The organism is Pseudoduganella lutea (genome assembly GCF_004209755.1).
Classification (GTDB): Bacteria; Pseudomonadota; Gammaproteobacteria; order Burkholderiales; family Burkholderiaceae_D; genus Rugamonas; species Rugamonas lutea.
Map to the genome: position 1 here is coordinate 114,344 of NZ_CP035913.1, position 57,671 is coordinate 172,014.

The 57,671-nt window shown below is 65.1% G+C and carries 39 protein-coding genes, 2 tRNA genes, 3 rRNA genes and 1 pseudogene (2 of these 45 running past the window's edge); 19 read left to right on the plus strand and 26 right to left on the minus strand.

The genetic code is table 11. The annotated features are described in order from the left end of the window. Window positions 1–150, plus strand: the 3' portion of a protein-coding gene (locus EWM63_RS00510) for a glycoside hydrolase family 95 protein (RefSeq protein WP_207221210.1). Its footprint begins 2,331 nt before the window's first position; the window shows 150 of its 2,481 coding nt (coding positions 2,332–2,481); the start codon falls outside the window, past its left edge; it ends in the stop codon at window positions 148–150. Window positions 151–203: 53 nt separating this feature from the next. Here EWM63_RS00510 and EWM63_RS00515 read toward each other — a convergent pair whose 3' ends face one another. From EWM63_RS00515 to EWM63_RS00530, 4 genes are all read right to left on the minus strand, one after another. Beyond that, window positions 204–3,344 carry a glycoside hydrolase family 2 TIM barrel-domain containing protein gene (locus tag EWM63_RS00515; protein WP_130184808.1) on the minus strand — a complete coding sequence of 1,047 codons (3,141 nt, stop codon included), beginning with the start codon at window positions 3,342–3,344 and terminating at the stop codon, window positions 204–206. 89 nt (window positions 3,345–3,433) lie between these two features. Beyond that, window positions 3,434–4,546 (minus strand): Gfo/Idh/MocA family protein, encoded by a 1,113-nt coding sequence (locus EWM63_RS00520; protein WP_130184809.1) that lies wholly within the window; start codon window positions 4,544–4,546, stop codon window positions 3,434–3,436. Window positions 4,547–4,737: 191 nt separating this feature from the next. Next, entirely contained in the window at window positions 4,738–6,147 is a 1,410-nt protein-coding gene (locus EWM63_RS00525; RefSeq protein WP_130184810.1) for a GntP family permease, read from the minus strand. Window positions 6,148–6,263: 116 nt separating this feature from the next. Beyond that, window positions 6,264–6,566: a hypothetical protein gene (locus tag EWM63_RS00530; protein WP_130184811.1), complete on the minus strand. Its 303-nt coding sequence runs from the start codon at window positions 6,564–6,566 to the stop codon at window positions 6,264–6,266. Window positions 6,567–6,822: 256 nt separating this feature from the next. On the opposite strand from EWM63_RS00530, the gene EWM63_RS00535 reads away from it, so the two are divergent. From EWM63_RS00535 to EWM63_RS00570, 8 genes are all read left to right on the plus strand, one after another. Continuing rightward, on the plus strand, window positions 6,823–8,586 hold the full coding sequence (locus EWM63_RS00535; RefSeq protein ID WP_130184812.1) for an HAD family acid phosphatase: 1,764 nt from the start codon (window positions 6,823–6,825) through the stop codon (window positions 8,584–8,586). A 351-nt stretch (window positions 8,587–8,937) separates the two neighbouring features. Next, window positions 8,938–9,471 carry a gluconokinase gene (locus EWM63_RS00540; RefSeq protein WP_229487647.1) on the plus strand — a complete coding sequence of 178 codons (534 nt, stop codon included), beginning with the start codon at window positions 8,938–8,940 and terminating at the stop codon, window positions 9,469–9,471. Between the two features lie 138 nt (window positions 9,472–9,609). Further along, on the plus strand, window positions 9,610–12,690 hold the full coding sequence (locus EWM63_RS00545; RefSeq protein WP_130184813.1) for a TonB-dependent receptor plug domain-containing protein: 3,081 nt from the start codon (window positions 9,610–9,612) through the stop codon (window positions 12,688–12,690). A 16-nt stretch (window positions 12,691–12,706) separates the two neighbouring features. Then, window positions 12,707–14,026 carry a gluconate:H+ symporter gene (locus EWM63_RS00550; protein WP_130184814.1) on the plus strand — a complete coding sequence of 440 codons (1,320 nt, stop codon included), beginning with the start codon at window positions 12,707–12,709 and terminating at the stop codon, window positions 14,024–14,026. Window positions 14,027–14,065: 39 nt separating this feature from the next. Beyond that, entirely contained in the window at window positions 14,066–17,086 is a 3,021-nt protein-coding gene (locus tag EWM63_RS00555) for a glycosyl hydrolase family 28-related protein (protein WP_130184815.1), read from the plus strand. A 2-nt stretch (window positions 17,087–17,088) separates the two neighbouring features. Further along, the gene (locus tag EWM63_RS00560; RefSeq protein WP_130184816.1) at window positions 17,089–18,003 is read left to right on the plus strand and encodes an alpha/beta hydrolase; all 915 of its coding nucleotides are present in this window, start codon (window positions 17,089–17,091) and stop codon (window positions 18,001–18,003) included. Window positions 18,004–18,013: 10 nt separating this feature from the next. Continuing rightward, window positions 18,014–18,802 (plus strand): ThuA domain-containing protein, encoded by a 789-nt coding sequence (locus tag EWM63_RS00565; RefSeq protein WP_130184817.1) that lies wholly within the window; start codon window positions 18,014–18,016, stop codon window positions 18,800–18,802. Between the two features lie 97 nt (window positions 18,803–18,899). Continuing rightward, a complete protein-coding gene (locus tag EWM63_RS00570; protein ID WP_130184818.1) occupies window positions 18,900–19,547 on the plus strand; it encodes an NUDIX hydrolase in 648 nt (215 codons plus the stop codon). A gap of 39 nt (window positions 19,548–19,586) precedes the next feature. Here the strand turns inward: EWM63_RS00570 and EWM63_RS00575 are convergent, their stop codons facing one another. The 9 genes and pseudogenes from EWM63_RS00575 to EWM63_RS00615 form a co-directional block, all read right to left on the minus strand. Beyond that, entirely contained in the window at window positions 19,587–21,032 is a 1,446-nt protein-coding gene (locus EWM63_RS00575) for a LutB/LldF family L-lactate oxidation iron-sulfur protein (protein ID WP_130184819.1), read from the minus strand. Further along, window positions 21,029–21,709 carry a LutC/YkgG family protein gene (locus EWM63_RS00580; RefSeq protein WP_130190086.1) on the minus strand — a complete coding sequence of 227 codons (681 nt, stop codon included), beginning with the start codon at window positions 21,707–21,709 and terminating at the stop codon, window positions 21,029–21,031. Before EWM63_RS00580 ends, EWM63_RS00575 begins: the two co-directional genes overlap by 4 nt. Beyond that, entirely contained in the window at window positions 21,709–22,512 is an 804-nt protein-coding gene (locus tag EWM63_RS00585) for a (Fe-S)-binding protein (protein ID WP_130184820.1), read from the minus strand. Before EWM63_RS00585 ends, EWM63_RS00580 begins: the two co-directional genes overlap by 1 nt. Further along, complete coding sequence (glcF, locus tag EWM63_RS00590; RefSeq protein WP_130184821.1) at window positions 22,499–23,797, minus strand: glycolate oxidase subunit GlcF; 1,299 nt, start codon at window positions 23,795–23,797, stop codon at window positions 22,499–22,501. Before glcF ends, EWM63_RS00585 begins: the two co-directional genes overlap by 14 nt. 2 nt (window positions 23,798–23,799) lie before the next feature. Next, entirely contained in the window at window positions 23,800–24,891 is a 1,092-nt protein-coding gene (glcE, locus tag EWM63_RS00595) for a glycolate oxidase subunit GlcE (RefSeq protein WP_130184822.1), read from the minus strand. 34 nt (window positions 24,892–24,925) lie between these two features. Beyond that, window positions 24,926–26,442 (minus strand): annotated as a pseudogene (locus tag EWM63_RS00600) (FAD-linked oxidase C-terminal domain-containing protein). A gap of 101 nt (window positions 26,443–26,543) precedes the next feature. Then, window positions 26,544–27,431: a LysR substrate-binding domain-containing protein gene (locus EWM63_RS00605; RefSeq protein WP_130184823.1), complete on the minus strand. Its 888-nt coding sequence runs from the start codon at window positions 27,429–27,431 to the stop codon at window positions 26,544–26,546. Window positions 27,432–27,550: 119 nt separating this feature from the next. After that, window positions 27,551–29,257 (minus strand): lactate permease LctP family transporter, encoded by a 1,707-nt coding sequence (locus tag EWM63_RS00610; protein WP_130184824.1) that lies wholly within the window; start codon window positions 29,255–29,257, stop codon window positions 27,551–27,553. A gap of 140 nt (window positions 29,258–29,397) precedes the next feature. Next, entirely contained in the window at window positions 29,398–30,396 is a 999-nt protein-coding gene (locus EWM63_RS00615; protein WP_130184825.1) for an EDSAP-1 family PEP-CTERM protein, read from the minus strand. Between the two features lie 200 nt (window positions 30,397–30,596). Here EWM63_RS00615 and EWM63_RS00620 point away from each other — a divergent pair, with 200 nt between their 5' ends. Next, window positions 30,597–31,685, plus strand: coding sequence for a DUF3466 family protein (locus EWM63_RS00620; protein WP_130184826.1), 1,089 nt, complete (start codon window positions 30,597–30,599; stop codon window positions 31,683–31,685). Window positions 31,686–31,827: 142 nt separating this feature from the next. Here the strand turns inward: EWM63_RS00620 and EWM63_RS31650 are convergent, their stop codons facing one another. Continuing rightward, complete coding sequence (locus tag EWM63_RS31650) at window positions 31,828–32,031, minus strand: hypothetical protein (RefSeq protein ID WP_165390705.1); 204 nt, start codon at window positions 32,029–32,031, stop codon at window positions 31,828–31,830. A gap of 127 nt (window positions 32,032–32,158) precedes the next feature. On the opposite strand from EWM63_RS31650, the gene EWM63_RS32225 reads away from it, so the two are divergent. Beyond that, entirely contained in the window at window positions 32,159–33,481 is a 1,323-nt protein-coding gene (locus tag EWM63_RS32225; protein ID WP_229487648.1) for a YihY/virulence factor BrkB family protein, read from the plus strand. A gap of 146 nt (window positions 33,482–33,627) precedes the next feature. Here EWM63_RS32225 and galA read toward each other — a convergent pair whose 3' ends face one another. The 5 genes from galA to EWM63_RS00650 all read right to left on the minus strand — a co-directional run bounded on the left by galA (window position 33,628) and on the right by EWM63_RS00650 (window position 43,904). After that, a complete protein-coding gene (galA, locus tag EWM63_RS00630) occupies window positions 33,628–36,492 on the minus strand; it encodes a beta-galactosidase GalA (protein ID WP_130184827.1) in 2,865 nt (954 codons plus the stop codon). 197 nt (window positions 36,493–36,689) lie between these two features. Next, window positions 36,690–37,958 (minus strand): glycoside hydrolase family 27 protein, encoded by a 1,269-nt coding sequence (locus tag EWM63_RS00635; RefSeq protein WP_229487649.1) that lies wholly within the window; start codon window positions 37,956–37,958, stop codon window positions 36,690–36,692. Between the two features lie 70 nt (window positions 37,959–38,028). After that, complete coding sequence (locus tag EWM63_RS00640; protein ID WP_130184828.1) at window positions 38,029–41,022, minus strand: TonB-dependent receptor; 2,994 nt, start codon at window positions 41,020–41,022, stop codon at window positions 38,029–38,031. 330 nt (window positions 41,023–41,352) lie between these two features. Further along, window positions 41,353–42,627: an ABC transporter substrate-binding protein gene (locus EWM63_RS00645; protein ID WP_130184829.1), complete on the minus strand. Its 1,275-nt coding sequence runs from the start codon at window positions 42,625–42,627 to the stop codon at window positions 41,353–41,355. Then, entirely contained in the window at window positions 42,624–43,904 is a 1,281-nt protein-coding gene (locus EWM63_RS00650; protein ID WP_130184830.1) for an ABC transporter substrate-binding protein, read from the minus strand. Before EWM63_RS00650 ends, EWM63_RS00645 begins: the two co-directional genes overlap by 4 nt. A gap of 116 nt (window positions 43,905–44,020) precedes the next feature. Between EWM63_RS00650 and EWM63_RS00655 the strand changes: the two genes are divergently transcribed. The 8 genes from EWM63_RS00655 to EWM63_RS00690 all read left to right on the plus strand — a co-directional run bounded on the left by EWM63_RS00655 (window position 44,021) and on the right by EWM63_RS00690 (window position 50,437). Further along, complete coding sequence (locus tag EWM63_RS00655; RefSeq protein ID WP_130184831.1) at window positions 44,021–44,710, plus strand: response regulator transcription factor; 690 nt, start codon at window positions 44,021–44,023, stop codon at window positions 44,708–44,710. Next, entirely contained in the window at window positions 44,710–46,161 is a 1,452-nt protein-coding gene (locus EWM63_RS00660) for a sensor histidine kinase (protein WP_130184832.1), read from the plus strand. The genes EWM63_RS00655 and EWM63_RS00660 overlap by 1 nt, the downstream gene beginning before the upstream one ends. A gap of 337 nt (window positions 46,162–46,498) precedes the next feature. Continuing rightward, window positions 46,499–46,573 carry a pyrroloquinoline quinone precursor peptide PqqA gene (gene pqqA, locus EWM63_RS00665; RefSeq protein WP_130190089.1) on the plus strand — a complete coding sequence of 25 codons (75 nt, stop codon included), beginning with the start codon at window positions 46,499–46,501 and terminating at the stop codon, window positions 46,571–46,573. A gap of 68 nt (window positions 46,574–46,641) precedes the next feature. Beyond that, entirely contained in the window at window positions 46,642–47,595 is a 954-nt protein-coding gene (gene pqqB / locus EWM63_RS00670; RefSeq protein WP_130184833.1) for a pyrroloquinoline quinone biosynthesis protein PqqB, read from the plus strand. Continuing rightward, a complete protein-coding gene (pqqC, locus tag EWM63_RS00675) occupies window positions 47,592–48,284 on the plus strand; it encodes a pyrroloquinoline-quinone synthase PqqC (protein ID WP_130184834.1) in 693 nt (230 codons plus the stop codon). Before pqqB ends, pqqC begins: the two co-directional genes overlap by 4 nt. Before the next feature lie 14 nt (window positions 48,285–48,298). Then, window positions 48,299–48,562, plus strand: a complete 264-nt coding sequence (pqqD, locus tag EWM63_RS00680) for a pyrroloquinoline quinone biosynthesis peptide chaperone PqqD (RefSeq protein ID WP_130184835.1) — start codon at window positions 48,299–48,301, stop codon at window positions 48,560–48,562. Beyond that, entirely contained in the window at window positions 48,519–49,721 is a 1,203-nt protein-coding gene (gene pqqE, locus EWM63_RS00685; protein ID WP_130190090.1) for a pyrroloquinoline quinone biosynthesis protein PqqE, read from the plus strand. Before pqqD ends, pqqE begins: the two co-directional genes overlap by 44 nt. Before the next feature lie 329 nt (window positions 49,722–50,050). After that, complete coding sequence (locus EWM63_RS00690) at window positions 50,051–50,437, plus strand: NIPSNAP family protein (protein ID WP_130184836.1); 387 nt, start codon at window positions 50,051–50,053, stop codon at window positions 50,435–50,437. A gap of 374 nt (window positions 50,438–50,811) precedes the next feature. On the opposite strand, the gene rrf is transcribed toward EWM63_RS00690, so the two are convergent. The 7 genes from rrf to EWM63_RS00725 form a co-directional block, all read right to left on the minus strand. Then, window positions 50,812–50,924, minus strand: a 5S ribosomal RNA gene (rrf, locus tag EWM63_RS00695). A gap of 144 nt (window positions 50,925–51,068) precedes the next feature. Beyond that, window positions 51,069–53,959, minus strand: a 23S ribosomal RNA gene (locus tag EWM63_RS00700). A 220-nt stretch (window positions 53,960–54,179) separates the two neighbouring features. Then, window positions 54,180–54,255 (minus strand) — tRNA-Ala (locus tag EWM63_RS00705). A 27-nt stretch (window positions 54,256–54,282) separates the two neighbouring features. Then, window positions 54,283–54,359, minus strand: a tRNA-Ile gene (locus EWM63_RS00710). Window positions 54,360–54,455: 96 nt separating this feature from the next. Then, a 16S ribosomal RNA gene (locus EWM63_RS00715) occupies window positions 54,456–55,986 on the minus strand. Together the 16S, 23S and 5S rRNA genes with 2 tRNA genes alongside form the textbook arrangement of a ribosomal RNA operon. A gap of 441 nt (window positions 55,987–56,427) precedes the next feature. Then, a complete protein-coding gene (locus EWM63_RS00720) occupies window positions 56,428–57,165 on the minus strand; it encodes a DNA-binding protein (protein ID WP_229487652.1) in 738 nt (245 codons plus the stop codon). Between the two features lie 131 nt (window positions 57,166–57,296). Further along, window positions 57,297–57,671, minus strand: partial view of a DUF2325 domain-containing protein gene (locus EWM63_RS00725; RefSeq protein WP_130184837.1) — the 3' portion only. It continues 207 nt past the right edge of the window; only the last 375 of its 582 coding nucleotides appear in the window; the start codon falls outside the window, past its right edge; its stop codon occupies window positions 57,297–57,299.

Here is a 57,671-nt window from a genome sequence, read left to right on the forward strand (position 1 = left end):
TGGGAACGGGGGCAATTGACGTCGCTGCGGATCGTGGGCAAGCCGGACTACACGGTGACACTGCGCCACCAGGGCAAGGTGGTGCGCGTGAAGCTCGATGCCGGCGGTACATTGCGCACCACCGGCCCGGCGCTCAAGGCGCTTGCCTGAGCGGGACGGTTGCTCCCATCGGACCGGAAGGCCTGATGGGAGCACATTGCAGCCTATCGCTGCTGCTGCGGCGGCGACATCGTGAAGGTATAGCTGGCCCGCGCCAGCGGGATGCGGTACTTCACGAGCGGGCGGCCATTGCTGCTCCAGCCATCGTCGCCGCCCACGCCGGCCTGGGCCAGGTCGACCAGCACGGTGCCGCCCGTCTTCCCATCCCCCTGGGGCCGGATGTCGGAGCTCTTCCACGTGCCGCGCGGGCGCAGGTACAGGTCTTCGTACGGGAAGGCCAGCGCCGTGAAGGCCAGCGGCTCCTTGCCCCGCACGACCACGCCCGGCACGCCCTCGCCGCGCAGCTCGAAGCGCCGCACGTCCATCTTGTTGCCGCTTTCCTGCGGGCGCATGTAGCCGTGGTACTGGTCCGCCACCTTTCCCGTCCAGGCGCCGAGGGCGGCGCCGGTCTTGCGGTCGACGTAGGATTCATGCGGGCCACGGCCGTACCAGCTCACCGTGTCCAGCTGCGGCGCGCTGTCGAAGCGCAGGCCCAGGCGAAGCGGATCGGGCAGGTCGTCGCGCAGCGGCATGAACGTAGCCTGCACGTCCACGCTGCCGTCGGCCCGCATCCGGTACACATTCTCCCAATGCACCGCGCCGGCGCCGAACGAATACAGCACCTTCACCGCCGTGCCGTCGATCTTCACGTCGCGCACCTGGCGCGCCTTCGTGAAATCGCCCCATACCTGGTGGCTCTTCATCGTGCCCGTGCCTTCGTCGTTGTCGGTCAGGCCGCGCCAGAAGTTCGGCGTGCCGCCCGCCAGCACGGACCGGCCGGCCACGCTGTAGTCGACGGTGCCGGTGCGCGTGTCGAGTTCCAGCCGCGCCGCCGGGCTGGCCAGCACGATCCTGTCGCCATCGCGCTGCGGCGTCACCGCCGCGGGCAGGCGCGCCGCGGCGGCCTTGCCGGCGGAAGGCAACACGAACTGCGACCAGCCGACCACGGCGCCGGCAGCCAGGCCCGGCTCGGCCGCGCGCTGTTTCGCGTAGACCGTCAGCACGTATTCGCCATCGCCGCGCGCGCGGGCGGGCAGCGCCAGCCGCACATCCTGCTTCGCGCCGGCGGCCGCCTTGATGCCCTCGAGGCGGCCGTGGGCCACGGCCACGCCGTCGAGCAGCAGTTCCCAGTCGAAGTCCAGGTAATCGAGTGCGCGCATGTCATGGCGGTTGACCACGGTGATGCGGCCCTTTTCCGGGCTTCCCTCGAACACCACGGGCGAATACACCTTCTGCAGCTCATAGTATTCCGGGTCGGGCGTACGGTCGCCACGCACCACGCCATCGCCGATCACGCTGTTGTCGCCCCGTTCCGGATTCAGGTCGAAGCCGGAAGCCCAGTAGTCCCTGCCCTGCGCATCCTTGGCAAGCACGCTCTGGTCCACCCAGTCCCAGATGAAGCCGCCCTGCAGCTTGCGGTGGGCGCGGATCGTTTCCCAGTAATCTTCCAGGTTGCCCAGCGAATTGCCCATCGCATGCGCATATTCGCACTGGATCATCGGCTGCTTGAACGCGGGGTCCTGGGCATAGTCGATCATCTTCGTGATGTCGTCGTACATGGGCGCGTAGATGTCCACGTAGTCGTTCGGCGCATGCCGTTCGATCAGCGTACCGTGGCCCAGGTAGCTGACCAGCCGGGTCGGGTCGGCCTGGCGGATCCATGCGGCCGCCGCCTCGAAGTTCGGGCCGGTGCCGGCCTCGTTCCCCAGCGACCAGAAGATGATCGACGGGTGGTTCTTGTCGCGCTCTACCATGCGGCTCACGCGGTCCAGGTGGGCGGCGCGCCAGTGCGGCTTGTAGCCCAGCTGGATCTTCGCTCGTTCCTCGGGGCTGCCGGCGCGGTCGCCCTTTTCCATGTACTCGTGCGACTCGATGTTCGCCTCGTCCATCACGTACAGGCCGTATTCGTCGGCCAGGTCGTACCAGCGCGGGTCGTTCGGATAGTGCGACGTGCGCACGGCGTTGACGTTGGCCTGCTTCATCAGCTCCACGTCGCGCCGCATCGATTCCATCGACATCACGCGGTAGGTGACCGGATCGTGCTCGTGGCGGTTGACGCCGCGGATCATCACGCGCTTGCCGTTGACGCGCACTTCGCCGTCGGCGATCTCCACCGTCCTGAAGCCGATGCGGCGCGACGTGGCGGACAGCAGCTGCCCCTGCGCGTCATACAGCTCGACGAGCAGCGTGTACAGGTTCGGCGTCTCGGCCGACCAGGGCTTGACGGCGGCGATGGCGCCCGAGAGCACGGCCTTGCGATCCGCACCCGGCGTGCCTTTCAGCGCCAGCACGGGCTGCGTACCGTCGAGCACCTGTGCGCGCACCTCGACCGCCGCCGGCTGCCCGGCCACTTCGGCGGCCAGTTCGAAGACGCCGTCGCGGTAGCCCGCCTTGTCCAGCGATGCCGTCACCTTGAAGTCGCGCAACCGTGTTTTCGGTTCCGCGTACAGGTACACGCTGCGCTCGATGCCGGACACGCGCCAGAAATCCTGGTCCTCCAGGTAGGAGCCGTCGGCCCAGCGATAGACTTCGATCGCGACCATGTTCTTCCCCGGGCGCACGTGGCGCGTGATGTCGAACTCGGACGGCAGCTTGGAATCTTCCGAGTAGCCGACCTTTTCGCCGTTGACCCACACATAGTAGGCGGCACCGGCCGCGCCGATGTGCAGGAACACGTCCTGGCCCTTCCAATCCGCCGGCACATCGACGTCGCGCCGGTACGAGCCCACTTCATTGAGTTCGTGCGGGATGAACGGTTCGTTGGCGGGGAACGGGTACTTGATGTTGGTGAAGATCGGCTTGCCGTGGCCCTGCGCCTGCATCATGCCGGGCACCTGCACGGTGGCCCACTTGCGGGTGTCGAACGACGGCTTCCAGAAATTCTTGGGCCGCGCCGCCGGATTGGGCGAGTAGGCGAACCACCACGTGCCGTCGAGCGAGCGGAAGCGTCCCGAGGCCGCCTTGTCGCCGGCGAGCGCCTTGTCGGGCGATTCGAAGTTGAAGAAGGTGGCCTTCATCGGCTGGCGATTGACAGCCACCACCTCCGGCTGTTCCCACTCGGCCCGTGCCTGTTCGGCCGCGACGGCCGGAAATGCGAGCGCTACCGCGACGGTGACGGCGGCGGACAAGGTCGTTCGTTTCAGCATGGTCTCCACTGTTATCGTTGTCAGAGACGTTAGCTTAACGGAAACTTTGCAAAAAAACCGGTGCGTGGCACCGGTTTTCAGGAAATGTTTCAGGCTTTCAGCGCAATCCGCCGTTTTTCCCGCGCGGACTGGTACACGGCTTCGATGATGCGGATGTCGCGCAGGCCCTCTTCGCCCGGCACGATCGGCGTGCGGTTCTCGAGCACGCACTGGGCCAGGTGATCGAGCTGGCCGGCGAACTGGTTCTTGCCCGGCCCCTGCGGCGGCGTGATCTCGTTTTCGCGGCCCTTGCCCACCCACAGCCGCTGGCCGCTGTAGTTGGTGGCCGGCTCCAGTTCGATGCGACCCTTGTCGCCCATCAGCAATACTTGGTTGCGGTTGGCGCTGTACATCGACATGCAGGAGCCGATCACGCCGGACGGGAATTCGAGCTGGAACTCGATCATGTCTTCCACCTCGCGGAAGCGCGGGTCCTTGCGGTCGGTCGTTTCCTTGGCGTACACGGCCACCGGTTCCTCGCCCGTCATGTAGCGCGCGGCCTGCAGCGCGTAGATGCCGATGTCCATGATCGACCCGCCGCCCGACATCGCCTTCTTCAACCGCCAGGCCGTCGGATCGCCGGCCGTGTAGCCATGTTCGGAGCGGAAGTAGCGCAGCTTGCCGATCTCGCCGGCGCGCGCGCGGCGGATCGCTTCCAGGTTGAAGGGCTCGAAATGGCAGCGATAGCCGATCATGAGCTTCTTGCCGGCCTGTCGGCAAGCCGCAATCATCGCCTCGCATTCCTTCGACGACAACGCCATCGGCTTTTCGCACAGCACGTGCTTGCCCGCCTTGGCGGCGCGGATCGTGTACTCGGCATGCATCGACACGGGCAGGCAAACGTAGACGATGTCGATGTCCGGATTGTCGCGGATGCTGTCGTAGTTCTCGTAGTTGTAGATGCCCGACTCGGGCACGCCGTACTGCGCCGCCACGCGCTTGGCCTTGGCGGGATCGCCGCTGACCAGCGCCACCAGCCGGCTGTGCTCGCAGTTCTTGAACTGCGGGATGATCTGCCCCAGGCCATATCCGCCCAGGCCAACGATCGCATACCCCACCTTCCGCCCCGCCGTTTGCGCCAGCGCGGAAGGCCCGATTGCCGATGCGGCGATGGCGCCGCCGGCAGCGAGAACGAAACCACGTCGATCCAGATCCACAGACATGCCCAGCTCCTCTCAATGTTATGACAACGATTTCAGGCTGCGGATGATTATATGGCAATCCGCTGGCCATGGCACACGGCTGCCACGATCGTCGGCCATTGACGCGATCTTCGCCAGCTTCATCGCCGACCTGAAGGCGGCTGAGCCGGCCACGGCGATGCGCTGCCCCCGCGCCGCCGGGCCGGGCGCGGTCACACCAGCCCCGTCATGTAATACACGGCGATCACGAAGAACACGGCCAGCGTCTTGATGATGGTGATGCCGAAGATGTCCTTGTACGACTGCCTGTGCGTCAGCCCGGTGACCGCCAGCAGCGTGATCACCGCGCCGTTGTGCGGCAGCGTATCCATGCCGCCGCTGGCCATTGCCACCACGCGGTGCAGCACCTCGAGCGGAATGCCGGCGGCGTTGCAGCCGGCGATGAAGCTGTCCGCCATCGCCGCCAGCGCGATGCTCATGCCGCCCGAGGCGGAACCGGTGATGCCGGACAGCGTGGTCACCGAGATCGCCGCGTTCACCAGCGGGTCGGGAATCTTGCGCAGCGCCTCGCTGACGGCGATGAAGCCCGGCAGCGCGGCGATCACGCCGCCGAAGCCATATTCGGAGGCTGTGTTCATCGCGGCCAGCAGCGCGCCGCCGACGGCCGCCTTGGTCCCTTCCGCGAACGACGCGCGAATGCGCCGGAACGCCGTCGCGCACACCAGCAGGATGCCCAGCAACAGCGCGCCCTCGACCGCCCAGATGCCGACGACGGTCTTGATCGGGGTTTCCACGGGTGTCTTCAGGCCGGGCAGCAGATCCGACGTCAACGTGTAGCTGGTGCCGTACCACTGCGCGATGGCGGCGGTGAGTACGAAGTTGGCCACGCCGACCAGCACCAGCGGTGCCACCGACAGCAGTGGATGCGGCAGGTCCGCCGCCGACGGGCCAGCCGCCTTTCCCGCCCCGGCGGCATCGTCGGCGCCATACCCCTCGCCCGTCGCCATCACCGTGCGGCGGCGCCATTCGAGGTAGGCCAGGCCGGCGATCACGGTGGCGATCGCGCCGACGATGCTGAGCGACGGGGCGGCCCAGCCGGTGGTCTGGAAGAACGTTGTGGGAATGATGTTCTGGATTTGCGGCGTGCCCGGCAGCGTGTCCATCGTGAACGAGAACGCGCCCAGCGCGATCGCGCCCGGCATCAGCCGCTTCGGGATACCGCTTTGGCGGTACAGTTCCGCGGCGAACGGATACACGGCGAACACCACCACGAACAGCGACACGCCGCCATACGTGAGCAGCGCGCACACGGCCACGATCACCGCGTTGGCCCGCGTGCTGCCGATATAGCGGATCGCGGCATGCACGATCGATTGCGAGAAGCCGGCCATCTCGACCAGCTTGCCGAACACGGCACCGAGCAGGAACACGGGAAAGTACAGCTTCACGAAGCCGACCATCTTTTCCATGAAGATGCCGGAAAACACGGGGGCGACGGCGGCAGGTTCCGTCAGCAGCACGGCACCCAGCGCGGCCACGGGTGCAAACAGGATGACGCTGTAGCCGCGATACGCGGCGAACATGAGGAAAGCCAGGGCGGCAAGGACGATCAGGAAGGACATGGGCGGCTATTGTCGGGTTGGCAAGCCGCCATGCTAGCGAATCCCCGACGACCTGCGCGCACACGAAGCCGCTTGCAGGCAGCAAGCCGCGCGCAGCGCGGCCCGAGGGGGATCGGTCAGTGGAAGAGGCCGACGGCCAGCTCCGCCCAGATCGCCAGCAGGGCCAGCACGATCACCGCCGCCGCCGTGGCGCGCGCGCGGCCGGTGCGCAACTTCGCCAGCGCCAGTTCCAGCGCGAAGCCCGTGCCGGCCAGCAGCACGGCGGCCGCCACGAAGTCGAAGGCGCCCCAGTCGAATGCGCCGCCAAGCTGCATCGACACCAGCGGCACGAGCAGCAATGCGCCGGTGACGAGCAGCACGCGCAAGGCCTTGCGGGCCGAAAACGGCTGCAGCGGATGGTTGTCGATCGTGCTTTTCATGGCGGGCTCCGGGCTGTGGTGGTGAAACGCCATGGTAGCACCGTGCCGGCCGGCGGCGAAGTGACAATGTGCGAGATTGCGCCACCGCCCGGGGGCGTATAGTCGTCCGGCCGGCCTGCCCGGAGAACGCGCTGCGCCGCCGTGCTTGCCCCGTACCGTCCACCACGCAGGATTGGACAGCGGCATCGAACCCCGGTACTGGACAATCGGGCGCGCTGCCCCCAGCATCTCCCCTTTCAACCTCAACGGAGAACGAATGCCCGCCCCGATATTGTCGCGTGCCGCCGTGCTGCTGGCGACCTCATTGCCGCTGGTATCCCATGCCGCGCCGCCGGTGCAGCACCGCGAACTGCTGGCCAGCGTGCTGTGGATGCAGCAAGCGCCGGAAGCGCGGCTGGCCACGCTGTCGATCTATCGCACGGCCACCGGCATGCTGAAACAGGCCATCGCCACACCGGGCAGTGCCGCCGTCGAGCAGCAGGACGTGGACACCGCCGCCCTGCCACCGGCCGTTGTCGTCGACGTGGATGAAACGATGCTCGACAACAGCCCGTTCGAAGCGTGGCTGGTGCGCGACGGCGCGCCGTACGACGAAGCCGCCTGGGCGCGCTGGGTCGGCCTGCGCAGCGCGGTGGCGGTGCCGGGCGCGCTGGATTTCGCCCGGGCCGTCGACAAGGCAGGTGCGCGCATCTTCTATGTGACGAACCGCGAATGCATGGCTGGCGAGAATTCCGGCGAAAAGCCTTGCAAGGCCAAGGCGGACACGATGGCCAACATGGCAAAGCTGGGCTTTCCCCGCGCCGACGATCCGCAGGCCTTCCTGCTCAAGGGGGAGCGACCCGGGTGGCGCACCGACAAGACCTCGCGGCGCCAGCTCGTGGCGGCAACGCACCGCATCGTGATGCTCGTCGGCGACGACATGCGCGATTTCATTTCGCCGTCCCAGGCCCACGCCCTGCACGCGCGCGACCGCGCGCTGGCGAAACTGGCCGAGGCCGAAATCGGCCGGCGCTGGTTCGTCATCCCCAATCCGATGTACGGCTCGTGGATGGAGCGCCTGGGTTCCCTCGACGGACAGTACGCCGCGCTGGACAGCGCCGCCCTGCCCGCCGGCGAGCGCCTTGCGCTCGCCACGTGGAACATGGAGTGGCTGATGACGACCGCCACCCACGATGCGCTGAAGGCGACCTGCACGGCGGGCATGCCGCCATCGCATACGCGGGCCATCCCGTGCAGCAAGGACCGTCCGCCCGTGCCCCGCCGCGTGGCCGCCGACTTCGATGCGCTGGCCGACGTGGCGCGCCGCATCCCGGCGGACGTGGTGGCGCTGCAGGAAGTGGATGGGCCGGAAGCGGCGGCCACGGTGTTCCGCGACGGCTGGCAGCTGGCCTGCTTCACGTCGCGCGCCCACCCGCAGAAGGTGGGCTTCGCCGTGCGCAGCGGCATTGCCTTCGCCTGCAATCCGGAAGTAAAGGAACTGGACATCGACGGCGCCACGCGCTCGGGTGCCGACATCACGCTGTACCCGGGCACGCCGCGCGCCGTGCGCCTGCTGGCCGTGCACCTGAAAAGCGGCTGCTTCGCCGGGTCGCTGGCCGATGCGCCGGCATCGACCCCATGTTCAGCGCTGCGCAAACAGGTGCCCGTGCTGGAACGGTGGATCGACGCCCGCGCCGCCGAACAGGCGCGCTTCGCCGTGCTGGGCGACTTCAACCGGCGCCTGGAACTCGATGCCGGCCTTCCCGCCGGCACGGACGAAGCGCGGCCCGAAGCCGTGTTCCAGGCACTCAGCGACGGCAAGCCGGAAGGCGCGGTACTGCTGCGCGCCACCGCCGGCCAGGCCCACGTGCGCTGCTCCCCACTGGACCGTCACCCGCCCGCCGCGATCGACAACATCCTCGTCAGCCAGTCCCTCGCCGCGCTCGGCCGGCTGACATACTCGCGCCTCACGTTCGATGGCCCCACCGCGGCCCGGCACAAATTCTCCGACCACTGCCCCGCCGTGCTGACGATCGACTAGCACGCCCGCCGAAACATTTCTCCAAACCGGGGTCAGACCCCAATTTCTGGAAATGTTGCCGAAAAATGGGGTCTGCCCCCGGTTTTCGGCAACATCCCAGGGCTTCAGTTCCGAATTGCACTAGCGTGTTGCAAAAACCACATTCGCACCTACACGTTTGCGCTGCGCACAACTGATAGCGCTATCAGCTTTTGCCTCGTATTCAGAGGGGGCTTGCTGGCCGTCGTCGCTGATTCAAGACAACTGCAAGACTTTTCATGCTGCATTGCAGCACAAATAAGCGCTTTACGTGCCACGGCTGACAACGCGATGATAGCGCTAACTAGCCAATCAACTAACACGGAGACCTTCATGACCCCAGCAAGCCCCCCACCGCCAACGTCCTCCGTCAGCGCCCAGCGCTGGGTCGTGATGGGTGTCTGCGGCTGTGGCAAGAGCACCGTCGGCACGGAACTGGCCAACCGGCTCGGCACCCGTTTCATCGAGGGCGACCGGTTCCATCCGGCCGAAAACGTGGCAAAGATGTCGGCCGGCTTCCCGCTGGACGACGCGGACCGCGCCGGCTGGCTGCAGGCGCTCGCCAGTGAAATCGCCCAGGCGCGCGAACGCAATGAAGGCCTCGTGGTGTCGTGCTCGGCGCTCAAGCGTCGTTACCGCGACCTGCTGCGCCAGGCCGACCCTGGCCTGCGCTTCGCCCACCTGCAAGGCCCGCGCGAGCTGATCGCGGACCGCCTCGGCAAGCGCACGGACCACTACATGCCGCCCGCACTGCTGGACAGCCAGCTGCGCGACCTGGAACCGCTGTACGACGACGAGGGCGGCCTGCGGCTCGACATTGCAATACCACCGGCAAAGCTGGTGGAACGCATCCTTGGTCAGAAGTAAATACGCAGAAGTAAATACGCAGAAGTGAACGAGCAAGGCTGAACGGACGGGAACAGGAAGCACAACTGCCGTTGCAATCCGAGGTCGCGCGCCACCGTCCGGGGCAGCGTACCGCTCATCAGAAAAGTGGAGACAAGCATGCGCACACCAACCCAGAAAACCCTGATCAATCTCGCCGTGGCCAGCGCCTGCGCGCTGCTGGCCGTGCCGGGCTACGCCCAGCAGGCCGGCGCCCCCGCCAGCGGCACGAATACACCCGCGAACCCGGCCGGCGATGCGGCCCAGGCACCAACGCCAACGCCGGAGAATACGCAGGCAAGAACGCCAGACAGCACGCAAGAGAGTCCGCAAGCAAACGCGCAGGCGAGCACGCCAGCAGGCGCTCCGGCCGAAGCGGCCGCCGCTCCCACCACCGTCGTGCAGATATCCGGCACCCGCATCGCCGCCCGCGGCTTCACGCAACCCACGCCGACCACGAGCCTGTCGACGGCGGACCTGGAGCGGGCCGCCAAGCCGAACCTGTTCAACACACTGGCCGAACTGCCCGCCCTGCAAGGCAGCACGGGCCGCACCACCAGCACCAACAGCACCAGCAGCGGCATCCAGGGACTGAGCTCGCTGAGCCTGCGCGGCCTCGGCACGATCCGCACGCTGACCTTGCTCGACGGCCAGCGCGTGGTGGGTGCCAACGTCACCGGCGTCACCGACGTCTCCCAGTTCCCGCAACTGCTCGTCAAGCGCGTCGACGTGGTGACGGGCGGCGCCTCCGCCTCGTATGGTTCGGATGCGGTCGGCGGTGCGGTCAACTTCATCACCGACAAGAAATTCAAGGGCTTCAAGTTCAACGCCGAAGGCGGCCAGACAAAGTACCACGACGATGAACACGGCACCCTGCAGGCGGCATGGGGCAGCAGCTTCGCGGGCGACCGCCTGCACGTCACGCTGTCCGGCGAATTCATGAAGGAAAATGGCATCGATTCGCCGGGCTTCGGCGAAGTGGGCCCGAACGGGCGCACGTGGTTCAAGAACACCGCCTACCAGATCCGTCCGCTGAGCCAGACAACCGACGGCCGGCCGCAGTACACGGTGATCGACCATGCGCAGCAATTCCAGTATGCAAAGTATGGCCTGATCACCAACGGCCCGCTGCAAGGGACCGCGTTCGGCCAGGGCGGCGTGCCCTACCAGTTCCAGTATGGTTCCGGCGGGGTGCCCACCGGCACCGGCGCCGTCACCAATTGCGTCAACCCGTTCTGTATCGGCGGCGACCTGTCCGGCAGCGTGGGAGCCGGCACGAACCTGGCGATGGACCTGAAGCGCAAGGTGGCCTACACCCGCGTGTCGTGGGACCTGAATGCGGACAACGAGATCTACTTCACCATGAACTGGGCCCAGGTGAAGTCGCACTTCTCCCCCAACCCGGGCGCGGCCAAGAACGCCAACCTGACGATCCAGTGCGACAACGCATTCGTGCCGGCCTCCATCCAGGCGGCATGCGCGGCCAACAACATCACGAGCTTCCAGTACGGCACAGCCAACGCGAACTTCCCGGCCAACATCAACGTGCACCCGACGCGCACGCAGCGCCGCTTCGTGATCGGCGCGGACGGCAAGATCCCCCTGTTCGGCAAGGAATGGTCGTACGACGCCTACGTGACGCGCGGCGAGAACACCACCAACATCAACGTGCACGACATCACGCTGAACGCGCGCTATAACGCGGCGATCGACGCCGTGCGCCTGCCGAACGGCGGCATCGCATGCCGCAATCCGGTCGCCGCCGCATCGGGCTGCGTGCCGGTCAACATCATCGGCAACAACCCGATCTCGCCGGGCGCATGGGCCTATATCGCGCCGCTGAACGGCCCGCGCCAGTACACCACGCAAAGCCAGGACGTGGCCAGCTTCAACATGAACGGCGAGGCATTCGAAGGCTGGGCCGGTCCCATCCTGATGGCGTTCGGCGCGGAATACCGCCGCGAGAAATACCAGGTACGCGGCGACGCGTATGGCGCCGGCGTGGATGAACTGTCACCGAACACGTCCGCCTACCCGGCCGACCCGCTGCTGAACACCGCGGTGGGCAACAACTGGTACGCCGGCAATTACCACAACGGCGATGGCAGCTACAGCGTGCGCGAAGCGTACGTGGAACTGAACATGCCGCTGCTGAAGTCCGACACGTGGGGCGAGATCAACCTGAACCTGGCCGACCGGCCGATGAAATACAGCACGGCGGGCAGCGTGAACACGTGGAAGGCGGGCGCCACGTGGCAAACCCCGGTCGACGGCCTGAGGCTGCGCGCGGTCACGTCGAAGGACGTACGCGCCCCCAACCTTTCCGAGCTGTTCGCGGCCCCCGTGGTCATCAACAACGTCGTGCAATACCAGGGCAACACGATCTCCGTGCAGCAGCGCACCGTGGGCAACACGAACCTGCGGCCGGAAGTGGCGCGCAACAATTCGTTCGGCATCATCCTGTCGCAGCCTTCGTGGGCACCGGGCTTCTCGGCGTCCGTCGATTACTTCGACATCAAGGTCACCGACGTGGTCTCGGCGCTGACCGCCCAGCAGGAAGTGGACCTGTGCGTGGCCGGCAACCAGGAAATTTGCGGCGCGCTGGTGCTGAACAGCCCGGGCAACAATTCGGTCACGCTGCAGAACTTCAATCTCGCCTCGCTGGAAACGAAGGGCGTGGATATCGAAGCCGCCTATCGCACCAACCTGACGAAGCTGAACCTGCCGGGCCGCTTCACGGTGCGTGGCCTGGCGACGCGCACGCTGAACTTCATCACCGACACCGGCGTGGTCGGCACCATTCCGGCCGAGGGCGCGGGCGTCAACCTGGGCGGCACGCCGAAGTGGAAGGTGCTGGCGCAGCAGACGTGGGAGAACGACAAGATGAGCTTCACGCTCAGCGAGCGCTGGTTCTCCGATGGCGTGTACAACAACGAGTTCATTGAGTGCCAGACGAACTGCCCGACGTCGACGATCATCCACCCGACGATCTACAACAACAAGATGAAGGGCGCGACCTACGTGGACTTCGGCGGCAGCTACAACTTCAACAAGCAGCTGCAGGTGTACTTCAAGATCGACAACCTGGCTGACCGCGATCCGGAACCGGCGCCGCAGGCCAACGCCAGCTTTGCGATCAACCCCACGCTGTACGACGTGGTGGGCCGCACCTACCGCATCGGCCTGCGCGGCACCTACTGACCGGCGGCGCGGACGCATGGATCCTGTCCTTAACCTGCTGTCCGTGCTAGCCGCGGTCACCCTGCTGACGGTGATGATCGCCTGGGGCAAGGTGCAGCCGCTGCTGGCCTTCGTGGTGGCCGCGCTGGTGGCGGCCCTGCTGCTGGGCGTGCCGCCGGCGCGCATCCCGGGGATGATCGAGAAAGGCATCGGCGACCTGCTCGGCTCACTGGTGGTGATCATCTGCCTGGGCGCCGTGTTCGGCAAGCTGATCGCCGACAGCGGCGCCGCGCGGCGCATCGCCACCTGCCTGATCGCATCGCTAGGGCCACGCCGGTTGCCCGTGGCGCTGACGATCACAGGCTTTGTCGTCGGCATTCCGCTGTACTACAACGTCGGCTTCGTGTTGCTGGTACCGCTGATCTTCTCGCTGGTGTACCAGTCCGGGCGACCGGCGGTGGCGCTGGCGATTCCCGTGCTGGCCGGGCTGTCGATCGCCCACGGCTTCCTGCCGCCCCACCCTTCTCCCGTGGCGCTGGTCGCGGCCGTCCATGCGGACATGGGCACCACGCTGCTGTATGGCCTGATCGTGGCGATTCCCACGCTGATCCTCTCCGGCCCCGTATTCGCCACGACGCTCAAGCGCATCCGTGGCGAGCCGGCGCAGATCTTCCGCAGTGCCGAGGTACCGGAAAGCGAGCTGCCCGGGGTGTTCAACAGCTTCGCCACGGCGCTGCTGCCCGTGGTGCTGCTGGGCGCGACGACGTTGCTGACGATGGCCCGGCCGGCGCTGGCGCCATCGCTGGCCGTGCTGTCCAACCCCTTGATCGTGATGCTGCTGTCGTACGCGGTGGCCATCGTCACGCTCGGGCTGGCGCGCGGCTGGAAGCTGGCCCGCGTGATGCAGGGGCCGGCCGAGGCGATGCGCGAGATCGCTCCGATCCTGCTGATCATCGCCGGTGCCGGCGCGCTCAAGCAGGTACTCGTCGAAACGGGCGTGGGCGCCCAGCTCGGCGCGCTGCTGGCGGACACGCCGGTGCCGCCGCTGGTGCTGGGCTGGCTGGTCGCCACGCTGATCCGCATCTGCCTCGGCTCGGCCACGGTGGCCGGCGTGACGGCCGCGGGCATCGTCGAACCGCTCGTGCACAGCACGGGCGTCGACCCGAACCTGATGGTGCTCGCCGTCGGCGCCGGAAGCCTGATGTGCAGCCACGTGAACGACTCGGGATTCTGGATGTTCAAGGAATACTTCGGGCTGTCGCTGCGGGACACGTTCCGTTCGTGGACGCTGATGGAAACGCTGGTCGGCACGTTCGGGCTGCTGTTCGTGCTGCTGCTCTCGGCGGCGGTCGGTTGACGAATCAACATTGCTACAAACAACAACAGGAGACATGCATTGAAGACCCAGCTCATATTGACCACCACCCTTGCCGCCGCGCTGGCGGCATCGGCGGCGCAGGCCGCGTCCACGTCCGCATACCAGGTGATGCCGGAAGATGCGCGCGCCATCGTCGCCAAGGCGAAAGGCGACGGCACGACGGACGACACGGCGGCGATCCAGGCCGCCCTCGACAAGGCGGCGAACGATGAACAGGGCGGCATCGTCTTCCTGCCGTCCGGCCGTTACCGGCTGACGCGCACGCTGACGATTCCGCTGGCGGTGCGCCTGTATGGCGTGGGCCCCACCCGCCCAGTGTTCGTGCTGGCGCCGAAGACGCCCGGCTTCCAGAAAGGCGTGGCAAACATGGTGATCTTCACCGGCGGCGACCAGTACCGCGTGGGCAAGGTGCCGATGCCGGTGCCGAGCGCCGTGCCGTTCGACCCGAAGAACAAGCCAGTGCGCGACGCCAATTCGTCGACGTTCTACTCGGCGCTGTCGAACGTGGACTTCGAGATCGGCGCGGGCAATCCGGCCGCCGCCGCGGTGCGCATGCACACGGCGCAGCACTCGAACCTGTCGCACATCGACTTCCACATCGGCTCCGGCCTGGCCGGCGTATACCACGTCGGTAATGTCGCCTACAACCTGCGCTTCTACGGCGGCCGCTACGGCATCCTGGCCGAGAAGACGTCGCCGGCGTGGCAGTTCACGCTGATGGATTCCACGTTCGAAGGCCAGCGCGACGCGGCGATCCGCGAGCACGAGGCTGGCCTGACGATGGTCAACGTCGACATCCGCAACACACCCGTCGGCGTGGAAATCAACCGCGGGTATGGCGACTGGCTGTGGGGCAAGGACGTGCGCTTCGAGAACGTGTCGAAGGCCGCGCTCATCGTCAGCAACGAAAACAATGTGTACACGCAGGTAGGCTTCGAGAACGCCGTCGCCAGCAATGTCCCCGTGTTCGCCCGCTTCCGCGACAGCGGCAAGGCCGTCGAAGGCAAGGGCCGCAACTACCGTGTCGACGAATTCAACTACGGCCTCACGGTCGACAAGCTCGGCGAACCGGGCAAGTTCGCCACGAACTACAAGGCCACGACGCTGTCCGCGGCCGTGCCGGCCCGCGAGCGCGCGCTGCGCCTACTGCCGCCATCGAAGGACTGGGTCAACGTGAAGACGCTGGGCGCCGCGGGCAACGGCACCACCGACGACACGGCGGCGCTCCAGAAAGCCATCGACAGCCACCGCGTGGTGTACCTCCCGCTGGGCTTCTACGTGGTCAGCGACACGATCCGCCTGAAGCCCGACACGGTGCTGGTCGGCCTGCACCCGGGCCTGACGCAGCTGCTGATCCAGAACGGCTCGCCGAAGTACCAGGGTGCCGGCAGCCCGGTCGCGCTGGTGGAAAGCGCGCGTGGCGGCGATGCCATCGTCTCGGGCATCGGCCTGGCCACGGGTGAAGTGAACCAGCGCGCCGTCGCGCTGCTGTGGCGTGCCGGCGAGCGCTCGCTGGTGGACGACGTGCGCATCCAGGGCGGCCACGGCACGCGCCTGTACGACGGCAGCCGCGCCGACCCGTACAAGAAGGATGCGAAGTTCGACACCACGGCGCACTGGGACCGCCAGTACCCCAGCGTGTGGGTGACCGATGGCGGCGGCGGCACGTTCTCCGGCATCTGGTCGCCGAGCGGCTATGCGCAGGCCGGCTTCTACGTCACCAACACGAAGACGCCGGGCCACGTGTACGAACTGTCGGCCGAGCACCACGTGCGCGCCGAAATCGTGCTCGACGGCGTGGAAAACTGGGAATTCCTCGCGCCGCAGACTGAGGAAGAAGTGCGCGACGGCATGGACGCGGTCTCGCTCGAGATCCGCAATTCGAAGAACCTGCTGTTCGCGAACTACCATGGCTACCGCGTCACGCGGTCGCTGAAACCCATGCCGGCCGCGGTGACGATCTCGAATTCATCCGACATCCGCTTCCGCAACGTGCACGTCAATGGCGAGAGCGGCTTTTCCACGTGCGACGACAATGGCTGCACGACCTACCTGCGCGCATCGAAATACCCGTATGAAAACGCGATCCGCGACGTGACGAACCGCATCGACGTGCGCGAGCGCGAATTCGCAGTACTCGACTACACCGGCACCCAGAAGGAAGCGCCGCCCGCGCAGGGCAAGGTGGAAAAACTGGAGACCGGCTTCTGGTCGATCGCCGGCGCCGCCGTGGATGCCCAGGGCAAGCTGTACTTCGTCGACCGCCACTGGCGCCGCATCCACGCCTATAGCGAGGACCGGGGGCTGGAAACGGTGCGCGACGCCGCGCTCGATCCCGTCAACCTGGCGATCGACGGCAGCGGCAACGTGATGGTGCAGTCATCGTTCGGACCGCAGGCGTCCGTGTACTCGTTCAATCCCGGGGCGCCCGGACTCGACGTCACGATGATCAAGCCGACGCCAGTCGCCAGCCGGCCGGCGGCGCGCGTGGCGGTGCCCGTCAACTTCTGGCAGAACGGCGAGTTCCGCGACCAGCTGAACCCGGAAACGTACGAGTTCACCACGCTGGCCGAGATGTTCGCCCGCGACGTGGCCCTGCCGAAGGCGCAGGAATACGTGTCGCCGGACGGTTCGCTGGCGCTGCCGGCTTACCGCGTGCTGCGCCAGGGACCGGCCGACCACCTGGGCTGGCGCTGGTCCGATGCGCTGAACACGCATGGCTTCGTTGCCGGCCGCGTCGGCGAACGCGTGGTGTTCACAAACGGTTCCGAAAACCGCACCTTCAGCGGTGTCATCGCTGCCGGCGGCGCGCTGAAGGACCTGAAGCAGGTGGCCGACCGGGGCGGCGAAAGCGCGGCGGTGGATGGCGCAGGCAATGTGTACGTCGCCAACGGGCAGGTATTCGTGTACGGCAAGGATGGCAGGCAGACGGGCCGCATCGACGTGCCGGAACGCCCGCTGCAGCTGATCTTCGGCGGCGCGGACCGGCGCACGCTGTACATCCTCACGCACCACAGTCTGTACTCGACGCGGATCTGACGATGGTACCGAAGCTCTTCTCCCCTCTTCTGCTGGCGCTCGCCTGCGCATTGGCCGGCACATTGGCCCCCGCCAGCGCGCTGGCCCAGCAGGGTTCTTTCCCGCTGTGGCCGAATGGCGCGCCGGGCGCCGAAAAACGGCACGGCGAGCCGGAGACCGTGAAGGATGGCGTCTACTTCAGCAACGTGCACGATCCGTCGCTGACGGTGCTGCGCGCCGATCCGCGGCATGCGAACGGTGCCGCCGTCGTCGTGGTGCCTGGCGGCGGGCACCGCATGCTCGTATTCCAGAACGAAGGCGTGGCCGCGGCGAAGAACCTGAACCGTGCCGGCGTCACCGCGTTCGTCCTGAAATACCGGCTGGCGCGCGATGAAGGGTCCACGTATTCCATCGAAGGCGACGGCGCGGCCGACCTGCGGCGCGCCGTGCGCTGGGTGCGAACCCATGCCGCGGACTACGGCGTCGATCCGGGACGTGTCGGCGTAATGGGCTTTTCGGCGGGCGGCGAACTGGTTTCGCTCGTGGCCGACAATCCCGAGCCGGCCGGCTTCGTGGCGCGCGATGCCATCGACCGCGCCAGTGCCCGGCCGGACTTCCAGGTGCTGGTCTACCCGGGCCCGCTGGGCGTACCGGCAAAGGCCGTCAAGGGGGCGCCGCCGGCCTTCCTGGTGGCCGGTTCGCGCGATACGTGCTGCATGCCGCCCACGATCGCGCTGTACCAGCAACTGGTGGCCGCCGGCGTGTCGGCCGAGCTGCACCTGTATGCCGACACCGACCATGCCTTCAACGTGGGCCAGCGCGGCGAGCGCATCTCGCTGCAGCACTGGCCCGACCGGCTGGCGGACTGGCTGGCCGACGGCGGCTGGCTGGTGCCCCGTCGAGGCGACCGCGCGCCCGAAGGCGTGCCCGCACCATGAAAGGAACACCATGCCCCCTGTATTGAAGACCCTGGCGGCGGCGCTCGCGCTGGCCGCCGCCGGCACCAGCCATGCCGACAGCCAGTTCAAGCTGCTCGTGCTGGCCATGCCCGGCAAGTACCACTACGAATACATCCCGATCGCCCGCGACAGCCTGGAACGCCTGGCGAAACTGCATGCGTTCGAGTTTACGTACACGAACAAGCCCGCCGTGTTCGACGGCGACCTGAAACAATATGGCGCCGTGATGTTCCTGAACACGCCGGGCGAGGAACTGAACCCGGCGCAGCGCGCGAACTTCGAGCAGTACATGCGCGGCGGCGGCAACGCCATCGTCGTGCATCGCGCGGCGATCACGCCGCCGAACGGGTGGGTGTGGTACGAGAAGCTGGTGGGCCGCAGCGTGGGGCCCCATCCGATGCTGCAGACGGGCGTCGTCACCGTCGTCGACAAGGCCTTCCCCGCCACGTTCGGCCTGCCCGACCGGTGGATCTGGAGCGACGAGTTCTACGTGACCACCAATCCGTACAACGTGAAGATCAACACCGTGCTGGGCGTGGACGAAGCCAGCTACGACCCGACGAAGATCTGGCCGGGGCAATCCGTGCAGGGCATGGGCCCGGACCACCCGATCGCTTGGTACCACCAGGTGGAAAAGGGCCGCGTGTTCGTCACCACGCTCGGGCACAACGGCGAGATGTACCGCGATCCGCAGTACCTGGGGCACCTGATGGGCGGGATCTACTGGGCAGTCACCGGTAAGGGTCAGGCGGGCAAGGGTCAGGCGGCCAGGCCGTAATCGGTCCGCAAGCGGCATCGTCGTTCGTTATTATTTTCCTTTCATCAATCGTTTTTGCTACTATCCCACCTCCGGAGACGACCTTACCCCCTGCCCGATGCCCCCACTGCACCCCTGCCCCGACGACGAAGGCAATCCCGTCGTCATCCGCATTCCCACCGTGCCGACCGCGCCCGCTTCGTGGCAGGAGCCGGCCCGCCTTGCCACCGTGGTACCGAACGGCCCGCTGCCCGACGCCCTGAACGGGATCCCGCTGGCGCCCTGGACGACGGCGCCGGACACGGCCGATGGGTGGGCGGCACTGGCCGACCGCGCGCTGCTGGAAGAGCCGCCGTTCGTGCCACCGGAAGGCATGTCCGCCGCGGCCGGCGCCGTTGTCGTCGAGGATGACGGGCGCGTATGGCTCGTCGCGCCGTCGAACCGTTTCGGCGGCTACAGCGCCACGTTCCCGAAAGGCCGCGCCGACTCCGGCGCCGGGCTGCATTGCACGGCGATCCGCGAAGCCTTCGAGGAAGCGGGATTGCACGTGCAGCTCGTGGCCTTCCTGGCCGACTCGCGCCGCACGCTGACCTACACGCGCTACTACATCGCCCGCCGCCTCGGCGGCACGCCGGCCGCGATGGGCTGGGAAACGCAGGCCGTGCACCTGGTGCCGCTGACGCAGCTGGAACGCGTGGCGAGCCACCACAACGACTTTCCCGTCATCAAGGCGCTGCGCGAGTGGTTCGACGCGCAGCGGCGCTGAACACCGCCGGATTCCACGGCCGGCACACCGCGCGCTGACTCACTCCGGCTGGTTCCGCTCCCGCAGCATGTCGGCCAGGCTGCGCGGTGCCGGTGTCAAAGGCGTGCGGTGCCGGGTCCAGCCCATCTGTGCGGAAGGCGTCAGCGCGCGCAGGCGCGTGGCTGCCGCGCGGAACGCCCGGTAGGCGGACGGATGGGAAAACGCGCCGCTCCAGAACCGCCACACCAGCCGGTCGCCACGGCTGAATTTCGCCCCCTGCCCCTTGAGGGGATGCGCCACCTGCTCGCGCGGATCGCGGTTCGCCTCGGTGCGCAGGCGCACCAGCAGCGCCGGGATCGGAATGCGCACGGGACACACTTCCCCGCACGCGCCGCACAGGCTCGAGGCGGTGGCCAGGTCGGCCGTCGCTTCCAGTCCCAGCAGGTGCGGCGAGATGATCTTGCCGATCGGCCCGGGATAGGTCGTGCCATACGCATGGCCGCCGATGCGCCCGTAGACGGGACAGTGGTTCATGCAGGCGCCGCAACGGATGCACTGCAGCGTGGCGCGCAACTGCTCGTCGGCATAGGCCTGCGTGCGGCCGTTGTCCAGCAAGACCAGGTGCAGTTCGCGTGGACCATCGAGCTCGCCGGCACGGCGCGGGCCCGAGATCAGGTTGCAATACGTGGTGATCGGCTGCCCTGTGGCCGACCGGGTCAGCAGGCTGGCCAGCGGCACGATGTGCTCGAGCTTTGCCACCACCTTCTCCATGCCCATGATGGCGATGTGCACGTCGGGCACCGTGGTCGACAGCCGGCCATTGCCCTCGTTTTCCACCAGCCACAGCGTGCCTGTGTCGGCGGCGGCGAAGTTGACGCCCGACACGCCGATGTCGGCCTCGGCGAACGCCGTGCGCAAGGCCCGGCGGCCGGTCTGGATCAGCGTGTCGACGTCGTCGCTGTAGGGCGTTTCAGGGATGTGCCGCGCGAACAATGCGCCGATATCCTCGCGCGTCTTGTGGATCGCCGGCATGACGATGTGCGACGGCTTCTCGCCCGCGATCTGCACGATGTATTCGCCCATGTCCGATTCGATGCAAGCGATGCCCCGCTCGCCCAGGTAGTGATTCAGCTCGATCTCTTCGCTGGCCATCGACTTGCCCTTGATGACCCGGCGGGCGCCACGCGCGTGCGCGATGCCGGCGATGATCGCGTTGGCTTCCTCGCCCGTCTCGGCCCAGTGCACGTGCACGCCGGCCGCCGTCAGCTTTTCCTCGAGCTGCACGAGCAGTTGCGGCAGGTTGGCCAGCGCATGCCGGCGGATCGCTTCGCCCAGGTCGCGCAGGCGTTCCAGTTCCTCCGCATCGGGGAATTGCGTGCGCCGTTTCGCTTGCAGGAAATCCATCGCGCCACGAAAGCTCGCGCGCAGCTTCGGATCGTCCAGCGCGGCGCGGGCCCTGCCATGGAAATCCTCCGGCGCGACGAAATGCATCGATTGAACGCTCATGCCTGCCTCCTTCCGGTAACGATCACGACCCACATCCAGCGCGGCCCGTGCGCGCCGAAGGCCAGCGTTTGCTGGATGTCCGACGTTTTCGACGGCCCCGACGCCAGCACCAGGTTCGTGGGCATGCCATCGCGCCAGCGCTCGGCCAGGGCGGCATCGAACAGCGTGGCGTGCAGCGACTCGGCATGGACCAGCGCGACGTGCAGCGGCGGCACCAGCGAAACGGTGCGCGGCGTGCCCGCATCCGGCGCTAGGACCAGCGTACCGGTGGCGGCTATGCCCGACCGCGCCACCGTGAAACCCGCATCGACGGTGCCGAACAGTTCCGGCTTCCACGTCTCCAGCGGGCCGCGGAACGGCAGCGTTTCCACCTGCGCCGGCAGTGCACGGGCCAGTGCCGCGCCTTCGGGGCTTTCGCAGTCGAGCAGCAGGCGCTTCACGCCATGGTGCGCCAGCCTGTCCGCAAGCAGTGACGGCCATTCGTCGATGCCGGCCCGGAATACCTCGGCACGCGCGGCGCGCAGCGCAGCTTCCAGCGCATCGGCCAGTTGACCGGGCTCCGGCTGCGCGTGGGCATGGTGCGCGGCGATCCGACTGTCGAGCACCGTGAGGGCATCTTGCACTGGCGCCGGCGCGGCGGCGCGCAGCCGGCCCAGCATGCGTTCGCGGGCATGCATCATGCGCCCTCCTCCCCGGCAGCCAGGCCGTTCGCACGGCGCCACAGGAAGCTGGCCATGTGCTCCACCTCGAGCGGTGCCTCCTGTGCCCTGGCGGCGTGGCCGATATTGAGCAGGCAGCCGCAATCGGCGGAAACGACGCGCCGCGCGCCGGTGGCGCAGGCGGCGGCGACCTTGTCGGTCACCATGGCGCCGGAAATGTCCGGATGCTTCAGGCAGAACGTGCCGCCAAAACCGCAGCACTCGGATTCGCGCGCGTGCTCCAGCCGCCGCACGCCGGGCAGGCCATCGACGAGTGCCACGCAGTGGGCACGCGTGCCCATCTCGCGCCGCGCCCCGCACGACGTGTGCAGCACCACGTCCTCGTCGGCCTGCGCCTGCGCGGGATAGCGCACGCGCAGCACGTTCAGCAGGAATTCGCTCAGTTCATGGACCCGCCCGGCGAGCCGGCGAGCCTGCTCCGCGAGCACCGGATCGGCAGCGAACAGTTCCGGCCAGTGGTGGCGCATCATGCCCGCGCAGGAACCGGACGGCACGATCACCGGCCAGTCGTGCGGGAACAGGGCCATCTGCGCCAGCGCCACCTCGCGCGCGTGCGCCGGGTTGCCGCTGCTCCAGGCGGGCTGGCCGCAGCAGCTCTGGCCGCGCGGGTAATGCACGACGACACCCTCGCGTTCGAGCAGGCGCACGGCATCGAGGCCGGCCCGTGGCATGAACAGGTCGATGACGCACGTGCCGAAAAGGTAGACATCCGTCACGGCCGCCGTGGCGGCTGACATGGGCATCGGGTCACGCGGCTGCATGCGGCCTCCCGCCCGGCGCCTGCGACCGACGCCGCGCCTGGTCCTGCGACGGTTGCGACGACTGTTGCAGCAAGCGGTCCAGCAATTCGATCCAGTGCCCCACCGGCGTGCCGGTGCCGCCTTGCAGGTGGCTCTGGCAACCGATGTTGGCGGACACGATCTCCTCGGCGTCGGTGGCGTGCAGCGCCGCCAGCTTGCGCTCGCGCAGCTGGCCGGACAGCTCCGGCTGCAGCAGCGAATACGTGCCGGACGAGCCGCAGCACAGGTGGCTGTCCGCGCACAGCCGCACGTCCACGCCCACCGCGCGCAGCAGGCCCTCGACCTTGCCGCGGATCTGCTGCCCGTGCTGCAGCGTGCAGGGCGGGTGGAATGCCACCGACCGGGCGTGAACGCTGTCGATGCGGGCTGCCAGCGCATCCTCGAAATCGCACAGGATTTCACTGATGTCCCGCGTCAGCATCGCGATGCGGGCGGCTTTCGCCGCGTAGGCGGCATCGTGGCGCAGCAGGTGGCCGTAATCCTTGACGGTGACGCCGCAGCCCGACGACGTCATGACGATCGCTTCGGCGCCCTCCTCGACCGCCGGCCACCATGCATCGATATTGCGGCGCATGTCGTCCAGCCCGCCCTCCTGGTCATTCAGGTGGTAGCGGATGGCACCGCAGCACCCGGCTTTCGGCGCCATGACGAGTTCGATGCCCAGCGCATCGAGCACGCGCGCCGTGGCGGCATTGATGTTCGGCGCCATCGCCGGCTGCACGCAGCCGTCGAGCAGCAGCATCTTGCGCGCATGGCTGGCTGTCGGCCACCGGCCCGGCGGCGTGGCGCGCGCCACCTTGCCGCGCAGCGCCGCTGGCAGCACGGGGCGCAGCAACTGGCCCGCCTTCATGGCCGGCTTGAAGATCCAGCCGCGCGGCAGCACTTCGCGCAGCAGCGTGCGGGCGGCCCGTTGCGCGGCCGGGCGCGGCACCTGCCGTTCGACGATGCCGCGGCCGATATCGAGCAGCCGGCCATACTGCACGCCGGACGGGCACGTGGTCTCGCAGTTGCGGCATGTGAGGCAACGGTCCAGGTGCAGCTGCGTGCCCGGTCCCGCTTCGGCGCCTTCCAGCACCTGCTTGATCAGGTAGATGCGCCCGCGCGGGCCATCGAGTTCGTCGCCCAGCAATTGATAGGTGGGACAGGTGGCCGTGCAAAAGCCGCAATGCACGCAACTGCGCAGGATCGCTTCCGCTTCCTGGCCTTCCGGCGTGCCCTGGTATTGGGGAGCAAGATTGGTCTGCATGGTCAAAGGTCCTCGTACATGCGGCCCGGGTTAAAGATGCCGGCCGGGTCGAAAGCGTTTTTCAGGTTGCGGTGGATCGCATGGATCGCGGGTGCCAGCGGTTGAAACACGTCGTGCCGCGCGGTGCCGCGGTACAGGGTGGCATGGCCGCCATGGCGTGCCGCCAGCGCGCGGATGGCCTGCGGCGTCTCGTGCGAGCGCAGCCAGCGTTGCCCGCCGCCCCACTCGATCAGTTGCGTCCCGCCGTCCTCCTGCCCGGGGGCCAGCACCGGCGCCACGGTAGGCACCGCCAGCCGCCACAGCGGCGCGGCGGCGGCGTCCGCAAAGAACGGATGGCGCTGCTCGCGCACGTCGTGCCAGAACGCCGTGGCCGTTCCGGCGGGCAGCGCCTCGCCACCGATACGTGCCATCGCCGCGGCCACCGCCGCGCCGGCGCCGGACAGGCGCACCGTCAGCAGGCCATCGTGCCAGGCGCTGGCGGACACCGGCATCGGTTGCCCGGCCCAGGCGTTCACGCGCTGCAGCGCGGTTTCCTGGTCCAGCGCCAGTCGCAGCGTGGCCTCCGCCGCGGGACGGGGCAGCACTTTCAGCGACACGTCGAGGATCAGTCCCAGCGTACCGAGCGATCCGGCCATCAGGCGCGATACGTCGTAGCCGGCCACGTTCTTCATCACCTGGCCGCCGAAGCGCAATACGTTGCCCTGCCCGTTCATCAGGGTCACGCCCAGCACGAAATCGCGCACGGCGCCGGCGGCCTGCCGGCGCGGCCCGGCCAGCCCGCTGGCCACGACGCCGCCGATAGTGGCGCCCTCGCCGAAATGCGGCGGTTCGAACGCCAGCATCTGCCCGTGTTCCGCCAGCGCCGCTTCGATCTCGCGCAGCGGCGTGCCGCAGCGCGCGGTGACCACCAGTTCGGTGGGCTCGTAGCCGGTGATGCCGCGGTAGCCCGTGGTGTCGAGCACCGCGCCTTCCGGTGCGCGCCCGTACCAGTCCTTGCTGCCGCCACCGCGGATGCGCAGCGGCACCCCGTCGCGGCCCGCGGCCAGCACGCGCTCGCGGAATGCCGCGCGCAATGGTTCCAGCGTATCGTCCATGTTCCTGTCTCCTCGCTTGTTCTTTGAGCTTGCTTTATCGCTTCACATGCCGGGCCTGCGGCGCCTGCGCGAACCGGAACAGTCCCGCCTCCACCTTGCGCTTGCCGTACTGGGCACAGCGGTCCAGCGTGGGGATGGCCTTGTCGGGGTTCAGTTGCTGTGCCGGGTCGAACGCGCGCTTGACGGCGATGAACGCGGCGATTTCCTCGACCGTGAACTGTTCGCACATCGAATCAAGCTTTTCGACGCCCACGCCATGCTCGCCCGTGATCGTGCCCCCGCCGCCACGCACAGCGCCAGGATCGCTTCGCCGAAACGCTCCGCGCGATGGAATTCACCGGGCTGGTTGGCATCGAACAGGATCAGCGGGTGCAGGTTGCCGTCGCCGGCATGGAAGACGTTGGCGCAGCGCAGGTCATATTCGAGCGCCAGCGCGTCGATCCCCGTCAGCACCTCAGCCAGCTTGCGGCGGGGGATCGTGCCGTCCATGCAGTAATAGTCGGGCGAGATGCGCCCCGCGGCGGGAAACGCGTTCTTGCGGCCCGACCAGAAGCGCAGGCGCTCCGCTTCGTCGCGCGACACGGCGATGGCGGTGGCGCCCGAGCGCGCCAGCACGGCGCTCATGTGGGCGATTTCCTCTTCCACTTCCTCCGGCAGGCCGTCCGATTCGCAAAGCAGGATGGCGGCGGCCTCCGTGTCGTAGCCGGCGCGCACGAACGGCTCGACCATGCGCGCACTGGTGCGGTCCATCATTTCCAGCCCGGCCGGGATGATGCCGGCCGAGATCACGCTGGCCACGGCGTCGGCGCCCTGCACCACGTTATCGAACGACGCCATGATGACGCGCGCCTGCGGCGGCTTCGGCACCAGTTTCACCGTCGCTTCGAGCACGACGCCCAGCATGCCTTCCGAGCCGATGAACACGGCCAGCAGGTCCAGCCCCGGCGCATCGGGCGCGCAGCCGCCCAGTTCGACGATCTCGCCGTCCGCGGTGGCGATGCGCACACGCAGCACGTTGTGCAGCGTGAGGCCGTACTTCAGGCAATGCACGCCGCCGGAATTCTCGGCGATGTTGCCGCCGATGGTGCAGGCGATCTGCGACGACGGGTCGGGCGCGTAATACAGCCGGTGGGCGGCCGCCGATTCCGAGATGGCCAGGTTGCGCACGCCGGGCTGCACGGTGGCGGTGCGGGCCTGCGCATCGATGGCGACGATGCGGTTCATCTTCGCCGTGGACAGCACGATGCCTTCGGCGATGGGCAGCGCCCCGCCGGACAGCCCGGTGCCGGCACCGCGCGGCACGATCGGCACGCGCAGCTCGCGGCAGACGCGCAGCACGGCCACCACCTGCGCCTCGTTTTCCGGCAGCGCGACGGCCAGCGGCAACTGGCGATAGGCCGTCAGGCCGTCGCATTCGTACGGTCGGGTATCTTCTTCGTCGAACAGCAGGCAGTGCTGCGGGAGGATGGTGCGCAGGGCGGCGCGCAAGGCGGTCACCGTGGCGCGCCGTCGTTCGGCGGCCAGGGCAAGATCGTGATCGGGTGCGTTCATTCGGCGGCTTCCTGCTGGCTTGTTTTCAAACGTGAAACCAGTGTAGCGGCAGCCCGGCCCCGGCAGCGGTGAAAAGAATTAACCGCTGTATCCGATATTTTTCATCCGCCGGCGTAGGTGGCCATCAGCCAGTCGACGAACAGCTTCACCTCCGGCCGCAATTGCATGCCTTGTTCGTACACCACGTAATACGCATGGGGCGGCGAGGCGAGGCGGATGCCGAACAGCTCGACCACTTCGCCCTTCTCGATCATCTCCTGGGCAAAGTGCTGCCGCGTGAGACCGACGCCCTGCCCCAGCCGCACGGCTTCGAGCAGCAGGCCGAGATCGTCGATGCGCAGGTTCGTGGTCGGCTCGGGCCAGTCCAGGCCCGCCACCTCGAACCATGGCTTCCATGGCTCCAGCGCGGAGCGCAGCAGCGTGGCCTTCGCCAGCTCGGCCGGGCTGGCAATGCCGCCGATGCGCTCCAGGTAGGCGGGGGTGGCCACAGGGAAGGCCGGCTCTTCCAGCAGCTTCACCGTTTCCAGGTCCGGGTACTTGCCGGCGCCGAAGCGCACTTCCAGGTCGGACTCCGACGGAGCGAGGTCGTACAGCGGCACGGACAGGTAGACGTCGACCACGATGTCCGGGTGCGCGCTGGTGAAACCGGCCAGGCGCGGCAGCAGCAGGTAGCGCGCGAACGTGGGCGGCACCGTGAGCTTGATGCGCGGCTGCGCCGGCGTAGTACGGCCGGGCATCGGGAAGTCGGTCAACGTCTGCAGCGCCGAGCACACGACGTCGAGATAGCTGCGGCCGAAAGGCGTCAGCGTCGGCGCCCGGCCATCGCGGATGAACAGGCGGTCGCCGACGAACTCCTCGAGCAGCCGGATACGGTGCGACAGCGCGGATGGCGTGATGCACAGCTGGTTGGCCGCCACGGCGAACGAACTGGCATGGGCGGCGGCCTCGAAGGCGACCAGCGCGTGGACGGGTGGGAATCGTTTTGCCATCGTGCTCCGGAAATGCTTTGTATAGACTTGAAAACGCCACAGCGCCCGTCCAGGCTGGCACGGGCGCAATATCGGCGCAACTTGGCCGCAATATGGGCCCAATAAGCGGACAAGCCATTCTAGTGCGGAATCATCTCCGTGAACACATAGGCTTGCAGCATGGTCATGATGCCGACGATCACGAGGAACAGCAGGCTGTGCTTGAGCGTGAAACGGAACAGTTCCGATTCCCGGCCCACCAGGCCGGTGGCTGCGCAGGCCACGGCGATCGATTGCGGCGAGATCATCTTGCCGGTGACGCCGCCCGTCGTGTTAGCCGCCACCATCAGCGTATCGGATACGCCGATCTGGTGGGCGGTCGTGGCTTGCAGGGAGCAGAACAGCGCGTTCGACGACGTGTCCGAGCCCGTCAGGAACACGCCAAGCCAGCCCAGGAACGGCGAGAAGAACGGGAAGGCCACGCCGGTGCCGGCCAGCACGAGGGCCAGCGTGGACGACATGCCGGAGTAGTTGGCCACGAAGGCGAAGGCGAGGACCAGCCCGATCGACAGCACGGGCTTGCGCAGTTCCACCACCGTATCGCGGAAGGCGCGCACCCCGTCCCCGGCCTTCATGCCCAGCAGGACCATCGAGATGATGGCGGTGATCAGGATCGGCGTGCCGACCGCGGACAGGACGTCGAGCTTGTACACCGCTTCATAGGCCTTGGGCTCGGCCACGATGGGCACCATCTTCATGACAAGGCCGTCGAGATACGGCATGTGCACCTTCAGCACGGTCCAGGCCAGCGGCCCATTGGTGAACAGGGCCTTGAACAGCGGCAGGCTCCACACGGTGACAATGGCGGTGAGGATGCCGAACGGCGCCCAGGCGCGCACCGTCTGCGCCAGCGTGTAGGGCGAACGGGTGCGGCCGGACAATTCCGCGCCGCCCGCGATGCCGCCGCCGAAGCCGGTCAGCGCCGCCGCACCGCCGGTGGCCACGACGTCGCGCGCGGCGTTCTTGGAAGTCGCCGGCTGCCAGACCTTCAGCAGCAAGGTCAGCGACAGCAGGCTGACCAGGGCGGACGTGATATCCGGCAGCTCCGGGCCGATGAAGTTGGACGTGAAATACTGCGTGACGGCGAAGGTACCGCCGGCCACCAGGGCGCCCGGCCACACTTCCTTCACGCCGCGCAGGCCATCCATCATGAAGACGAGCCAGAACGGCACGAACAGCGACAGCAGCGGCAACTGGCGGCCGGCCATCGCGCCGATGTGCATCGCGTCGATGCCCGTCACCTGCCCCGCCACGATGATGGGGATGCCCATCGCGCCGAAGGCGACCGGCGCCGTGTTGGCGATCAGGCACATGCCGGCCGCATACAGCGGGTTGAAGCCCAGGCCGACGAGCAGCGCGGCGGTGATCGCCACCGGCGCGCCGAAACCGGCCGCGCCCTCCAGGAAGGCGCCGAACGAGAAGCCGATCAGCAGCATCTGCAGGCGCTGGTCATCCGTGATGGACAGGATCGACGCGCGGATCACGGCCAGCTGGCCGGTGCGCTCGACGATCTTGTACAGGAACACCGCCGTGATGATGATCCACGCGATCGGCCACAGGCCGTAGGCGAATCCGTAGGCCGCCGACGCCAGCGCATGCGGGACCGGCATGCCGTAGGCGAAGATGGCGACGAGCAGGGCCAGCGCCAGCGTGACGGAACCGGCGACGTGGCCCTTCATCCTCAGCACGGCCAGCGCGATAAAGAAAAAGATGATGGGAATGGCGGCGGCCAGGGCGGACAGCCCCAGGCTGCCGAGCGGTGCGTAGATTTGGTGCCAGACCTGCATGGTGTGCTCCTCCAGACGATTGGTTTTTTGTAATGTCCGGAGGAGTGTAAGGCTGGCATGCGCGCGAAAACCGCCGCCCGCCGTTGAAATGAATTGACGCCTGAAGTGAAAATCTTTCACCACGTGCCGCGACCGCGGGCCTAGCGGGGTAAGGCTGGTGTCAGGTAGCGGTGGTGTTCCCTGGAATTCATTACGCGGTTTTCGACAGGGTACCGAAGTGACGACCTGGGATGCCGCCTGCGGTACCAGTTCAATCCCAGCAGGCCGATGGCATACAGGGCATAACTCGCGGGTTCCGGGACCGGCGGCGCCACCGTCCCGGCCGATGCAAGCATTTCACTGGTCATCGTCACGTTGAGCCGGTACAGATCGTTGGCATCGAGTTCCCCTGTCGTCAGGGTATAGCTGTCTTCGCGCCAATCGGGAAAATCGGTGTTCGCTCTGCCGAGCTGGATGTTCAGGGCGGCTGGTGCCAACGCCCAGCGCTCGCCACTGTCGACATGGATGATTTCGACCGTGGTGGCGACGTAACCGAGCATCAAGGCATCATCGGTAAAACTCTGCATGCCAAAGGCCAGGCTCGTGCCGACGAACGATACCGTCATCGAACCGCTCGAGACTGGACGAAACTCCATGCTGAGCTGGCTTTGCGCATTGCTTTGCCAGGTACCCCACGGTTCTCCTATCCCATCCAGGCTGGCGGCTTTATTGCGCTGCCTGAGCCGGTATCCGGCAGGGTCGCCGAGCGGAGCGGCGGCCATCTGCTGGTCGGCATACGTAAACACGAGCGGAACGGCGCCCCACGCGTCGATCGCGTTTTCCGGCCATCGGGGGCAGGTCGGTCCCAGGCAGGATTGCGCCAGATCGACGGGAGTGGATGAGGGGCCCGACGCCTGGTTCAATATCCGCCCCAGCCCGGAGGAGAGGTGGCTTTCGGCGCGGTACTCTTGGGTGAGCGAAGCGAAGTCCCCGGCCATGAACGGGGTTCCATCGGCATGGCGCATCTGCAATGCGCTGAGGTCGGCCCATACATGACCGTAGGCAAAAGCATCGGCCCGGGCGTGCGGCCCCGCGGCGAGCGTAACGGTAATCCACGACAATGCGACGATGCTCCAGGCAATATTGCGCGGCGTTGGCATGATGGCCTCCCTTCAAGTTCGGATGCGCACCGGTGCCGGTCGCGCTTGGCATCCAGTGTAGGCACCGCAGCGGCTTGCCTTTGAATATCTTCAAGTAGTTTGATTTTTATCAAACAAAATCTTGAACGAACATCTCTAGTCTTAACGTGCATCTAAGCTGATACCTACACCGCTGCATTTGGCAGGCAACCGGAGGCAACATGAAAACCATGGCATTCTTGGGCGGACTCGTACGCGGGCTTGTGGTTGTACTGGTCTGCGCCACCGCGTCGCCTGCGCGGGCCGAGGCAGATCCACCCCCTTACTCCTTTGCAGTGCGCCCCTTGGGCACTCTGCCCGGCTTGAGCAATTTTGACGCCACGGCAATCAACGACCTGGGCCATGTAATCGGCAATGCCACGGATGCCGGAGGACGCCTGCATACCTTCCTGTACGACGGCGCGCGAATGGTCGACATAGCGCCACTGAGCGCGCTGAATGCTACCGTCAGCGGCATCAACAATGCCGGTCAGATCGTTGGCTCGGCTGGCAATCAGGCGGTCATGTACTCTGCAGGCAGGATCAGCTATCTCGGCACCGGCACCGTGGGCAGCGGAGCCGCCGCCATCAACGATGCCGGCCAGGCCACCGGCTGGGCGCAGTGGAGCGGAACCAGCCGCCAGGCAGTGATTTTCGATAGCGGTTCGGTGCGTGCCGTGACGTGGAGCGATTCGTGGTGGTCCAGCGAGGGAGTCGACATCAACGAACATGGCGACGTCGCGGGAGCGTTCAATCAGCGAGGATCCAATGAAAAGCGCCCCACCCTGTTTTATGCCGATGGCAGCCTGGGTCAACCGTACCTGGACAATGCGTTCTGGTCTCAACGGCACATGGCTACCGGCATCAACGATGCAGGACAGATGGTGGGTTGGTTCGAAACCCACAACGGCGATGGTGCCTACCTGTTCGAGAACGGCGTCACGCATGCGCTCAATCCGCTGCGCTTCGGACGACGCGCCTATGACATCAATAATCACACGCAAATCGTTGGCGAGGGCGGCATCTGGGAGTCTGACGGCATCCTGTACGACATCGCGGACCTGATGCCTGCCGATTCGCCCTGGCGTGTCACGGAATGGGACTTGATCAACGACCGCGGCCAGGTGGTCGCGTCTGCCTGCCTGGGCGATGCATGCCAGCTCGTGCTGCTCAATCCCGTACCTGAGCCGCAGGTCATCGCGATGCTGGGAGCGGGACTGGCACTGTTGGGACTCGCTGCAACCAGGCACAGGCGCCTGCCTGCCGCGTGAGTGAAACCCAAGCTCGTACAGTGCGAGGTTGCGCGATAAGATGATTCCTGCGCTCTTCCGTGCCCCGCACAAAGTCACCGCACTTCAAGCTGCAAGCGCGCCAGCGCAAGACCCTGCGCAGTCGCGGTAGCGTGCGCCAGCCCTACAGCGGAACGAACGCATGGCGCTCCGCCGGCCGGTCCGCTTCAAGCGCCCCCGGATCGCCATTGCCCACGCCGATGATGCGCAGGGGCCCGCTCACCGCGAAGTCCACGCGGTCCGACGCGGTCGGCACCAGCCACCCTTCCCGGTCGCGCACGTTGACCCGGACGACGGCGACGGCGCGGCCATCGGCCGCGAGCCCCAACTACGTTTAATACCGCACAGAGCCCATCGCCTTTCTCTCTATACTGAATTGCAATGGTAGGGCTTGACGTCGTTTTTAGCCGCCCACCAAGTCGCTTCGGCATGAATGCCTATCAGATGAGGAAAAGATGACCCATACCGTTGCAGAAATGCGCGACGCCCAAACCGGTATCGCCACCGCCGAGCCCCGGACGAATGAGGAATCCGGCGCATTGAAATCCAGATCTTCGGACTTGCTTTCTTCTCCCTATGTGCTTGGAGGGGCTGCGCTGGGGATCGCGGCAGCGGGCTATGCGCTCGTCAGGCGCAAGAAAACCGCGCCCTATAAGAAAGCCGCGCCATACAAGAAACCCGCACCACATACTACGGCGCCGGAACGCAGCGAGGACCATGGCGATATGCTGGCAGTGCTTGGCTCACTTGTTTCACTGGTCGCGTCTTTTGCATCGGCTACCAGCAATGCCAAGGTCGGCGCGCCCGCCATCAAGAACGACACACAGGTTGTCCCGACGCGTTCAGAGGAGCACCTGCCTGATGTGAAGGATGCTCAGCCAGACATAAGCACGCCCCCGCGCCCACGGTTCGAACATACCTCGGCAAGCTGGATTGGCAGGCAGTGGCAAATATGCCTGGCAGCGGGCAATGCATGGATCGACGATTACGCACCGAGTATGGGAGCTGCGCTGTCTTATTACATGCTGTTTTCCCTGGCACCCTTGCTGGTCATCGTCATCGCGATTGCCGGCATTGTATTTGGGCACGATGCGGCGCAAGGCGCGATTATCGCGCAGCTTGGAGGCATCATGGGGGAGGAAGGGGCAACTGCCGTGCAGGGCTTGCTTGAAGCTGCACATGAATCGTCGACCGGAATCATTGCCAGCATCACCAGCGGGCTACTGCTACTGTTGGGTGCAACGGCGATTTTCGCCGAACTGCAAACTGATCTGGACCGCATCTGGGAAGTGCCGGAAAAAGATAAACCGTCGGGTATCTGGGGCTGGTTACGCGCCCGCGTTCTATCTTTTGGCTTGGTGCTGGGGCTTGCTTTCATGCTGATGATGTCGCTCGTCGTCAGCGCTGCGCTTGCAGCATCCGGCGAATGGTTGGGCGGTAGTTCGGAAGCGGGAAGCATTATCGCCAATGTGTTGAATTTCGCTGCCTCGCTAGGCATTTTCACAGTGCTGTTTGCGATGATTTTCAAGATCATGCCAAGTGCGAAGATATCCTGGCACGACGTGTGGACGGGAGCAGCTGTAACGGCCTTGCTCTTCAACGTAGGCAAATCGCTGATTGCCCTGTATCTCGCAAAATCGGACGTGGCCTCCGGTTTTGGTGCAGCCGGCTCCATTGTGATTCTCGTCGCATGGTTCTACTATTCGGCGCAGATTTTCCTGTTCGGCGCCGAATACACATGGGTCTATGCGAACAGCAAAGTACGGAGCAAGGACTGATTTCCGCGGGACCGCTTTTGAAGTCCATTGCTGCTTTCAGTTCCTGCTCCGCCCACCCGCCAGGATTAGGGCCATTCTGTTGGGCGGGGATGTGCCAGATGAGCCCGCGTGCAACGCATCGCATCCCTGCCCCGCCCTGCACAAAGTCACCGCACTTCAAACTGCAAGCTCGTCGGCGCAAGGCCCTGCGCCGTCGCCGTCAGCGTGCCGGTGCCCGCTTCGCCGGTCGACTGCACGATCACCTGGGCCCAGCCATTGAACAGGCTGCGCCGCCATGGGGCGGCAGCCGTGGTCACGCGCACGTTGCCCCAGCGGCTGGTGCCGGCCGAGCGGTCGAACAGCCCGGCCACGCCGTCGGCCGGCGTGGGCAGCACGTAGGCCACGCTGTTCCGGTCGCGCAGCAGCGCCGGGTCCAGCGGTACCGCCGGGCTGCCGTCGACCATCTCCGGCGTTACCCGCCGACCGTTGACGTGCACCTGCTGGCCCGGGTCGAGCTGGTCGATGAACAGCATGGCGCTCTGCCCGGCGGCCAGGCGTGGGCGGTCGAACTGCCCGCGCAGCACCATGTAGGGCGTGCGCGGCGGCTGCTGCTCGGGTGGCAGCCATTGAGTGGGATCGCGCCAGTTCGTCATGTCGGCGTCGGGCGCCACTGCAAACCCCGCGTCCGGCCCGGCATCAGGCCCATTCAGCGCCAGCGTGCGCCATCCCGACAGCGGGACGAACGCGTGGCGCTCGGCCGGCCGGTCGGCTTCATGCGATCCCGGATCGCCATTGCCCACGCCGATGATGCGCAGCGGCCCGCTCACCGCGAAGTCCACGCGGTCCGAGGCGGTCGGCACCAGCCGCCCTTCCCGGTCGCGTACATTGACCCACACGACAGCGACGGCGCGGCCATCGGCCGCGAGCCCGCCCATGCCGCCGGAAAGATGTACCGTGGCCGGCGCGCCGGTGGTCGCCACTTCGGTACCGGCGATCCGCACGCCGCGCCGGTATGCCACGGCCTCCAGCTGGCCGGGCGCATACGGCACGCTCCAGCGCAGGTGCGAGTCGCGCACCATCGGCTTGCGCCCCAGCGAGCGGCCGTCCTGCAACAGTTCGACTTCGTCACCATTGCTGTACACGCGCACGTCGATGGGCTGCCCTTCCCTGCCCGGCCAGTTCCAGTGTGGCAGGATGTGCACCATCGGCTCCGGGCGCCACCATGCCTTCAGGTACCAGGCGGTGTCCTTCAACACCCCAGTGGTATCGAGCATGCCGAACTGCGACGAAATGGCCGGCCAGCCGAACGGCGTGGTCTCACCGCGGTAGTCGAAGCCAGTCCAGACGAACATGCCGGACATCCAGTCACGCTCCTGCACGCGGCGCCAGCCTTCCTCGATGCTCAGGCTGTTGCCCGGGCGGCCCTGACGGTCGTAGGCATTCAGGTGCACCTTGGCGCGGTCGTCGACATAGATGCCGCGCGTGGTCAGCGTCGAGCCCTCCTCCGTCATGGCGGCCGGCTTGTCGGGGTGGGCGCGGTGGAAGGCGTCCACGTCGTGCTGGGCGCCGTAGTTGAAGCCGATCACGTCGGCGCCCAGCGAGGTGCCCCGGCCGGACGAGCTGGCGGCCACCGACGTGCGCCGCGTCGGGTCGAGCCGCTTGACGATGGCGTGCATGCGCTGCGCCAGGTGGGTGCCGAGCGGCTTGCCTTCCAGCGCCCATTCCTCGTTCCCGACCGACCACAGGATCACGCTCGGGTGATTGCGGTCGCGCCGCACGAGGCGTTCAAGCTGCGAGACGATCTCGGGCGAGGTGCCCATCATGCGGTGCTCGTCGATGACCAGCATGCCGAGGCGGTCGGTGGCGTCGAGCAGTTCCGGGGTGGGCGGATGGTGCGCCGTGCGGTAGGCATTCACGCCGAACGACTTGAGCTGCTCCAGGCGCCAGTCCTGAAGGCCGTCGGGCAGCGCCACGCCGACACCGGCATGGTCCTGGTGGTTGTTGGTGCCCTGCAGTTTGATGCGCTTGCCGTTCAGCGAAAAGCCCTTGTCCGGGTCGAACGCCACGGTGCGGATGCCGAAGCGGGTGTCGTAGGTGTCGACGATACGACCATCCTGGAGCAGTGTGGTGCGCAACACGTAACGGTGCGGATCGTCGAGCGACCACAGGCGCGGGTTCACCAGCGCCAGGCGTTGGCGGGAATCGGCGGTGGCGGCAGCGCCGACGCCCAGGCCGGCGGCGCGGGTGCTTGCCAGTGTGCCGCCATCCGGGCCGAGGATGCGGTGTTCGGCTGTGAAGCGCGCGGCCTTGTCGGCGTCGTTGCGTACAGTGAGGTCCACTTCGATCGCGGCGCGGCCGCCGGCCACGGTGGACTTCACGAAGGTGCCCCACTGCGCCACATGCAGCGGCGCGGTCTTCGTCAGCCAGGCGTGCCGGTAGATGCCGGCGCCTTCATAGAACCAGCCCTCCTCCACGGTGGCGTCGACCCGCACCACGATCGTGTTGGTGCCGCCGTAGTCGAGGTAATCGGTGATGTCGTGGCGAAAGCCCGAGTAGCCGCTGGGTTCCCTGCCGAGATAGTGGCCGTTGACCCAGACCACGCTGTCGCGGTAGGCGCCGTCGAACTCCAGTGCGATGCGCCGTCCCCTGTCGCTGGCCGGGATGTCGATGGTCTTTCGGTACCAACCCACGCTGTTTTCCGGGAAGGCACGGCCGATCGCCTTCGAGCCGTGGTTGGTATTACCGCGCGCATCGAACGGCAGCTCCACCGCCCAGTCGTGCGGCAGGTCGACCCGGCGCCAGCCGGCGTCCTTGAAGCCGGGTGCGGCCGGGCCATCGCCATAGCCCGCCTTGGCGAAGAAGAACGCCCGCGTGCCGTGGCCGAAGTCCTGGCCCGCGTCAAAGGCGTGGCCGTACGCGAAGCGCCAGTCCCGGTCGATATTGATGCGCTCGCGCGGCGCCTGCGCGCCGGCCGGCAGCAGCCATGCCAGTAGCGACAGCGCCAGCAAGACACGTTTGAAGAAATGCCACATGGTGGTCCCGTGGATGAAGGATAGGGGATGATGAACGCGGGTCGCAAACTTTCACCCCAAAAGCGAAAGGCTGGGGTCAGACCCGGCGGGGTGAAGCAGGGGTTTCGCGAAGCATGCTTCGCGCCTGCGGAACGGTGCTGGCATGCATGCCAGCACTCCTCTCTGACCCCGGATTTTGCTCCGGGGTGGAAGCACTGCTATCGCGGGCGCAGGTGCAGCACCACCACGCCGTGCGCCGGCACGTTCATCGCGTACGGCTTGCCGGTGTCGCCGGTGGCGCCGGTCCACAGTTCCGTGAAGCTGTGGCGCACCTTGCCGAAGTGCACCTGGTTGTGGGTGAATTCATCCTTCAGTTCATGCTCGTTCCAGTCGAACCGGTAGTTGCGCGGCTTGTCGGCGCGGTTCAGGAACATCAGCGCCCACTCGCCGTTGGCGAGCGGCTTGGCATACATGTCCAGCTGCCCGTCGTTCATGAAGCGCCATGCCTGGATGCCGCGCTCGTCCTGGTTGAGGGCGATGACGCGGCGATTCGTCAGGATCTTGCGGGTGGTTGCCGACATCTTGCGGATGTCGTTGCCGGCGATCAGCGGGGAATTCATCATGGCCCAGATCGAGAAGTGCGCCTTGTCCTCGTCCTCGGTCATGCCCTTGCCGACCTCCATCATGTCCATGTCGTTCCAGCGACCCGGCCCCGAATACTTGCGCAGGCCGGCCTGCTTGTCGAGAATCGGCAGCACGCCCCACGACGACCACGTGCCGCGGTTGAAGTCGCAGTCCCAGCATGGATAGATGTCGCCCGTGGTGCGCCACGAGTGGCCCACGTCCGCCGCCCAGTCCCACGGCTTGGTGTCGCCCCACTCGCAGATGGCGAACAGGATTGGCCGGCCGGCGGCGCGCAGGGCGTCGCGCATGGTGGTGTAGGCACCCTTCGAGTTCAATCCCTCGGTATCGCACCAGTCGTACTTCAGGTAGTCGATGCCCCAGCGCGCATAGGTCAGCGCATCCTGGTATTCGTGGCCGCGGCTGCCCGGCTTGCCGGCGCAGGTATGCGCGCCGGCGTCCGAGTAGATGCCCAGCTTGAGGCCCCGTTCGTGGACATAGTCGGCCAGCGCCTTCATGCCCGAGGGGAAGCGCTGCGGGTCGGGCTGGATGAAGCCGTTCTCGTCGCGCTTGCCGTGCCAGCAGTCGTCGATGTTCACGTACACATAGCCGGCCTCGCGCATGCCGGTCGAGACCAGCGCGTCGGCCGCTTCGCGGATCAGCTTTTCGTCGATGTCGCAGGCGAAGGTGTTCCACGTGTTCCAGCCCATCTGCGGGGTCTTCGCCAGTTCGGTGAACTTGGCCGGGGCGGTGGCGGCCGCCGGCTTGACGCTGGCCTGGGCGTGGGCGTCGGAAGCGGAAAAGGCAACAGCAAAGGGGGCGGCGACCAGGGCGCCGAGCATCAGTCGTGGCAGTCGTGCTTTCATATGGCTCTTCTAGTAAAGCGATGCGGGCGGCGCCGGAAGCGCCGCTGCCCGCATCAGTTGGTAAGATGGTTCAGAACGAATATCCGGCGCGCAGGCTGTAGCGCGGTCCCGAGACGAAGTGGGCGCGGCGCTTGTCGCCGATCCCCTGGTGCATGGTCTGGCCATAGCGCGCATCGCTCAGGTTCTGCGCCTGGAAGTCGACCTTGAAGTTCTCGCTGAACTTGTACGACACGCCGCCATCGAGCTGGCCGTAATCATCGGCCCACAGCGGCAGGCCCCAGGCCACGTTGCGCTCGCCGAAGTCCGCGCTGGCCGGGTTCATGTCGGTGCCGTCCGAACCGCGCGTGCCATTGGTGTTGGTGCTGAGGAAGTAGCGCGAGCGCCAGTTGTAGGCCAGGCGTGCCGACCACGGCCCGCGGTCGAACAGGATCGCGATGTTGTAGGCGTTCTTCGACATCTGCGCCAGCGGCAGGTCACCGAAGGTGCGGCCATCGATGTCGCAGCCGTTCATGTTCAGGTTGATGTTGGCGGCTCCGCCTTCGCTGCCCGAGCAGAACTCGCTGCGCACCGGGTTGTACAGCTTGCGATGGCTGTCGACGTAGGTGTAGTTGGCCTGCAGGCCGAGCCCCTTCAGCCAGTCGGGCAGCCCGTCGAAGTACTGCTGGTAGGCGATCTCGGCGCCGCGCACGTTACCGCGCGCGCCGTTCACGGGCGACGTCACCAGGAACTGCTGCGTGCTGCCCTGCACGTCCGGCAGGCCGATCGACACCGTCTGGTCGATGACCACATCCTTCAGGCGCTTGCCGAACAAGGCCAGCGTCAGCGAGCCGGAATTGGCGAAGTACCATTCGGCCGTGAGGTCCAGCTGGCGCGAGGTGATCGGCTTCAGGGAAGGATTGCCTTCCGCGGTGCCGGTGCGGCGCACCGCGGTCACAGTGGTGACGCCGGTGGCTTCGTTGAGCACGGAGTCGATGTCCTGCGACATCCTCGTGTAGGCCTGCAGGTCGGCGAAGTCCGGCCGCGACATCGAGGTGCCGAACGCCGCGCGGAACTGCAGCTTGTCGCTGGCCTTCAGGCGCAGGTTCAAGGTGGGCAGGACGTTGTTGTAGTCGTTCTTCACGTCGCGCCGCTCTTCGAAGGCGGGAATGACCGGCACCGGCAGGCCGGTAACCTGGGCCCCCGCTGGCGGCGCCGCACCGGGCCGGAACGAGGTGTAGCCGCGCGAGCGCGAACGGGTCTGCACGTAGCGCACGCCGATGTTGCCGTCGACCGGGTACGCCAGGTTGTCGAAACCGAAGCGCAGCTGGGTGTAGAAGGCGCGCGTCTTCTCGCGCTGGTCGTTGGTGCCGGCCGGGTTGTCGCCGCCGAAGCGCGCGGGCGTCCACGCCTCGCAGGTGCCGCCGCCGAGGGCCACCCTCTGCTCCTGGCACAGCAGCATATGGTAGGAGTGCAGCAGCTGGTACGAGTCGGGATAGCCGGCGGCCACGCTGGGCGCCGGGAACACCACTGCCGGCACGCTGATGTCGCCGCCGAAGAAGTTCGGGAAGCTGTTCGTCACGGTCGGCGCGTTGAAGCGCGGGTCGCTGAGGTAGGCCAGCTTGCCGATGTCCCAGTCGATCATCCACGGCTGTGTCACGCCCTTCCAGTTGTAGCTGGGATCGGAGTTGACCGTCAGCGCCTCGCGGTCGGTCAGGCGCACCCCGAAGCGCAGGTCGCGCAGTACCGGATGGTCGAAGGTATAGCGGGCATCGCCCTTCCACGCCTTCAGCTCGCCGGTGTTCCGGTGCATGTGTTCCATCGTGCTGCCCCAGTAATAGTTCGCGGGGTTGGCCAGGAAGGTGCGCTGGTCGTCGGTAAACGCGATGCTCGGCAGCTTGCCGCGGTAGTCGAGACGCTGGCTCGGCATCAGCATGCCCAGACCCACCGCCGACGAAAAGGCATCCGCCTTCGAGGTGGTGCGCTGCAGGTCGCTGGACAAGGTCCAGTCGTCCGACACCTTCCACTCAACGTTCCAGCCGATGTCGGTGGTTTTCGAGTTGCCCTTGTTGAAGCCGCCCGCGTTACTGAACGGGATGCCGCCGTTGACCCGGTCGCTGATGGTGCCGGTCAGCAGCGCGCCCCGCTCGTCGTAGGTGGCGTCGGACACTTGCAGGTCGTATGGGGCGGCCGAGGAGAAGATCGACTGTTCGAGCGCATTGTCCTTGTAGCGCGACTGGAACAGGGTCAGGTGGCTGCGCACGTCCTTCATGCGCCATTGCAGGGCACCGTAGGCGCCCTGGCGCTTGCGGTCGTACTCGTAGGTGCGCCACTGCGCGCCTTTCGGGATCCACACGGTGCGCCCCGGCTCGATGTCCGTGCGCGGGTAGAACGGTTCGAACTGGAAGGTGTCGGTGCGGGTCGAGCTGTCCGACGAGGCGATATCGAACAGCACGCCCCACTCGCCCAGGCTGTTCTTCCAGCGGTTCGAATACAGCAGGGAGCCCGACAGGTCCGGCTTGCCTTTGCGCAGCGTCGAATGCGTGACCTCCAGCGAACCGCCGACACGCTGGCCCTTGAAGTCGAACGGCAGCGCGGTGCGCAGGTTGACCAGGCCGGAAATGCCGCCTTCGGTCTGCTCGGCCGACGGATTCTTGTAGACGTCCACGCCCGACATCAGTTCGGGTGGAATGTCGCCCCAGCTGAGCGAGCGCCCGCCATTGGCGGCAAAGGCCTCGCGCCCGTTCAGTTCCGAGCGCACGTAGTTCAGGCCACGGATGTTCACGCCGGCCCCTTCCACCGAGAAGCGTTCGTTGTCGCCGGCCTGGCGGTTGATGCTCACGCCGACCACGCGCTGCAGCACCTCGGTGACGGAGCGGTCGGGAAGCTTGCCGATGTCGTCGGCAACGACCGAATCGACGATCTCGTCGGAGTCCTGCTTGATCTTCTGTGCGGAATTGAGCGCGGCGCGCTGGCCGGTGACCACCACCACCGATCCGCTATCGGCTTCTTGCGCGTGCGCCGTGCCGGCCATCCACGCGAGCTGGGCCACCGCCATGGCGATGACGGTCCTGCTGGTTCGTTTCATGTTGTCCCCTCCTGATGGGCCAGGCCGCGCGATGGCGAGCCTGGTCTGTTTTTTTACGGCGCGCCCGTGCATGCCGTTCCTGTTTTCGTCATCAACCTGAACGGAAGATATACGAAAGATTTCAAGCGGAACGATGAATCATGGCCTCTGCAGCGTCAAGGCCGCCATGCGGATCAGGAGTTATTTCGCGGTGCTTACTAAACAAGCGTGCCTGGAAAGCAACGCTGGCCCGGGGCAGCAGGAAAAATGGTCGAAGGAGTGGTTCGCCAGCCATGCGGCGAAGGTGGCGCCATTCAGGTAGATGAACCTCGAATGAACCCTGGATGACGATCAGGGAGCGCCGGACGGGTGCGGTGCGACCGCCTGCGCCTGCGGCTTGCGCGTGATCGCGACCAGGCGGCGCATGGCCGTCTCCGGCGCGATGCGCTCGTCGTTCCAGAATTCGCTCAGCACGTCCCGGAAGGCCTGTTCGAGCTCCGGTGCCAGCGCCATGGCCAGCGCCGGAACCAGCGTGCCGTCGCGCGTCGCGCCCTGGAACGCAGCGGCGGCCTGGCGCGCACACGGACCGTAGCCGTCCAGTGCAACGCCCGTGCGGGCCGGGATCGAGCCCTTGTGCAGGTTGAAGCCATGCTGCACGCCAGCCGACATGACCAGCGCCGCGAGATCGTGCTGGCCGCGCAGCTGGCCGGCGGGGCCCTTGAACATCGCGAACGAATCGACCACATAGGAAAAGCTGCCAGCCGTTCCTGGCGACGGCACGCAGGCGAAGCTGTCGCCCCGCTTGCGTGGTGTCGGGTACAGGTGCGGATTGGCCCAGTCGCCCATCAGCAGCATTCCCGCGGCGCCGCTGGCCATCGCCACGGCCGCTCCCTGCTCCGGCACCGCTTGCCCTGCTCCCGTATAGGCCCGGATGCGCCGGAACGTCTGCAGCACCCGCGTCATCGTGGCCCCGGTGAGCTGGGCAGGGTCGTGCGCGACCAGCGCCTGGCGGTAGAACACCGGCCCGCCCACGCCCAGCGCCACGCTTTCGAACAGCAACTGCTCTTCCCACGCATGGCCGCCATAGGCCAGCGCCGTATGGCCGGCGCGCTTCATGGCCTCGGCGGTGGCGAAGAACTCGTCCCAGCTGGCCGGCACGCGCGCGCCCGCCTGCTTCAGGATGCGCTGGTTGATCCACAGCCAGTTGAGGCGGTGGATATTGAGCGGCACGCCGACATAGCGGCCCTGGTGCTTCATGGCCTCGGCCACCACCTTGGGCAGCGCCGCATCCCAGCGCTCGGCACGCGCGAGTTCATCGAGCGGCAGCAGCAGGCCGCGCCGGGCCATGGCGGCGATGACCGGGCCCTTCATCTGCGCCACGGCGGGCGGATTGCGCAGCCGTATGCGAGAGTCGAGCAGGGTCGTGGCCATCCCCTCGGCGCCATTGGCAACGGCGAAATCGATCCACTCATGCCCGCGCGCGCGCAGCGCGGCCTGCAACACCTGGGCGGCCTGCTGGTCGGGGCCGGTCTCGAGATGATTGAGCACTTCCAGGGTCGCTGCGGCGCTGCCGGCGGCTGCGCCGGCGAGGGCCAGCGCCAGCAGCATGTGCGCGGCCCCCATCATGGCCGGCGCCCCGCCGCGGCGATCATGCGGTCCATGACCGTGCGCGGCGCGATCCGCTCGTCGCGCCAGAAGTCGGTGACGATGTCGCGCAGCGCGTCCACCACGGTCGGCGCCAGTCCCACGCCCATGCTCGGCACCAGCGTACCGGTGCGGGCAGCGAGCCGGTACGCCGCACCCGATTCCCGGGCGCAGGGACCGAACGGCGCCAGGTCGGCGTCCAGGCGCACCGGCAGCGCGCCCTTGGCCAGGTTCATCTGCCGCTGGATCGGCGGCGACATCAGCGCCGATGCGAAATCGCGCTGCGCCCCGGCCCTGGACGGCGCGACCTTGAACAGCACGACTGAATCGAGCGCAAAGACATAGCCCGGCGCATGGCCCGGCGTACCGGCCCGCGTGTGCACCGGCGCGGCGGCACAGGCGTAGTCCAGCCGGCCCGCCGCAGCCGCATCGGCAAACAGGGGGCCGGCCCACTCGCCCATCAGCTGCATGCCGGCCTGGCCGCGTATCAGCTCCGCCGACGCGGTGGTCCAGTCGCGCTCTGGCCGGCGCGTATCGGTGTACTGCTTCAGGCGCCGGAAGGTCAACAGGGCGCGCTCCATCTCGGGACTCGCCAGCGCGGCGGGGTCGAGCTCCACCAGCGCCCGGCGGTAGAACGCCGGCCCGGCGCTGCCCAGCACCACGGTTTCCAGCACGTGCAGGTTCTGCCACGGCTGGGCGCCGTGCGCCAGTGGCACGAAGCCGGCGCGGCGGATCGCCCCGGCGGCCGTGAAGAATTCGTCCCACGTGCCGGGCGCCCGCACACCGGCCTTCGCCAGCACGGCGTTGTTCATCCACAGCCAGTTATTGCGGTGCACGTGGACCGGAACGGCGACATAGCTGCCGCGGTACTTGAGCGTGGCGGCGACCGCGGCCGGCAGCAGCCTGTCCCACCCTTCGGCACGGGCCAGCGGGTCGATGCCGCCCAGCGCGCCCTGGCGCCCCCATTGGCCGATGGCATCCACCGGCATCAGTTGCGCCGCCGCGGGGGCATCGCCGGCCATGATGCGCCTTCGCAGCAGCGTAACGGCGTCCGCGCCATCGGCGCTGGCGCCGACATCGCGCCAGTCGTGGCCTTGTGCAGCCATGCGGTTGCGCAGCTGCGCCATCGCTCCGGCATACTCGTCGCCGGTCCAGTAATGCAGCACCTCGAGCTCGCCGGCCGCGGTCGCGCGCATGCCACAGCACGTCAGCATGGCGACGACGATCGCCGCGCGGGCGGACAGGCGGGGTGGCTTCAAAACAGCTCCTTGGCATCGAATGAGCCGGACATTACCACGCAAGCGGTACCCGGGGAAAGGCGTGGCGGCCACCGGACGACGTTGTACCTGCCGACATAACCCGTTAATATCGCGCGATGCAATTACTACTCGCCGAAGACGACCAGATTCTCGCAGCGGGCCTGAGCGCCCAGCTGGCACAGGCCGGATTCGCCGTGCAGCATGCGCCGAACGGCCCGGTCGCCGAATACCTGCTGCTCAACCAGCCCTACGATATCGCGATCATCGACCTCGGCCTGCCGATGATCGATGGTCTCAGTGTGCTGAAGACGGTGCGGGCGGCGCGGCCGGCACTGCCGGTGGTGATCCTGACGGCGCTCGACAAGCTCGACACCCGCCTTGCCAGCCTGAATGGTGGCGCGGACGACTTCATCACGAAGCCGTTCATTTTTTCCGAACTCGAAGCGCGCCTGCGCGCAGTGCTGCGCCGTTCGCGCCACGCCGGTACCGGTGCGGGCGCCATCGCTGAACTGACTGCGGGCGCGCTGTGCTTCGACCGCGAGACGCGCCGCGCCATGGTCAATGGCGACCCGGTCGAGTTGAGCCCCCGCGAAGCGATCCTGCTCGACCTGCTGCTGGCCAACACCGGCAAGGTGGTCCGCAAGGACCAGATCGCCGCCCTGTGGAACGACGACGGCAGCGGCAATTCGGCCGAGGTGCACATCTACCGGCTGCGCCGCAAGCTTGAAAGTTCCGGCGTCGTGATCCGGACCGTGCGCGGCCTGGGCTACCTGCTGGAAGCCGAGCCGGCAGGCGCGCGCGACTGATGTCCTGGCTGCGCAGCGTGCGGCCCGCGGCCGACTGGTCGCTGCGCTCACAGCTGGTGGCGTGGGTGCTGCTGCCGCAGCTGGTGTTGTGGGTCGCCGGTGGCGCCGCGACCTACCGGCTCGCGGTGAGCTACGTCAACGAGGCGGCCGACGCCACCCTGTCGCAAGCCGCGCGCACGCTGGCGCGCCAGGTCAAGCCGATCGGCAGCGGCCTGCTGATCGACCTTCCCCGCGCCGCGCAGAACATCCTGGAAGCCGATCCGAACGACCGCTTCCTGTACACGGTCAGCACGCCGCCCGGCCGGTTCATCCTCGGGAACAACAGCATTCCGCTGCCGCCCGCGCACATGGCGCCGCGTGCGAACGATCCTTACTTCTACGACGGTGAAATGGTCCCCGACGAGCCGGGCGCCGCGTCGGGGCCGGCCAGGGTGCGCGTTGCGGCGCTGTTCCTCAGGAACGGGGAGGTGAACGGGCGCCAGCAGTGGATGCTGGTGCAGGTGGCGCGCGGCATGGCGGCGCGCGAATCCATCTGGAAGCGGATCCTCGTCGACACCCTGCTGCCGCTGTCGGCGCTGATCTTGCTGATGACCGTGATCGTGTGGGCCGGCACCGGCGCCGGGCTTGCGCCGCTGCTGCGCCTGCGCCGCGAAGTGGAAGGCCGCACGCCGAACGACCTCACGCCACTGCGCGCCCAGGCGGCCCCGCGCGAGCTGCGTTCGCTGGTGCGCGCGCTGAACGACCTGCTGGCCGCCGTGCGCCAGAATGTCGACGCGCAGAAACGCTTCATCGCCGATGCCGCGCACCAGTTGCGCACGCCCCTGGCCGGCCTGATCAGCCACGCGGAACTGGCGCTGGGTGCAACGACCGACCCCGCGCTGGTGGCCCGCCTGACCCTGCTGCACCAGAGCGCCACCCGCAGCGCCCACCTGATCGCCCGCATGCTGATGCTGGCGCGCGCCGAACCGGAAGCGGCGATGGCGCAGGAGCGCTTGCCGGTCGATCTGCGCGCGCTGGTCGAGCAGGTCGTTGCCGACAAGGTGCCGAAAGCGCTGCGCGGTGGCGCCGATCTCGGCATTGCCGATGACGAAGCACCCCCTGATCCGGCGCCCTTGCGTGTTCTCGCCAACCCGATGCTGCTGACCGAGGCGCTCGTCAACATCCTCGACAACGCCATCGAATATGCGGGGTCCGGCAGCGAGATCACCGTGGCGGTCCGGCGCGATGACGGCCACGCTCATATCCGTGTCAGCGACAACGGGCCGGGTATCGCCCTCGCCGACCATGCGCGCGTGTTCGACCGTTTCGTGCGGGCCACGGACCAGGGACTGGGCTGCGGGCTGGGCCTGGCGATCGTGCAGGAAATCGTGATGCAGCATGGCGGTAGCGTGACGCTGGCGGACGTTGAGCCCCACGGCCTGGACGTGACCATCAAGCTGCCCTTGCTGTGACAAGCCCCGGTCAGGGTGCGCCCGCCGCACAGCTGCTGCCAGAAGGCGCAGACCGGCAGGCCCCCGATTCAACTGTCACAGTGCGTCATCGGAGCGAACACACTGTTCGGTTGTGACACACTGTTGCGTCCACCTGTGTCACGGCCGTTCCGCATCCGATGGCGCAACCGTCCTCCCGCTTGTGCCCACCAGGCGCGGGGTCCCGCCTCGCCCCGCCTCGTCCTCTTTGGCACGATTATCGCTTTATGCCTGTAACTGCACGAACCGTGCGGTAAGCCCTTGAGCCGTCCGTCCGCATCACCGGCCTGCTCATCACACCAATCCTGAGGAAACCATCATGACCTGGAGCACACCCGCGTTTACCGACCTGCGTTTCGGATTTGAAATCACGATGTATATCGCAAACCGCTAGCAAGCTGGCCAGAGAACCGTGCCGCCAGGTGATCGCACCGGCACGGGCTTCGTCCACTGAACGACACCATGAAAATCATCGTATTGGGCTCGGCAGCCGGCGGCGGCTTCCCGCAGTGGAACTGCAACTGCCGCAATTGCGCGGGCGTACGTAGCGGCACGCTTGCCGCCACGGCCCGTACCCAGTCGTCGATCGCGGTCTCGGGCGATGGCAACGACTGGGTGCTGATCAACGCGTCTCCCGACATCCTGGCGCAGATCCGCGCGACGCCGGCGCTGCAGCCGTCGCGGGCAAAGCGCGATTCCGGCATCGCCGCCGTGATGCTGATGGATGCGCAGATCGACCATGTCACCGGTCTGTTGATGCTGCGCGAGGGAAGGCCGCTGCCACTCTACTGCACCGCATCGGTATGGAACGATCTCAACACCAGCCTGCCCCTGGCGCCGGTGCTGTCGCACTACTGCGGCGTGCATTGGCATGCGTTGCACACCATCGGCGATGGGCCCGGCATGCAGGCGGTGCAGGTGCCGGGCATCGACGGCATCCGTTTCACGCCGCTGGTCCTGTCCAGCAAGGCGCCGCCGTATTCGCCGCACCGCGCGCAGCCGGGCATCGGCGACAATATCGGCCTGCTGATCGAGGATACCGGCAGCGGCAGGTCGCTGTTCTACGCGCCGGGGTTGGGCATGATCGAACCGCAGGTCGATGCCGCGATGCGCCAGGCCGACTGCGTGCTCGTCGATGGCACGTTCTGGCGCGCCGACGAGATGATCGAACTGGGCTTTTCCAGCAAAAGCGCGGCCGACATGGGCCATTTGCCGCAGTCGGGCGAGGCCGGGATGATCGCGGTGCTGGACAGCCTGGATGCGCACGGGGATGCACCGCGCCGGACGGAACGGCGCAAGATTCTCATTCATATCAATAACACCAACCCGATCCTGGACGACGACTCGGCGCAGCGTGCGCTGCTGGCGCGCCACGGCATCGAAGTCGCCTTCGACGGCATGGAAATCGTCCTGTGACGAGCGCGCCGGCCTGGAGCCGCACCGAGTTCGAAGCGCAATTGCGCGCGCGTGGCGCCGGCTACCACATCAATCATCCGTTCAACGTCAGGATGAACAGCGGCCTGCTGCGCGAGGACCAGATCCGCGGCTGGGTAGCCAACCGGTTTTATTATCAGGTCAATATCCCGCAGAAGGACGGCGCGATCATCGCCAACTGCCCCGATCGGGAAACCCGCCGCAAATGGGTGCGCCGCATCCTCGATCATGACGGCTGCGACGGCAACGATGGTGGCATTGAAGCCTGGCTGCGGCTCGGGGCAGCGGTCGGCATCGAAGACGGGGTGTTATGGTCGCAACGCCACGTGGTGCCCGGTGTCCGTTTCGCTGTCGATGCCTACGTCAACTTCGCGCGCCAGGCGCCCTGGCAGGAGGCGGTCTGCTCGTCGCTGACGGAAATGTTCGCCCCGCAGATCCACAAGGACCGCCTGGCCAATTGGCCTGCCCAATATGGCTGGATCGACCAGGCGGGCCTGCAGTATTTCCGCAGTCGTATTTCGCTGGCCGAACGCGACGTCGAACACGGCCTGCAGGTCACGCTCGATCATTTCACGACGCGCGCCCAGCAGGAGCGTGCGCTCGAGATCCTGCAGTTCAAGCTCGACATCCTGTGGGCCATGCTCGATGCGATCGAAAAAGCCTACCCTTGACCTCAGGTGCCACGATGAACCAGATTCCCGACAAGCCAGTTCTTTCCCGCCTGTTCCGCATGCAGTGGGAGGAAACGCAAGGCGCGTATGTGCTGTTGTACCCGGAAGGGATGGTCAAACTCAACCAGAGCGCGGCCGAGATCCTGAAACGCTGCGACGGAAAGCGCAGCGTACCCGCCATCGTCGACGAGCTGGAACAGGCGTTCAAGGCCAGTGGTCTGGGGGCCGATGTCGATGCGTTCCTGCACTCCGCCAGCGCACGTGGCTGGCTGGCATGAGCCTGCGGCCGTGAACGCCCCCGAACCCCGCCAGGCCATCACGGCACCACTCTGGCTGCTGGCGGAGCTGACGTATCGCTGCCCCCTCCACTGCGCCTTCTGTTACAACCCCGTCGATTACGCCAAAAACCGCGCCGAACTCTCCACCGAACAATGGTTTGACGTGATGCGCCAGGCACGCCAGCTCGGTGCGGCCCAGCTCGGGTTTTCGGGCGGCGAGCCGCTGGTGCGCGACGACCTCGAACAACTCGTCGGCGAAGGCCGCCGGCTCGGCTTCTACACCAACCTCATCACCTCCGGCGTTGGCCTGACCGAAACGCGCCTGGCCCGCATGAAGGAACTCGGGCTGGACCATATCCAGTTGTCGTTCCAGGACTCGACCCGCGAAATGAACGATTTCCTGTCCAGTACCCGGACCTTCGACCTGAAAGCACGGGTAGCCAGGCTGATCAAGCAGTATGACTATCCGATGGTGCTCAATGTCGTGCTGCACCGCTTCAACCTCGACCACGTCGACCGCATCATCGACATGGCGCTGGAAATGGGCGTCGACTACCTGGAACTGGCGAACACGCAGTATTACGGCTGGGGCCTGGTCAACCGGGCGCAGTTGATGCCCACGCGCGAGCAACTGCGGCGTGCCGAGGCCGTGGTCAACGACTATCGCGCCCGGATCGGCAACAAGGTGCGGATCCTGTTCGTGGTGCCTGACTATTTCGAGGAGCGCCCCAAGGCATGCATGAACGGCTGGGGTTCGGTCTTCCTCGGCATTGCCCCGGACGGCACCGCCCTGCCCTGCCACGCCGCCCGCTCGCTGCCGGGCATCACTTTCCCCAACGTTCGTGAATACAGCCTGAAAGACATCTGGTACGCCAGCGGCGCCTTCAACCACTACCGCGGCGATGCCTGGATGAAGTCACCCTGCCGCGCCTGCCCCGAGAAAGACAAGGATTTCGGTGGCTGTCGCTGCCAGGCCTACGCACTGACCGGGGACGCCGCAAATGCCGACCCGGTATGCTCACGGTCGCCGCAACACGCCGACGTCCATGCCATCGTCATTCAGGCCCAACGGGCACAGGAAATGACGCGGCAGCAGCAAGTCCAGCCGATCGTGTTTCGCACGAATGCGAACTCGCGCCGCGGCGGGAGCGGGCCATAGAACCAGTTACGTGTCCGCCTGGGGAGGGTGGCGGCATTGAGTGGTCTTTACAGCGCCGTCATATGCAGCTTGAAGGATTATTGTCCTTTGAGTGACAATCAACGCGCACGGCTCTCCGCCGTGATTAACTGATCGGGGACCCGGCCCCCTGAGAGCACTCCTCATGCACCACTCCTGGGGACACAATCGATGACCTTCCCGGCTTCCTTATGTCAACAAAAATTGCAGGAACGAGATGCAAGCCATTTTCAAAGTTCGATTCCTGCGCAGCTTGCATGCAATATACTTCTCGCAGCAAAATTCAATAATCAAAAAATATCACATCGATCATGCGCCTTATCGAAATTCGTTCGTACAAACTCAAGCCGGGAACCACTAGAGTGTTCCATCAGCTTTTCAGCAAAAAGGCGGTTCCCATGCTGACTGATTGGGGTACCGAGGTGGTGGCATTCGGGCCGTCCCTGCACCAGGAGGATGGCTATTTTCTCATTCGCTCCTATCAGGACTTGGCAGACCTGAAGAATCGTCAAGACCATTTTTATGGATCTCAAGAATGGCGCAATGGACCGCGAGAAGAAATAGTGAATAAAATTGAAAACTCCCTGGATACGCTTGTCTGGCTTTCAGAGACAGGGGTAAATGATCTAAGAAGGTCCAACCAGTATATGGACGAGAATGCTGGCTCTGTTTCAAAACCGGTGACAGGCACTAGTTAATCTGAAACATTTCCGAAAAACTGGTGTCGGTCACCGGTTTTCAAACCGTAAAAGCAAAAAACCCCGCCAGCACACGCCAGCGGGGTTCTTACCTGTACAGCCCAAAACCGGTGCCAGACACCAATTACTTTGAAATATTTCCAAAAAAACCGGTGTCTGTCACTAATGCCGTTCAGTTAGTGCTTGGCCGCGATGTTGACCCGCATGCAGACACCCCAAAAGTAAAGGGCTGGGGTCAGACCCGGCGGGTCTGACCCCGGAACCTGCCTCTGGGTTTGGCTTATCTGAACGGCATTAGTGTCTGTCACCGGTTTTCGAGCTACAAAAGCAAAAAACCCCGCCAGCACACGCTAGCGGGGTTTTTCTATGTAACAGCCTGACGATAACCTACTTTCACACTGGTTGCAGCACTATCATCGGCGCAAAGTCGTTTCACGGTCCTGTTCGGGATGGGAAGGGGTGGGACCAACTTGCTATGGTCATCAGGCATGACTTGTACGCAGTGCCGTTCCCTATGGGGCAACGCCACTGCTCAATCCGGAAGAAGTAAAGTTGGGTTGTAGTGTTTAACTACATCTCATCAAAGAGTAAATGCAAGGAACCATTATTGGTTCATAACCGTCAAGGTTATAGGGACAAGCCGTACGGGCAATTAGTATCAGTTAGCTTAATGCATTACTGCACTTCCACACCTGACCTATCAACGTCCTGGTCTCGAACGACCCTTCAAGGAGCTCAAGGCTCCGGGAAATCTCATCTTAAGGCAAGTTTCCCGCTTAGATGCTTTCAGCGGTTATCTCTTCCGAACTTAGCTACCCGGCAATGCCACTGGCGTGACAACCGGTACACCAGAGGTTCGTCCACTCCGGTCCTCTCGTACTAGGAGCAGCCCCCTTCAAATTTCCAACGCCCACGGCAGATAGGGACCAAACTGTCTCACGACGTTTTAAACCCAGCTCACGTACCACTTTAAATGGCGAACAGCCATACCCTTGGGACCGGCTACAGCCCCAGGATGTGATGAGCCGACATCGAGGTGCCAAACTCCCCGTCGATATGAACTCTTGGGAGGAATCAGCCTGTTATCCCCAGAGTACCTTTTATCCGTTGAGCGATGGCCCTTCCATACAGAACCACCGGATCACTATGTCCTACTTTCGTACCTGCTCGACTTGTCGGTCTCGCAGTTAAGCACGCTTATGCCATTGCACTATTAGCACGATGTCCGACCGTACCTAGCGTACCTTCGAACTCCTCCGTTACACTTTAGGAGGAGACCGCCCCAGTCAAACTGCCTACCATGCACTGTCCCCGATCCGGATAACGGACCAAGGTTAGAACCTCAAACAAACCAGGGTGGTATTTCAAGGTTGGCTCCACGAGAACTGGCGTCCCCGCTTCAAAGCCTCCCACCTATCCTACACAGATTGGTTCAAAGTCCAATGCAAAGCTACAGTAAAGGTTCATGGGGTCTTTCCGTCTAGCCGCGGGTAGATTGCATCATCACAAACACTTCAACTTCGCTGAGTCTCGGGAGGAGACAGTGTGGCCATCGTTACGCCATTCGTGCAGGTCGGAACTTACCCGACAAGGAATTTCGCTACCTTAGGACCGTTATAGTTACGGCCGCCGTTTACTGGGACTTCAATCAAGAGCTTGCACCCCATCATTTAATCTTCCAGCACCGGGCAGGCGTCACACCCTATACGTCCACTTTCGTGTTTGCAGAGTGCTGTGTTTTTATTAAACAGTCGCAGCCACCATTTTATTGCAACCCTGTCACCCTTCTGCAGTAAAGCAGTCAAGCTACTGGGGCGTACCTTTTCCCGAAGTTACGGTACCAATTTGCCGAGTTCCTTCTCCCGAGTTCTCTCAAGCGCCTTAGAATACTCATCTCGCCCACCTGTGTCGGTTTGCGGTACGGTCTCGTATGACTGAAGCTTAGAGGCTTTTCTTGGAACCACTTCCGATTGCTACAGGATCAATGATCCTTCGTCCCAGTCCCTTGAATTATGTGCCCGGATTTGCCTAAGCACCTTCTATGAACCAGAAACTGACTATTCCAACAGTCAGACAACCTTCCGCGATCCGTCCCCCCATCGCATCATACGACGGTGCAGGAATATTAACCTGCTTCCCATCAGCTACGCATCTCTGCCTCGCCTTAGGGGCCGACTCACCCTGCTCCGATGAACGTTGAACAGGAAACCTTGGGCTTACGGCGTGCGGGCTTTTCACCCGCATTATCGCTACTCATGTCAGCATTCGCACTTCTGATACCTCCAGCATCCTTTACAAGACACCTTCGCAGGCTTACAGAACGCTCTCCTACCATATAGATCAAGTAATAAATTACGAGAAATATATCCGCAGCTTCGGTGACTGGCTTAGCCCCGTTACATCTTCCGCGCAGGACGACTCGATCAGTGAGCTATTACGCTTTCTTTAAATGATGGCTGCTTCTAAGCCAACATCCTGACTGTTTTAGCCTTCCCACTTCGTTTTCCACTTAGCCAATCTTTGGGACCTTAGCTGGCGGTCTGGGTTGTTTCCCTCTTGACACCGGACGTTAGCACCCGATGTCTGTCTCCCAAGCTCGCACTCATCGGTATTCGGAGTTTGCAATGGTTTGGTAAGTCGCGATGACCCCCTAGCCATAACAGTGCTCTACCCCCGATGGTGATACTTGAGGCACTACCTAAATAGTTTTCGGAGAGAACCAGCTATTTCCAAGTTTGTTTAGCCTTTCACCCCTATCCACAGCTCATCCCCTAATTTTTCAACATTAGTGGGTTCGGTCCTCCAGTGCGTGTTACCGCACCTTCAACCTGGCCATGGATAGATCACTTGGTTTCGGGTCTACACCCAGCAACTAACGCCCTGTTCGGACTCGATTTCTCTGCGGCTCCCCTATTCGGTTAACCTCGCTACTGAATGTAAGTCGCTGACCCATTATACAAAAGGTACGCCGTCACGGAACAAGTCCGCTCCGACTGTTTGTATGCACACGGTTTCAGGATCTATTTCACTCCCCTCCCGGGGTTCTTTTCGCCTTTCCCTCACGGTACTGGTTCACTATCGGTCGATTACGAGTATTTAGCCTTGGAGGATGGTCCCCCCATATTCAGACAGGATTTCTCGTGTCCCGCCCTACTTGTCGCATGCTTAGTACCACCGGTCTGATTTCGCGTACGGGGCTATCACCCGCTATGGCCGCAGTTTCCAATGCGTTCCACTACCAGTCCGACTATCACATGCAGGCTCTTCCCATTTCGCTCGCCACTACTTTGGGAATCTCGGTTGATTTCTTTTCCTGCAGCTACTTAGATGTTTCAGTTCGCCGCGTTCGCTTCACACACCTATGTATTCAGTGAGTGATGACCTATAAGGCCGGGTTTCCCCATTCGGAAATCTTCGGATCAATGCTCGTTTGTCAGCTCCCCGAAGCTTATCGCAGACTTCTACGTCCTTCATCGCCTGTAATCGCCAAGGCATCCACCATGTGCACTTATTCACTTGTCCCTATAACCTTGACGGCTATAGCTACAAGCATTTACTACTGTGTTTGATGAGTTTTTGTATGCGTCCTTTCGGACACTACCCTAAGTGTGCGATGTCTCGCACGCTTAATAAAACTTTACTTCTTCCAGATTGTTAAAGAACGAAACAGCAGTAGTCTCTAAAAGACTAAACATAAAAGTGAACTCGTCACGCTTACGTTTAATATCTTGAGTAGATGCGTTGGTGGAGGATGACGGGATCGAACCGACGACCCCCTGCTTGCAAAGCAGGTGCTCTCCCAGCTGAGCTAATCCCCCATGGGATACAACTTTGTGCTTGATACGTGGTGGGTCTGGTTGGGCTCGAACCAACGACCCCCGCGTTATCAACACGGTGCTCTAACCAGCTGAGCTACAGACCCGCATTGTTACCTAGCGGTGCTACTGTTTCTTCTTCATTCGACAGTCGATAAGTGTGAGCGTTTGATGCACGATCTTGCGATCCGTGCCGACTCTAGAAAGGAGGTGATCCAGCCGCACCTTCCGATACGGCTACCTTGTTACGACTTCACCCCAGTCACGAATCCTACCGTGGTAAGCGCCCTCCTTGCGGTTAAGCTACCTACTTCTGGTAAAACCCGCTCCCATGGTGTGACGGGCGGTGTGTACAAGACCCGGGAACGTATTCACCGCGACATGCTGATCCGCGATTACTAGCGATTCCAACTTCATGCAGTCGAGTTGCAGACTACAATCCGGACTACGATACACTTTCTGGGATTAGCTCCCCCTCGCGGGTTGGCGGCCCTCTGTATGTACCATTGTATGACGTGTGAAGCCCTACCCATAAGGGCCATGAGGACTTGACGTCATCCCCACCTTCCTCCGGTTTGTCACCGGCAGTCTCATTAGAGTGCTCTTTCGTAGCAACTAATGACAAGGGTTGCGCTCGTTGCGGGACTTAACCCAACATCTCACGACACGAGCTGACGACAGCCATGCAGCACCTGTGTTCAGGTTCCCTTTCGGGCACTCCCGGATCTCTCCAGGATTCCTGACATGTCAAGGGTAGGTAAGGTTTTTCGCGTTGCATCGAATTAATCCACATCATCCACCGCTTGTGCGGGTCCCCGTCAATTCCTTTGAGTTTTAATCTTGCGACCGTACTCCCCAGGCGGTCTACTTCACGCGTTAGCTGCGTTACTAAGTCAATTAAGACCCAACAACTAGTAGACATCGTTTAGGGCGTGGACTACCAGGGTATCTAATCCTGTTTGCTCCCCACGCTTTCGTGCATGAGCGTCAGTCTTGACCCAGGGGGCTGCCTTCGCCATCGGTGTTCCTCCACATCTCTACGCATTTCACTGCTACACGTGGAATTCTACCCCCCTCTGCCAAACTCTAGCCTTGCAGTCTCCATTGCCATTCCCAGGTTAAGCCCGGGGATTTCACAACAGACTTACAAAACCGCCTGCGCACGCTTTACGCCCAGTAATTCCGATTAACGCTTGCACCCTACGTATTACCGCGGCTGCTGGCACGTAGTTAGCCGGTGCTTATTCTTCAGGTACCGTCATGAGGCACGGATATTAGCCGTACCCTTTTCTTCCCTGACAAAAGAGCTTTACAACCCGAAGGCCTTCTTCACTCACGCGGCATTGCTGGATCAGGGTTGCCCCCATTGTCCAAAATTCCCCACTGCTGCCTCCCGTAGGAGTCTGGACCGTGTCTCAGTTCCAGTGTGGCTGGTCGTCCTCTCAGACCAGCTACTGATCGTCGCCTTGGTGAGCTTTTACCTCACCAACTAGCTAATCAGATATCGGCCGCTCCAGGAGCATGAGGTCTTGCGATCCCCCACTTTCATCCTTAGATCGTATGCGGTATTAGCGTAACTTTCGCTACGTTATCCCCCACTCTTGGGCACGTTCCGATATATTACTCACCCGTTCGCCACTCGTCAGCGGAGCAAGCTCCCTGTTACCGTTCGACTTGCATGTGTAAAGCATGCCGCCAGCGTTCAATCTGAGCCAGGATCAAACTCTTCAGTTTAATCTCTGTTTTTCCGATACTGCTATCGGAGGTCACTCACTCAAGATACTGACGAATCATCCGAAGATGATTACGTTTATTTCTTGTGTAAGCGTTTGTTGCTATATTTTGAGCATTCCGGACCGAAGTCCGGAGGCACATCGCATCAAACGCCCACACTTATCGACTGTTGATTGTTAAAGAATTCTGCCCAACTATTTTCAACTTCGGGCTTGCTGCGGATCCGGTGAACTTTCGTTCCATCCGGCGACAAATCGTTGTGTTTGTCATCAGCAGAGAGGCAAGATTATCGAGTGTTTCGTGCGATTCGTCAAGCTTCTTTCTGTCCCGCCTCAACTTGCTTGTTTCACTTTCGTGACAGCTGCGTTGCTGCGAGGGACAGAACTATAGCAAACGCCCTGCCCATCCACAAGCCCCTTTTCGACGAATTTATTGCGACTGTCAGGATCGCCGCGTGCGCAAACCGTCGACCTCGGCCCGCAAGGCCGTGCGGTCCGCATTCAGCGATTCGAGCTGGGCCCGGAGTGCCTTCAGTTCGGACGCATAGTTGTCGCGCGCAGTGACCGCGCCGACGAGTTCCATCTCGGCCGTCAGCCGGGCATCGGAGTCGGACGCGGCCGAGGCCATGCTGCGCTCCAGCTGGGAACGCAGGTCGACCAGTTGCCGCTCCTTGCCGTCGATCGCCAGCTGGTCCTTTGCCTTGCCGACCAGGGCGTTGGTGGCGACCTCACGCGCATCCCGCAGCTCCACGGTGAGGCGTTCGATCTGTTCGGCACGCTCGGCAGCGAGTGCGTTCGCCGTCGACAGCTGCGACAGCAGATCGTCCCGCTCCTCTTCCAGCAGTTCTCCGGCACGCGCCAGCGCGTCCAGGTCGCTCTCGGCCTGGGCCAGCTTGTCCCGGTTCCCGGCACCGGACTGTTCGGCGAACTGGCGCGCCCAGTCTGCCAGCGCGGCCACCAGCGGCTCGGGGATTTCCGCTTTCGGCGCCTCGGGTGGCGGAACATTGTCCGCTCGCCAGGCCGCGAGATGCTTGTGGATGGCGGTGGCCGAACCCGTGCCGAGCGCGTCGCGTACCGCCTCGACCGTGACAGGGTTGCCATCGTTGTGCAGGGCACTCGCGGCCGCTGCTACCTCTTCGAATGTGGGTGTCTGTTCCTGCATGTCATCCGTCCGTTGCATGATGGGCGCAGCTTACTACAGAAGCTTTTTTGCCGGCACGACCTTGGCGGAGCCGGACACCCGGCAATTGCATGACTCTATTGTCGAGCTGACGCGCCGGCCAGGCCGGTACCGGCCTGGCTTGGCCGCCGTCAGCCCTGCTGCGATGCGACCAAAGCCTCCCCTTCCCCGGCCCGCTGGATGCGCACGATGTGCAGCGCGTCCGGTTTTTCAACCAGCACGCATGCCTTGCCCGTGCGCTTGCAATGGTCCTGCACGCGCCAGTAGGCGCCGTGGCTCATGCAGCCCGTCTGGCAGATGACCAGGTCGGCCGCGGCGAGATCGGCTTCGAGGGCAGCAAAATCGTCGGCCGCGGCCGCCGGCTGGGTGACGGGCCGCTCCAGCGCCATGCGCATGTCGCGCCACTGCAGTTCGTCCGACAGTTCCCGCACGCGCGCCTGCAAGGCTGTCACGTGCTGCGCCAGTTTCTCGCGCCGGGCAAGCCCCGGAATGGCGTGTTCCAGTGC

Coding starts and splice junctions, on each gene's coding strand:
- EWM63_RS00635 (WP_229487649.1), bottom strand. CDS start 37,958: ATGAAAGCACGACTGCCACGACTGATGCTCGGCGCCCTGGTCGCCGCC.
- EWM63_RS00520 (WP_130184809.1), bottom strand. CDS start 4,546: ATGTCTGTGGATCTGGATCGACGTGGTTTCGTTCTCGCTGCCGGCGGC.
- EWM63_RS00655 (WP_130184831.1), top strand. CDS start 44,021: ATGCAATTACTACTCGCCGAAGACGACCAGATTCTCGCAGCGGGCCTG.
- EWM63_RS00580 (WP_130190086.1), bottom strand. CDS start 21,709: ATGCATGCCCGCGAACGCATGCTGGGCCGGCTGCGCGCCGCCGCGCCG.
- EWM63_RS00530 (WP_130184811.1), bottom strand. CDS start 6,566: ATGAAAAGCACGATCGACAACCATCCGCTGCAGCCGTTTTCGGCCCGC.
- EWM63_RS00575 (WP_130184819.1), bottom strand. CDS start 21,032: ATGAGCGTTCAATCGATGCATTTCGTCGCGCCGGAGGATTTCCATGGC.
- pqqD (WP_130184835.1), top strand. CDS start 48,299: ATGAACCAGATTCCCGACAAGCCAGTTCTTTCCCGCCTGTTCCGCATG.
- glcF (WP_130184821.1), bottom strand. CDS start 23,797: ATGCAGACCAATCTTGCTCCCCAATACCAGGGCACGCCGGAAGGCCAG.
- EWM63_RS00610 (WP_130184824.1), bottom strand. CDS start 29,257: ATGCAGGTCTGGCACCAAATCTACGCACCGCTCGGCAGCCTGGGGCTG.
- EWM63_RS00720 (WP_229487652.1), bottom strand. CDS start 57,165: ATGCAACGGACGGATGACATGCAGGAACAGACACCCACATTCGAAGAG.
- EWM63_RS00535 (WP_130184812.1), top strand. CDS start 6,823: ATGCCCGCCCCGATATTGTCGCGTGCCGCCGTGCTGCTGGCGACCTCA.
- EWM63_RS00660 (WP_130184832.1), top strand. CDS start 44,710: ATGTCCTGGCTGCGCAGCGTGCGGCCCGCGGCCGACTGGTCGCTGCGC.
- EWM63_RS00525 (WP_130184810.1), bottom strand. CDS start 6,147: ATGTCCTTCCTGATCGTCCTTGCCGCCCTGGCTTTCCTCATGTTCGCC.
- pqqB (WP_130184833.1), top strand. CDS start 46,642: ATGAAAATCATCGTATTGGGCTCGGCAGCCGGCGGCGGCTTCCCGCAG.
- EWM63_RS00570 (WP_130184818.1), top strand. CDS start 18,900: ATGCCCCCACTGCACCCCTGCCCCGACGACGAAGGCAATCCCGTCGTC.
- EWM63_RS00550 (WP_130184814.1), top strand. CDS start 12,707: ATGGATCCTGTCCTTAACCTGCTGTCCGTGCTAGCCGCGGTCACCCTG.
- EWM63_RS00540 (WP_229487647.1), top strand. CDS start 8,938: ATGACCCCAGCAAGCCCCCCACCGCCAACGTCCTCCGTCAGCGCCCAG.
- galA (WP_130184827.1), bottom strand. CDS start 36,492: ATGTGGCATTTCTTCAAACGTGTCTTGCTGGCGCTGTCGCTACTGGCA.
- glcE (WP_130184822.1), bottom strand. CDS start 24,891: ATGGACGATACGCTGGAACCATTGCGCGCGGCATTCCGCGAGCGCGTG.
- EWM63_RS00545 (WP_130184813.1), top strand. CDS start 9,610: ATGCGCACACCAACCCAGAAAACCCTGATCAATCTCGCCGTGGCCAGC.
- EWM63_RS00615 (WP_130184825.1), bottom strand. CDS start 30,396: ATGCCAACGCCGCGCAATATTGCCTGGAGCATCGTCGCATTGTCGTGG.
- EWM63_RS00515 (WP_130184808.1), bottom strand. CDS start 3,344: ATGCTGAAACGAACGACCTTGTCCGCCGCCGTCACCGTCGCGGTAGCG.
- EWM63_RS00560 (WP_130184816.1), top strand. CDS start 17,089: ATGGTACCGAAGCTCTTCTCCCCTCTTCTGCTGGCGCTCGCCTGCGCA.
- EWM63_RS00565 (WP_130184817.1), top strand. CDS start 18,014: ATGCCCCCTGTATTGAAGACCCTGGCGGCGGCGCTCGCGCTGGCCGCC.
- pqqE (WP_130190090.1), top strand. CDS start 48,519: ATGCGTTCCTGCACTCCGCCAGCGCACGTGGCTGGCTGGCATGAGCCT.
- EWM63_RS00605 (WP_130184823.1), bottom strand. CDS start 27,431: ATGGCAAAACGATTCCCACCCGTCCACGCGCTGGTCGCCTTCGAGGCC.
- EWM63_RS00640 (WP_130184828.1), bottom strand. CDS start 41,022: ATGAAACGAACCAGCAGGACCGTCATCGCCATGGCGGTGGCCCAGCTC.
- EWM63_RS00645 (WP_130184829.1), bottom strand. CDS start 42,627: ATGATGGGGGCCGCGCACATGCTGCTGGCGCTGGCCCTCGCCGGCGCA.
- EWM63_RS00620 (WP_130184826.1), top strand. CDS start 30,597: ATGAAAACCATGGCATTCTTGGGCGGACTCGTACGCGGGCTTGTGGTT.
- EWM63_RS32225 (WP_229487648.1), top strand. CDS start 32,159: ATGACCCATACCGTTGCAGAAATGCGCGACGCCCAAACCGGTATCGCC.
- EWM63_RS00585 (WP_130184820.1), bottom strand. CDS start 22,512: ATGCAGCCGCGTGACCCGATGCCCATGTCAGCCGCCACGGCGGCCGTG.
- EWM63_RS00690 (WP_130184836.1), top strand. CDS start 50,051: ATGCGCCTTATCGAAATTCGTTCGTACAAACTCAAGCCGGGAACCACT.